The following is a 56,857-nucleotide window of genomic DNA, read 5'->3' as shown; positions in this document are numbered from 1 at the left end:
GAAAACGGCGAACTGGAGCGCGCGGCCGGTGTGCAACTGAATGCCGAACACTCGCGGGTGATGCTGTGCGGCAACCCGCAGATGATCGACGACACCCGGGCCTTGCTCAAACAGCGGCACATGAGCCTGGCCCTGACGCGCAGGCCCGGACAGATAGCGGTCGAAAACTACTGGTAAAAAAAACGGCGCCTGGAGCGCCGTTTTTCATGGAGAAAGGTTCAGGGCCGGTTGTTCTGGGCCTTGAGCAGGTCGCGGATCTCACCCAGCAACTCTTCTTCCTTGGTGGGCACCGGCGGCAGTGTCGGGGCCACGGCTTCCTCGCGCTTGAGGCGGTTGATGGCCTTGACGCCCATGAAGATCGCGAAGGCGACGATCACGAAATCCAGAATGCTCTGGATGAACTTGCCGTAGGCCAGCACCACAGCGGGTGCGCTGCCCTCGGCCGCTTTGAGCGTGATAGCCAGATCGCTGAAATCCACTCCGCCGATCAACAGACCGATTGGCGGCATGATCACATCGCCGACAAACGACGACACGATTTTGCCGAACGCGGCACCGATGATGATACCGACGGCCATGTCGACCACATTGCCTTTGACCGCGAAGGCCTTGAACTCACTTAGCACGCCCATAGGTTATTTCCTTGTTACAGATGAGTTTGGTGTACGCAGTGTAAATCAGCAAAACGCGTCCTGCGCGAAACACCTTCTTACAATGCCCGTTTTTATCGACACATTAATCGACGATTAGTTTGCAAAGTGCCACTAATCGCGCGCGAAATAAACTGTAATGGGCTGATGTTGAAGAAAAATTTATCAATCATCCGTTTACGATCTTTCTATTTATGTTTGTGCAGAACGCCCTCTAGCCTCTGTCTGGCGCACCTGGATGCGTACCAAAACAACAGAGGATCCTGATATGACTCCCACTTTTCGCCTTGGGGTTTTTCCCCATCGCCGCAGTCTCGGTGTACTCACCGCCAGTCTCATGGCCTTCTCCGTGAATGCCGCGCCACTGACCCGTGATAACGGTGCGGCAGTCGGTGACAACCAGAATTCGCAGACGGCCGGCGCCACTGGCCCGGTGCTGCTGCAGGATGTGCAGTTGATCCAGAAGTTGCAGCGTTTCGACCGCGAACGCATTCCGGAGCGCGTGGTGCATGCCCGTGGTACTGGAGCCCATGGCTCGTTCACCGTGACCAACGACATCAGTGACCTGAGCAAGGCCAAGGTCTTTGCCGCCGGGCAGGTCACCCCGGTGTTCGTGCGCTTCTCGGCGGTGGTTCATGGCAACCATTCCCCGGAAACCCTGCGTGACCCTCGCGGTTTTGCCACCAAGTTCTACACGGCGGACGGCAACTGGGATCTGGTCGGCAACAATTTCCCGACCTTCTTCATCCGCGACGCGATCAAGTTCCCGGACATGGTTCACGCCTTCAAACCTGATCCGCGCACCAATCTGGACGATGACTCACGACGTTTCGACTTCTTCTCCCATGTTCCTGAGGCGACCCGTACGCTGACCGAGTTGTACTCCAACTCTGGGACGCCGGCGAGTTATCGGGAAATGGATGGCAACAGCGTGCACGCCTATAAGCTGATTAACGCCAAGGGCGATGTGAACTATGTGAAGTTCCACTGGAAAAGTTTGCAGGGCGTCAAAAACCTTGATCCGCAAGAAGTCGTCAAAGTCCAGGGGCAAGACTACAGTCATATGACCAATGACCTGGTGGCGAATATCGCAAAGGGCAATTTCCCGAAATGGGACTTGTACGTTCAGGTTCTAAATCCAAAAGATTTGTCCAAGTTTGATTTCGATCCTCTGGATGCAACCAAGATCTGGCCGGGCGTTCCTGAGCGAAAAGTTGGACAAATGGTGTTGAACCGTAATCCACAAAACGTGTTCCAGGAAACCGAACAAGTTGCCATGGCCCCCTCGAATGTCGTGCCCGGTATCGAGCCGTCGGAAGATCGCTTGTTACAGGGGCGGATATTCGCTTACGCCGATACACAAATGCATCGTCTGGGGGCCAACTCGTCGCAGTTGCCGATCAATGCGGCAAAAGTTGCCGTGAACAACGGCAATCAGGATGGCGCGATGAATGCCGGTGCCACGCAGTCGGGCGTGAATTACCAGCCGAGCCGTCTGCAACCTCGCGAAGAGACCCCGGCAGCGCGTTACAGCCAGTTGGCGCTGGCGGGCAGTACCGATCAGGCGAAGATCCAGCGTGAGCAGAACTTCCGTCAGGCCGGCGACCTGTATCGCTCGTTCAGCAAAAAGGAACGTCAGGATCTGATCGAAAGTTTCGGTGGATCGCTGGCTTCCGCCGATGATGAAAGCAAGCACATCATCCTGTCGTTTTTGTACAAGGCTGACCCGGAATATGGTGCCGGTGTGAGCAAGGTTGCCAAAGGCGATCTCGACCGGGTGAAAGCGCTGGCGGCGAAACTTTCCGACTGACGGCATCGCACCACGCAAAACGGGGCCTGACTTTCAGGCCCCGTTTTGCGTGGTGTTGTCCTTGTGCTCCGGTCGCCCTTGGCTGGGGTATCATCGCGGTTTTTGCCGGGGGATCAGATGGCCAAGGCCAAGCGCATGTACGGCTGCACCGAGTGCGGCGCAACCTTTCCCAAGTGGGCCGGCCAGTGCGGTGAGTGCGGGGCCTGGAACACGCTGACCGAAACCATGGTCGAGAGCGGCGGCGCTGCGGCGCCAAGCGGTCGCACCGGTTGGGCCGGGCAGCAGGCGCAGATCAAGACGCTGGCCGAAGTCAGCGTCGAAGAGATTCCGCGTTTTTCCACTGCGTCCGGTGAACTTGACCGGGTGCTGGGCGGCGGTCTGGTGGACGGTTCGGTGGTGCTGATCGGCGGCGATCCGGGTATCGGCAAATCAACGATCCTGTTGCAGACCCTGTGCAACCTCGCCAGAAGCATGCCGGCGCTGTACGTCACCGGCGAAGAGTCCCAACAGCAGGTGGCGATGCGCGCCCGCCGGCTGGGTCTGCCCCAGGATCAACTGCGGGTGATGACCGAAACCTGCATTGAAAGCATCATCGCCACCGCCCGTCAGGAGAAACCCCGGGTGATGGTGATCGACTCGATCCAGACCATTTTCACCGAACAGTTGCAGTCGGCCCCGGGTGGTGTTTCCCAGGTGCGCGAGAGCGCGGCGCTGCTGGTGCGTTATGCCAAGCAGAGCGGCACGGCGATTTTCCTCGTCGGCCACGTGACCAAGGAAGGCGCGTTGGCCGGGCCGCGCGTGCTGGAGCACATGGTCGACACCGTGCTGTATTTCGAAGGCGAGTCCGATGGCCGTTTGCGTTTGTTGCGGGCGGTGAAGAACCGTTTCGGCGCGGTCAACGAATTGGGTGTGTTCGGCATGACCGACAAGGGCCTGAAAGAAGTCTCCAACCCGTCGGCGATTTTTCTGACCCGTGCCCAGGAAGAAGTGCCGGGCAGTGTGGTGATGGCAACCTGGGAAGGCACCCGGCCGATGCTGGTGGAAGTCCAGGCGCTGGTGGATGACAGCCATCTGGCGAACCCGCGCCGGGTCACGCTCGGGCTGGATCAGAACCGTCTGGCGATGCTGTTGGCGGTGTTGCACCGCCATGGTGGCATCCCCACCCATGACCAAGACGTATTCCTCAACGTGGTCGGTGGGGTGAAGGTGCTGGAAACCGCCTCCGACCTGGCGTTGATGGCAGCCGTCATGTCCAGCCTGCGCAACCGGCCATTGCCCCATGATCTGCTGGTGTTCGGTGAAGTCGGACTGTCCGGCGAGGTGCGCCCGGTGCCGAGCGGTCAGGAGCGCTTGAAGGAAGCGGCCAAGCACGGTTTCAAACGCGCGATCGTGCCCAAGGGCAACGCGCCGAAGGAAGCGCCGGCGGGGTTGCAGATCATTGCCGTGACGCGCTTGGAGCAGGCGCTGGACTCGCTGTTCGAGTAATCGCTCGGCGAGCGATCTATCTGTGGGAGCGAGCAAGCCTGCTCCCACACTGGATTGGCGGTCGGCGCTAGATATCGATCAACGCGGCCAGTTCACGTTCCAGCTCGGTTTCGTCAGCCAGATTGAGTTCGATCAAGCGCCGCAGGCGCTGGATCGATTCGAGGCTGATATGTCGGCAGACAAACCCCAACTGCCCGTGATCTTCGTGCGCCAACTGCACGTCCATCTCGATATCGACCTCATCGCTCAGATGAATGTCGACGTAGAAGTCCTGTTCCGGATCGCCCAGCCAGGGCTCCGGCCGCTCGATCAGCAAGCCCTTGAGTGACAGGTCGATCAGCTTCACCGGCCAGATGAATTGACCCTGACTCAGCTCGGTTCTGGCATCGAACGCGATACGTTTGAAGCGGCGACGCTCTGCTGGGTGCTCGCTCATGGCGCAATCCTCACGAAGGTAGGCTGACTATAGACCTGTCCGGTGACAGGTTGCCAATGGGGAGCGGGTGCCTAGACCAATGTCGGGTATGGTCTTTGCCGTCAACGGGGCTAAACTCGGGGTGGCTGTCTTTCTGTCCAACCTGGCTGGAATAAAAAAATGAAAAATAATAATAGCCCGCTGCGCCACTTACCCTGGCTAGTGCTGGCAATCGTAGGAGCGTGCGCCCTGGGCGTAGTGGCATTGCGCCGAGGAGAGGCGATCAACGCCTTGTGGATCGTGGTCGCTGCCGTGGCCATCTATCTGGTTGCGTACCGTTACTACAGCCTGTTCATCGCTAACAATGTGATGCAACTCGATCCGCGCCGGGCCACCCCCGCCGTGCTCAACAACGACGGTCTGGACTACGTTCCGACCAACAAACACATTCTTTTCGGTCACCACTTCGCGGCGATTGCTGGTGCAGGGCCGCTGGTCGGTCCGGTTCTGGCGGCGCAGATGGGCTACTTGCCCGGCACGCTCTGGCTGATCGCCGGCGTGGTGCTCGCGGGCGCGGTGCAGGACTTCATGGTTCTGTTCATGTCGACCCGGCGCAACGGCCGCTCCCTTGGCGACATGGTGCGTGAAGAAATGGGCCGCATCCCTGGCACCATCGCGCTGTTCGGCTGCTTCCTGATCATGATCATCATCCTCGCGGTGTTGGCGCTGATCGTGGTTAAAGCGCTGGCCGAGAGCCCGTGGGGCATTTTCACGGTGATGGCGACCATCCCGATCGCGATGTTCATGGGCGTCTACATGCGCTACATCCGCCCGGGGCGCATCGGCGAAATCTCCATCATTGGTGTGCTGTTGCTGCTGGGTTCGATCTGGCTGGGCGGGCAGGTCGCCGCCGATCCGGTGTGGGCCAAGGCGTTCAGCTTTACCGGTGTGCAAATCACCTGGATGCTGATCGGTTATGGCTTCGTCGCTGCCGTACTGCCGGTGTGGCTGATTCTGGCCCCGCGTGACTACCTCTCGACCTTCCTGAAAATCGGCACCATCATCGCCCTGGCGATCGGCATCCTGATCACCATGCCCGAGCTGAAAATGCCGGCGCTGACCCAGTTCGTCGACGGCACCGGCCCGGTGTGGAAGGGCGGCCTGTTCCCGTTCCTGTTCATCACCATTGCCTGCGGCGCGGTGTCCGGTTTCCATGCGCTGATCTCTTCCGGCACCACGCCGAAGCTGCTGGATAACGAAACCAACGCCCGCTACATCGGTTACGGCGGCATGCTGATGGAGTCGTTCGTGGCGATCATGGCCATGGTTGCCGCGTCGGTGATCGAGCCGGGCGTGTACTTCGCCATGAACAGCCCGGCGGCCGTGGTCGGCGGGGATGTGGTGGCCGTCGCTCAGGCCGTCAGCGGCTGGGGCTTCGCCATCACTCCGGATGCCCTGCAAGCCGTGGCTCACGACATCGGCGAAACCACCATCCTGGCCCGTGCCGGCGGTGCGCCGACCCTGGCGGTCGGTATCGCGCAGATTCTGCACAGTGTCCTGCCGGGTGAGAACACCATGGCGTTCTGGTACCACTTCGCAATCCTGTTCGAAGCGCTGTTCATCCTGACCGCTGTCGACGCCGGTACTCGTGCCGGGCGTTTCATGCTGCAGGATCTGCTCGGCTCTTTCGTGCCGGCGCTGAAGCGTACCGAATCCTGGACCGCCAACCTGATCGCCACCGCCGGTTGTGTGGCGATGTGGGGCTGGTTGCTGTACCAAGGCGTGATCGATCCGCTGGGCGGCATCAATACCCTGTGGCCGCTGTTCGGTATCTCCAACCAGATGCTGGCCGGTATCGCGCTGATGCTCGGCACCGTCGTGCTGATCAAAATGAAGCGCCAGCGCTACATTTGGGTCACCTTGCTGCCGGCGGCCTGGCTGCTGATCTGCACCACCACCGCAGGCTTCATCAAGCTGTTCGACGCCAACCCGGCGATCGGCTTCCTGTCGCTGGCCAAGAAGTACAGTGATGCGCTGGCCGCCGGTCAGGTCATTGCCCCGGCCAAGAGCATCGATCAGATGCAGCACGTGATCTTCAACGCCTACACCAACGCAACACTGACCGCGCTGTTCCTGTTCGTGGTATTCAGCATCCTGTTCTATGCGCTCAAGGTCGGCATCGCCGCCTGGGGCAAAAAAGAGCGTACGGATAAAGAATCGCCATTCCAGGCGCTGCCGGACGCGTAACCAGAGGATTGCACGATGTTCAATGACCTGAGTCGCCTCGGTAAATACCTCGGTCAGGCTGCGCGCCTGATGGTCGGCATGCCCGACTACGACACCTATGTCGAGCATATGCAAAGCAAACACCCGGACAAACCGGTGATGAGCTACGAGGTGTTCTTCCGCGAACGCCAGGAAGCCCGTTACGGTGGCAAGGGTGGGCCGAAGTGCTGTTGAGCCGCTGATCGCGGTTCACCAGAAGTGAGGTGGGAGCAGGTCTTTCGGCCTGCTCCCATTTTTATTTGTGCAATTGAAGGAGATCGTGTTTTGTCCTCTCCCATCCCGGTCACGGTGCTCAGCGGTTTCCTCGGCGCCGGCAAGACCACATTGCTGCGTCATCTGTTGAAAGCCGAGCACGGCCTGAAAATCGCCGTGATCGAAAACGAATTCAGCGACGCCGGCATCGATACCCAGTTGCTGGGTGACGAGCCGGTGCAAGTCATGACCCTGGCCAACGGCTGCGTCTGCTGCACCATCCACACCGACCTGACCAAAGCCCTGTACTTGCTGCTCGAGCGTCTGGACAGCGGCGAAATCGCCTTTGATCGCCTGGTGATCGAATGCACCGGCCTGGCCGATCCGGCGCCGGTGGCGCAGACCTTTTTCATCGACGAAGAACTGCGCGAGCGTTATTTGCTCGACGGCATCATCACCCTGGTGGACGCTGCCCACACCGAACTGCACCTGACCCAGACCATCGCCCAGGCACAGATCGGTTTCGCCGACCGCCTGCTGGTGAGCAAGACCGATCTGGTGGACGAAGCGACATTCACTGCGCTGAGCGAGCGCCTGACCCGGATCAACCGTCGTGCGCCGATCCGTGTGGTCGAGCATGGCAACATCGATCTGGCCGAACTGCTCGATGTGCGCGGTTTCAATCTCAACGCCGACCTCGGTGGCGGTGTAAGCCTGCGCCCGGTGAGCAAGGCGCCGTCCATTGACCGGATTTCCAGCCTGGTGCTGCGCACCGACCAGCCGCTGGATATCGATCAGCTCAGTGCGTTCATGAATGAACTGCTGGAAGAACATGGCAAGCAATTGCTGCGTTACAAGGGCGTGCTGAACATCGCCGGAGAAGATCGGCGTCTGGTGTTCCAGGGCGTTTTGAAACTCTATGGTTTCGACTGGGATACCGAGTGGGCCGAGGGCGAGGCGCGGGAAAGCGTGATCGTGTTCATTGCCGACGACTTGCCGGAAGAGAAAATCCGGGCGGGCTTTGCCAAAGTGGCGGCGAACTGAGTCCGCCGCTGCCTCAGTGAGTGGAGCCGCTGAGAATCGTCTGCTCCAGATGGTCCAGATGACGGTTCATCAGCGATACGGCCATGGCCGCGTCATCACGCTCGATCGCATCGACGATCCGGGCGTGATCCTGCCAGCCGCAACAGCTTTGCGTGGTTTCAGTGCATCGCGCAATCGCCACTGATGTCAGCGGCACCAGCGTGCCGAGAAAGTGCGCTAACGGTGCATTTCCAGCCATTCTCGCCAACTGCAAATGAAACTCTCCGGACAGGCGAATCGCTGCCCCGCGTCGATGTTTATCCACCGCCTGGTGCTCAAGTTCGATCAAGGCTCGCAGGCGTTGCAAATCTTCAGCCTGTGCGTGCTGACAAGCCAGCGGCACCAAGGTGCTTTCGGCCAGGCGCCGGGCGTGCAGGGCCTGACGGGTCTGCTCGGCGTCCGGCCCGGCAACGCGCGGTCGATGGTTCGCCCGCAGCACAATGATCTGCTCATGGGCCAACTGCGTCAGCACCCGACGAACATCCGCGCGGCTGACGCCGAACATCTGCTTGAGGCTTTCTTCGGTGAAGCGGCTGGCCGCATCGATGCGCTGGTCGAGAATCGCATCCAGCAGGCGCGGATACAGATCGTCCGCCGGTGCCTGCAAGCGGGAGAAGGGCAGGGCAGCCGAGGTCTGGCGAGGGTGCGACGTGGCAAGGCTGTTCATGGCCGTTCTCCTGTGAAAGGGTTTCAGTTGCTCAGATGGTCATCCGGAATGTTCAGCTCGATGCCCATGCGCTGGCCTTCACGCAGGATATGCCGGCGCATTTCGGCGCTGGCCTGGGCGCTGTTCTTGCTGCGGATCGCGCGCACGACCGCTTCGTTTTCTTCCAGGCGTTCGGCCAGATGCTCCGGCGAGTTGCGCAGCACTTCGGCGCTTTGCTTGAGGGCGTTGCTGGTCTGCTGCACCACACTCTGGAAAATCGGGTTCGAGGTCAGGGTGAACAGTTCTTCGTGGAACGCGATGTAGGCGCTGACGCCGGCCTCGCTGTCACCGGCGTCGAGGGCTTCGCGCATGTCCATCAGGGTCAGGCGCAGTTGCCCGACTTCCTTGCTGCTGATCGATTGCGCCACCAGGCCGACGATGAACGGTTCGAGGGTGTAGCGCAGTTGCAGCACATCTTCGAGGCTGGCACCGGCCACCGCGCTGTCGTGGCTCGGGCTGTCGCTCGGTTGGGCGTCGAGCACCACCACGCCTTTGCCCGGCATCGAGCGCACCAGGCCGAGGGTTTCCAGCACGATCACGGCTTCGCGCAGGCTCGGGCGGCTGATGCCGAGTTGTTCGGCCAGTTCGCGCTGGCCTGGCAGCATGTCGCCGGAGCGCCACTGACCACGGGCCAGCGCAGCGCGGAGTTTTTCTACCACTGAGTTGACGACGGTTGATGAAGTAATCACGTATTGGCTCCATGCGCCGTGCCTGCACGGTGGCAGGCACGGCGTTCATTCAGAATTCTTGCTGGTGGGCGGTCCCCACCGGTTTTCTCGGCTGAAAGGTATAGCCCTGCTGGCCGCTGAGCACCTTGTTCGCCCGTTGCACATCGATGTCTTTTTCCCAGCGCGCGATGGCCACGGTGGCGACGCAGTTGCCGATCAGGTTGGTCAGTGCCCGGCCGATGCCCATGAACCAGTCCACCGCCAGCACCAGCACCAGGCCGACCACCGGGATCGCCGGAATCGCCGTCAGGGTCGCCGCCAGAATCACCAGCGCCGAGCCGGGGATACCGTGGGCGCCCTTGGAAGTGATGAGCGACACCAGCAGGATGGTCAACAGATCGGTCATGGCCAGTGGCGTACCGGTGGCGTTGGCGATGAACACGATGGCCAGGGTCAGGTAGATCGAGAAGCCGTCGAGGTTGAACGAGTAACCGGTGGGAATCACCAGCCCGACCGTGGAACTGCCGATGCCCAGGTGTTCGAGCTTGCGCATGATCTGCGGCAGCACGGCGTCGGACGACGCGGTGCCCATGACGATCAGCAGTTCTTCGCGCAGGTACTTGAGCAGCGGCCACATGCGCAGGCCGGACAGGCGCATCACCAGGCCGAGAATCAGTGCGACGAAGGCGATGCAGGTCAGATAGAACAGCCCGATCAGGCTGCCCAGGTGTTGCAGCGAGTCGATGCCGTATTTGCTGGTGGTGAAGGCGATGGCGCCGAACACGCCGATCGGCGCCAGTCGCACGATCATGCCCATGATCCGGAAAATCACATGGCTCAGTTCGTTGATCAGTCGCGAGATCCCGGAAGCGGCTTCGCCCACCAGGTTCAGGGCACTGCCGAACAGCACCGAAAACAGCAGCACTTGCAGGATGTTGTTGTCGGCGAAGGCGCCCAGCACCGAAGTCGGGATCAGCTCCATCAGGAACTGGGTGGTGGTGTGCATGTGCTGGCCGCGCTGGGCGATGTCGCCCATGTCGGCGGCGGACAGCTGTTCCAGATGAATATTGGCGCCGCTGCCGATTCCGGTGCTGAAGGCGAAGACCAGGCCGATCACCAGCGCGATGGTGGTGAGGATTTCAAAGTAAATGACCGATTTGAGGCCGATGCGCCCGACCTTCTTCAGGTCGCCCGCGCCGCTGATGCCGCTGACCACCACGCAGAACACGATCAGGCCGATGAGCATCTTGATCAGTTTGATGAAGCCGTCGCCGAGCGGTTTGAGCTGGGCCGAATATTCAGGAAGGGTCAGCCCGCAGACGATGCCGAGCACCAGTCCGAGAACCACTTGGAGGAAGATTGAACGCGAGCACCATCTGAGCATGGGAGGAATCCTGGTCGGTGTCCCGTCTGCCGGCGCCAGGGCGCTCGAATTCAGGACTTAATTATTGTGGTCTTACCGGTATGTCCAGTGCGGGTGCAGTCTAGGCGCTGTTTTTTACGGATCGCAAGTGAAAAATGACGAATTGGCATGACCGGTCTGACCAGTTGCGCGCAATGTCCCGATCTTGAGCGATTGGTGGTGAAAAACTTTTTTGCCGGCGAAAAAAAACCGGCCAATCACTTGGCCGGTTTTCATGCTGCGGATCTAGCGGGGCAATTAAGCGCCGTATACCGGCAGTTTCTTGCAGATGGCTTTGACTTTCTCACGAACGGCGTCGATCACCGCTTCGTTGTTCAGGTCAGCCAGGATGTCGCAGATCCAGCCAGCCAGCTCCTTGCACTCTGCTTCCTTGAAGCCGCGAGTGGTCACGGCCGGAGTACCGAAGCGCAGGCCGGAGGTGACGAACGGGGAGCGTGGGTCGTTAGGCACGGAGTTCTTGTTCACGGTGATGAACGCTTTGCCCAGCGCGGCGTCGGCGTCTTTACCGGAGATTTCCTGCTTGATCAGCGACAGCAGGAACAGGTGGTTCTGAGTACCACCGGAAACCACGTCGAAACCGCGCTCGATGAACACGCCGGCCATGGCCTGGGCGTTTTTCACCACTTGTTGCTGGTAAGCCTTGAACTCAGGCTGCAGTGCTTCCTTGAAGCAGATCGCCTTGGCAGCGATCACATGCTCCAGCGGGCCGCCCTGGGCGCCCGGGAATACCGCGGAGTTCAGCTTCTTCTCGATGTCGGCGTTGGCTTTGGCCAGGATCAGGCCACCACGTGGACCGCGCAGGGTCTTGTGGGTGGTGGTGGTCACGACGTCAGCGAATGGAACCGGGTTCGGGTAGACGCCAGCGGCGACCAGACCGGCCACGTGAGCCATGTCGACGAACAGGTAAGCGCCAACCTTGTCGGCGATGGCGCGGAAGCGCGGGAAATCGAGGATCTGCGAGTAGGCGGAGAAACCGGCTACGATCATTTTCGGCTTGTGTTCAACTGCCAGGCGCTCGACTTCGTCGTAGTCGATCAGGCCGTTGGCGTCGATGCCGTACTGGATGGCGTTGTACAGCTTGCCGGAGGACGAAACGCTGGCGCCGTGGGTCAGGTGACCGCCGTGAGCCAGGCTCATGCCCAGAATGGTGTCACCGGCCGACAGCAGGGCCAGATAAACAGCGGCGTTGGCTTGGGAGCCGGCGTGCGGCTGAACGTTGGCGTAATCGGCGCCGAACAGTTCTTTGGCGCGGTCGATGGCCAGTTGCTCAACGACGTCGACGTACTCGCAGCCACCGTAGTAGCGCTTGCCTGGGTAGCCTTCGGCGTACTTGTTGGTCAGAACCGAGCCTTGAGCTTCCATCACCGCAGGGCTGGTGTAGTTTTCCGAAGCGATCAGCTCAATGTGTTCTTCCTGGCGCTGAGCTTCTTGCTCCATGGCGGCAAAAAGGTCGGCGTCGTACTTGGCAATAGTCAAATCACGGCTGAACATGGCGGTCCTCAAGGATCGGGGCAGAAAAGGGGGGCATTCTAACCCAACGGCTTTTGGATGGCATATGAAACGACATCATGTCGCAGACAAGTGGCGTTCATGCGCGGATATGCGGCGTTTGCGCCGACCCTTTCGCCAGCAAGCCCCACCAAGACAATGCATTCCGATGTGTGCGGGCGTGCCCGCGAAGGCGTCTTCAGTCGCGCCGCAAGACGTCAGTCGAACATGAACAGCGCATCGTTGCTGAACTGCGCCTCGAACCGCCCGGACGGCATCGGCCGGCCGAACAGATACCCCTGAACCTCATCGCAGCCATGCTCGCGCAGGAAGTCCAGCTGTTCATGGGTTTCCACGCCTTCGGCGATCACCGCCAGATTGAGGCTGTGGGCCATGGCGATGATCGCGCGGGCGATCTGCGCGTCTTGCTCGCCGGACGGCAGGCCGTCGACGAACGTGCGGTCGATCTTCAGCACGTCGATCGGGAATTGCTTGAGGTAGTTCAGCGACGAGTAGCCGGTGCCAAAGTCGTCGACGGCGATGCTCAGGCCCAGGTTTTTCAGGCCGGCGAGGATCTGCATCGCTTCGCTGACTTCACGCATCAGGATACTTTCGGTCAGCTCCAGCTCCAGGCACGCCGGCGGCAGGCCGGTTTCCCTGAGGATGGTGGCGATCCGCGTACCGAGCTGGCCGTCGGAGAACTGCCGGGCGGAGATGTTCACCGAGACCTTGGGCACGCGCACGCGGTTCTGGTGCCAGGTCTTGAGCTGACGGCAGGCCTCGCCGATCACCCAGTCGCCGACGTCCACCACCAGGCCGAGCTCTTCCAGCACCGGAATGAAATCCCCCGGCGGCACCAGCCCGCGTCGCGGATGGCGCCAGCGCAACAGGGCTTCGGCGCCGGTCAGGCGTTTACCGTCGCCGCTGAACTGCGGCTGGTAATACAGCACGAATTCGTTCTGCTCCAGGGCATGGCGCAGGTCGCTTTCCAGCTCCAGACGCTCCAGGGCGCTGGCGTTCATGTCGGCCTGATAGAACTGGAAGTTGTTCTTGCCGCGTTCCTTGGCGTGGTACATCGCCGTGTCGGCGTTCTTCATCAACTGGCTGAGTTCGTTGCCATCCTGCGGGCTCAGGGCGATGCCGATACTGGCGGTGACGAAGAACTCGCGGCCTTCGAGGACAAACGGTTTCACCAGGCTGGCAAGAATCTGCTCGGCCACATGGATCGCGCGGTTCAGCGCCATTTCACGGCTGGAGCGGTGTTGCAGCAGCAGGGTGAATTCATCGCCGCCCATCCGCGCCACGGTGTCGTCGTCATCGACGCAGGCCAGCAGCCGCGTGGCCATGTCCTTGAGCATGCGGTCGCCGGCGGCGTGGCCGAGGGAGTCGTTGATCGGCTTGAACCGGTCGAGGTCGAGGAACATCAGCACCACCCACGACTTCTGCCGCTCGGCCGCTTGCAGCGCGGTGTGCAGGCGATCCTGGAACAGCGTGCGGTTCGGCAGGTGGGTCAGGGCGTCGTAGTAGGCGAGGCGGTGAATGCGCTGCTCGCTGGCCTTGCGCTCGCTGATGTCGCTGAAGAAACACACATAACTGGCGAGGTCGCCCTCGTCGTCGAGCACCGCCGTGATGCCGACCCACGCCGGGTAATGCTCGCCGTTACGGCGTTTGAGCCAGACTTCGCCTTCCCAGGAACTGTGTTGATGCAGTTGTTTGAGCACGTAGCGCAGGTGCGCGTCCTGCTGCTCGTCGACGGTGAGCATGTTGGGCAACTGGTCGAGGACTTCGGCCACCGCGTAACCGCTGACGCGGCTGAAGGCCTCGTTGGCCTGGACAATGTAACCGGCCGGGTCGGTAATCAGGATCGCCGACGTCGAGTGCTCGAATACCGTGGCGGCCATGCGCAGGTCTTTCTCGGCACGGCGCTGCTGGCTGATGTCACGACCGACGCCGAGCACACCTTCGAAGGCGCCGTGTTCGTCCCACACCAGCACCAGGCGCAGTTCGATCGGAATCTTGCGGCCATCGGCGCGCAGGCAGTCGAACAGGAACATCTGGGTCTGCACCTGACTGCGCAGGAGTGCCAGTTGCTCGGGTTTGGCCAGCGCCTTGCTGACGCGGTCCATCAGTTGATAGATGCCGCTCAGTTGCTGCGGGTTGGCGATGGTCGACTGCCAGCCGTTCTGGAAAATCCATTCGGCGTCGTAGCCGAGCACCGCCTGCACCGACGGGCTGACGTAGTTCAGCGACAGCTTGCTGTCGGTGGAGAAAATCACGTCGCTGATGCTTTCGGCGAGCATCCGGTAGCGTTGCTCGCTGTCGCGCAGGGATTCGCTGGCCTCGATCTGTTCGGTGATGTCCTTGGCGACGCCGATGATCCGCGTGACCTGATCGTGCTTGTCCCGGGCCAGCGCCTGTTCGCGAATGTCGAAGCGCCGCCATTTGCCGTCGCGATGGCGGAAGCGCAGTTGGCATTGCAGCAACTGGCTGTAGCCGGCGTGACGCTGCATCTGGCGTGAGCGGTGGTAATAGTCGGCGTCTTCCGGGTGCAGGAGGATTTCCCAGAAATACTCGCCCATCTGATGCAGTTCGGTGCGGTTGTAACCGAGGGTCTGGCCGAGATGGTGGTTGCTGAAAATCATCCGCTGGCTGATCACGTCCTGCACATACAGATGATCCGGCACGGTGCGCACTACGTCCGACCAGAATCCTTCGCGCTCGAGTAGTGACAGTTCGATCAGCTTGCGGCTGGTGATGTCGTTGATGCTCAGGATCACCGCTTTGAAGTCGTGGCGCTCCCGGGGCAGGCGCAGCACCAGCCACAGATGCTGGTCACGGCCGTTGATGTCCGGCAGCTTGATTTCCAGTTCCAGTTGTTTCTGCTGCTGGAGCACGGCGTCGAGCACTTGATTGCCGATGGCGCATTGGCTGTGCGGCTGGCCGTCGATCAACAGTTGCCAGGCGTGGTCGCTGGAATTGACGTTGAGCAGTTGCAGCGCGACCTGGTTGACCTCGGTGACGCGCAACTCCTGCAACAATTGCTGGCGCTGTTGTGGCTGATCGAGCCAGGCCTTCAACTGGTCGCTGGTCTGCAGATTCGCCCGTTCGAACGCTTGCTGCAGTCCCGACAGATCCAGCACGCACAAGGCCACGCCGGTGCCGTCGAAGATGTCCTGATAGCGGCGCCGTCCTTCATGCAACTGGCGTTGGCGGCGGCGCATGTTGAGCAGGGCGATGAACGGCAGCAGCGAGAACGCCAGGCCCAGCAGGCATTTGCCGATGAAGGCCGGCAGCAGTTGCTCAAGCACCCGCTGGCGGTCGAACAGCCCGCGCAACTGCCAGTCGCTGCTGCTCAGCGGCACGGTCAGCACGCTGTTGGCCAGATCGTCCGGGCTCAGGGTGCTGGTCTTGGTCGAAGGCAGGGCTTCGTCGCGGCTGATGATCTGATGATTGATGCGGTTTTCCACCAGCCACAGCGGGCGGATGCCGGTATCGGCCTGTTTGACCAGCGCATCGAAAAAGGTCGGGGTCAGACGCAATGCCCAGTAACCGCGGGTGCTGCCGCTGGCCTGATGCAGCAGCAGATGCACCACCGAGCCATCGTCGGCGTTGCTGAAGTAGTGAGCCTGGGCGCGACTGCGGCGCACCAGTTCGCCCAGGTAATCGGCGTCGTTGCTGTCGGCGGCGCTGTCGCTGAGGACTTTTCCGGACGGGCTGAGCAGCGCCACGCTGAGCAGGTCGGGCAGCGATTGCTGCAACTTGCGCAGCAACGCCTGCTGTTCGTCGGCTGACTGCGGTTGTTCGACGATCGGTAGCAGATTGAGCGCGATTTGCGCGTTCAACGCCATGTTCAGGCTGACCTGGGAGGCGAGATCGGCGGTGTAATCGATGGTGTACTGGCGCTGGTTGGTCTGGGTTTCGCGCAGTTGATCGAGCAGTTGCCAGAACAGCAAGGCCAGCAGCAAAAGCACCAGAGTTGCCAGCGCGCCCTTCAATGTCCCGCGCAGGGGCGAGCCGGGCGCCGGTAGGGTGCTGCTCACAGAGGCTGGCGGAGTGACGTTGGACAAGCTGTAATCCTGCGTTTTGGCTGGACTGGCGCGACGCGCACTATAAGCCGGACGCCCAAAGGGCGGCTAGCATGCCTTGAGTCGTGGCTAAGTGCCAGCCCCGTTCGGCTGGACTGCCACTGGTCATTCAGGTAGCTTTGCCGGTTACGCGGGAGCGTTCCAGCTCCTAGACTCAGACTTTTTTCCGCGCGCACGCATTGATCACCCTCAACTGAACGGCGCGCATGGTCTGGCCAGGCATCGCCTGCGCTCCAATCATTCATCAGTCACTGACCCAAGGTTCTCCATGGCTCAATACGTCTTCACCATGCATCGGCTGGGCAAAGTTGTTCCGCCGAAGCGGGAAATCCTGAAAAACATTTCGCTGTCCTTCTTCCCCGGCGCCAAGATCGGCGTTCTCGGCCTCAACGGTTCGGGTAAGTCCACGCTGCTGAAAATCATGGCCGGCGTCGACACCGAGTTCGAAGGCGAAGCCCGTCCGATGCCGGAGCTGAACATCGGTTATCTGCCGCAAGAGCCGCAGCTGGATCCGACCAAGACCGTGCGTGAAGTGGTCGAGGAAGCGGTCAGCGTGATCAAGGACGCCCAGGCACGCCTGGACGAGGTTTACGCCGCTTACGCCGATCCGGATGCCGACTTCGATAAACTGGCCGCCGAACAGGCCAAGCTCGAAGCGATCCTGCAGGCCAGCGACGGTCACAACCTGGAGCGCCAGCTGGAAGTCGCCGCCGATGCGCTGCGTCTGCCTGCCTGGGACGCGAAGGTCGAACACCTGTCCGGTGGTGAAAAACGTCGTGTGGCCCTGTGCCGCCTGCTGCTGTCCGCGCCGGACATGCTGCTGCTCGACGAACCGACCAACCACCTGGACGCCGACTCCGTTGCGTGGCTCGAACACTTCCTGCACGACTTCCCGGGCACTGTGGTAGCGATCACGCACGACCGTTACTTCCTGGACAACGTCGCCGGCTGGATTCTGGAACTCGACCGTGGCGCAGGCATTCCTTACGAGGGCAACTACTCGGGTTGGCTGGAAGCCAAGTCCGATCGTCTGGCCCAGGAATCCAAGCAGCAGTCGGCTCACGAAAAAGCCATGAAGGAAGAACTGGAGTGGGTGCGCAAAGGCGCCAAGGCCCGCCAGTCGAAATCCAAGGCCCGTCTGGCCCGCTTCGAAGAAATGCAATCGCAGGAATTCCAGAAGCGCAGCGAGACCAACGAGATCTACATCCCGGCCGGTCCGCGCCTGGGCGACAAGGTCATCGAATTCAAGAACGTCACCAAGGGCTACGGCGATCGCGTACTGATCGACGACCTGTCGTTCTCCATGCCGAAGGGCGCCATCGTTGGCGTGATCGGCGGTAACGGTGCCGGTAAATCGACGCTGTTCCGCATGCTGATGGGCAAGGAAACCCCGGATTCGGGCAGCATCGAAATCGGCGAAACCGTACAGCTGGCTTGCGTCGATCAGAGCCGCGAAGACCTCGACGGCAGCAAGACCGTGTTCCAGCAGATCTCCGACGGTTCCGACCAGATCCGCATTGGCAGCTACGAGATTCCGTCGCGGACCTACGTCGGTCGCTTCAACTTCAAGGGCGGCGATCAGCAGAAGTTCGTCAAGGACCTGTCCGGTGGTGAGCGCGGTCGTCTGCACCTGGCGCTGACCCTGAAGGAGGGCGGCAACGTCCTGCTGCTCGACGAACCGTCCAACGACCTCGACGTTGAAACCCTGCGTTCCCTGGAAGAAGCCCTGCTGGACTTCCCGGGCGCCGCCATTGTGATCTCCCACGACCGGTGGTTCCTTGACCGCGTCGCGACCCACATCCTGGCGTACGAAGACGACTCCAAAGCGGTGTTCTTCGAAGGCAACTACACCGAGTACGAAGCCGACCGCAAGAAGCGCCTCGGCGAAGCAGCGGCCCAGCCACACCGGGTACGCCACAAGAAACTGGCCTGATCACAGGTTGGTTGCATGAAAGAACGGAGCCTTCGGGCTCCGTTTTTTTTGCCGGGTGTTTTTCAGCGAGTCGCTGGTGGATCCTTCGCGAGCAACAGTTGGTGCAAGGTCTGGTTCCGCGCTCACCATTCAGGTGCAAAACCGGTCGAAAACCACGTTTATTTATATCCAGTGCACCATTTAATTTCAGAACTGCGACATTTTGCGCTGTTCCGGTGCGCGTTTCGTTTGTTACAGTCCGGCTCAATCTCTTCCAACGACAATAACTTTGCCGAGACTTTCCCATGATCGAATCCGTCGAATCCTTCCTTGCCCGACTGAAAAAACGCGACCCGGATCAACCCGAATTCCACCAGGCCGTCGAAGAGGTCCTGCGCAGCCTGTGGCCGTTTCTCGAAGCCAATCCGCACTACCTGACCTCGGGGATTCTGGAGCGCCTCTGTGAGCCGGAGCGGGCGGTGGTGTTCCGCGTGTCGTGGGTCGACGATCAGGGCAAGGTTCAGGTCAATCGCGGTTTCCGCATCCAGATGAACAGCGCCATCGGCCCCTACAAGGGCGGCCTGCGCTTCCATCCTTCGGTGAATCTGGGCGTGCTGAAATTTCTCGCCTTCGAGCAGACTTTCAAGAACTCCCTGACCTCGCTGCCCATGGGCGGCGGCAAGGGCGGTTCGGACTTCGATCCGAAGGGCAAGAGCGACGCCGAAGTCATGCGCTTCTGTCAGGCCTTCATGAGCGAGCTGTACCGCCACATCGGCGCCGATGTGGATGTGCCGGCCGGGGATATCGGGGTGGGCGCGCGGGAGATCGGTTTCCTGTTCGGCCAGTACAAACGCCTGAGCAACCAGTTCACCAGCGTCCTGACCGGCAAGGGCATGACTTACGGCGGCAGTTTGATTCGCCCGGAGGCCACCGGTTTCGGTTGCGTGTACTTCGCCGAGGAAATGCTCAAGCGCAGCGGGCAGGCCGTCGAAGGCAAGCGTGTGGTGATCTCCGGTTCCGGCAACGTTGCCCAATATGCGGCGCGCAAAGTCATGGACCTGGGTGGCAAAGTGATTTCGTTGTCCGACTCCGAAGGAACGCTGTTGTGCGAGGCCGGCCTGAGCGAAGAACAGTGGCTGGCACTGCTGGAGCTGAAAAACGTCAAGCGCGGACGGATCCGCGAACTGGCCGCGACGTTCGGCCTGGAGTTTCGCGCCGGTCAGCTCCCGTGGTCGCTGCCGTGTGACATCGCGCTGCCATGCGCGACCCAGAACGAACTCGACGCCGAATCCGCCCGCACACTGCTGAAAAACGGCTGCGTGTGCGTGGCAGAAGGCGCGAATATGCCGACCACGCTGGAGGCTGTGGATATCTTTATCGAGGCTGGAATCCTGTTTGCGCCGGGCAAGGCATCCAACGCGGGCGGCGTGGCGGTGAGCGGTCTGGAGATGTCGCAGAACGCCATGCGCCTGCTGTGGACGGCGGGTGAGGTGGACAGCAAGCTGCACGCGATCATGCAGTCGATCCACCACGCTTGCGTGCATTACGGTCAGGAGAACGGGCGGGTCAACTACGTCAAGGGCGCGAACATTGCCGGCTTCGTCAAGGTCGCCGATGCAATGCTCGCTCAGGGTGTGGTTTAAGACGCCTCGATGCGAATCACTTCAATCATCTGATCGCCGGCCGGGCGCTGCCACAGCACTTCGTCGTTGAGACGCGCGCCGAGCAGCGCGCGTCCCAGCGGTGACCCCCAGTTGATCAGTCCACGGGCGGCGTCGGCCTGATCTTCGCCGACCAGTTGCACGCGGCGTTCAGTGTTGTGTTCGTCGGCGTAGACCACCCAACTGCCGATCTGCACCTTGTCGCTGGACGTGGCGGCGGGCACCACCTGGGCGCTGCCGACCCGATGATTGAAATAGCGCAGATCCCGTTCGAGATCGGCCAGGCGCTGTTTGTCAGCCTGCTCGCCCATGGCCGACTGTTCGGCATGCAGGGCTTGCAGCTCGGCGACCCTGGCCTGCAACTGCGCCAACCCTTGCGGCGTGACGTAATTGGGCTGCGCGCTGACCTGCCGTTCGACCGGCTGATCGGCTTGCGCGGCGGCGTTGTCCTCGTTGACGAAAGCGCGGCTCATGGTGGCCTCCCGTTGATGAACGTTGGGCCATGCTCGCAGGCATTTGGTTTCACTGAATGTCTGGAAGCGACTATTGCGAGCGATAAGCCCGCCCGGCGTCCTGATCCTTCTGTTGCTGCCAGGCACGCTCGCGCTGGTCCCAGTGTTCGTTGCGATAGTCTTCGCGATCCTTGTTTTCCAGCATCGCCTGGCACTGGCGGAAACCGTCCGTCCAGCCCTCGGCGTATTGCTTGTCCTTGAGATAGCGCGGCACGTTCTTGCGAAACTCGCCGCTGATCGAGCCGGCGGCCTGCCGACCACTGATGCATCCGTCATCGAAACCATCGGCGAAGGCCGGTGGATAACCCCGGGCGATCAGATCCTCGTGGGTGGACTGGCATCCGCCCAGCAACAACAAAGCGCCCAACAAACCCGCGTACCGCCACATCGCACTCTCCCGAGCCGTTTCACGGCTGATACGCAAAGTCTAGAAGCGGATTCGTCGGGCGTGCGTGAAAGACGTGTGAGTAATTCGTTGGGTCAGTAGTGATACCACTTCACTTCCAGCATCACTTCCGTCTCCGGCGTCGCCAGGTGGCTGAACTCGCGTTGTGCCGTCAGGCGCAGGCCAAGGTTGCGCGACAGTTCCCACTGCTGGTTCAGGCTCAGGCTGCGGCGCACTTCGCCATTGGTGAAGTAATCGCCCTTGGCTTCCACGCTGAGATTGCCCAGCGGGTTTTTCCACAGCACGCCGCTGTTGAACCCGGCGGCGGGGGCGATGAACCCGGCGAAATCGTTGTTGTGCTCGACACGCACGGTGCCGAGGGCAAAGCCGAGCACGTCGTCGCCCAACTGCCAGGTGCCACCGCCGCCGCCGTTGACGTGGCTGACCAGGTTCTCATCGTCATGCTTGCCCGGCACCCGCTCCAGGCCGCCGGTGACTTGCCACGACAGCGGTTGCAGCAGCGCATTGCGCGGGGTCAGCGAGCGGATGGTCGCCAGATCCAGTTGCTGGAATTGCCATTGGTTGCCTTCGTACTGGCGCAGCTTCATCTGGAGGATTTCGATCTGCGCGCCGAGGGGGAAGCTCTCGGCGTTGTCGTTCAGGTCGTGATACGCCATGCGCAAGCCGTACTCGCCGAACGCACGATCGCCCCGTGTGCCGAGGCCGGCCTGCCAGGTCCGCGATTCGTGACCGTCTTCGGGCAGGCCCGGTTGCGGGATATCCAGCTCCGGTGCCGGGTTCTTGTTGATCGCCCGCAGCAGTTCGAAACTGCGTTGCGCCCGTTGCGGGTCCCGTTCCTGGCCATTGGCGCGGTAGCGTTCCAGGCGATACGCCGCGTCGATGATCAACGCCTGGCGATCGCGGGGCAGGGCGGTAAATGTCGGGTCCTGCAATTGCTGTTGGTCGGCACTGACTTTCAGCACCCAGTCCTGTTCCTCGCCGCTCAACGGTTCGGCGCGGGCCAGCAATTCACGCTCGCGGGAAGGGCGGTATTCGATGTGCTCCACCAGTCCGGCTTCCTTCACGGCCTTGACCGTGTCGGTGGGGATGGCGGTCAGCGGGAATTGTTCGGTCAGGCGCAGGCTCGGGCGGGCCACTTGCAGCAGTTCGAGCAGACGGTAGGAGCAGTTTTCGTCGAAGAAGAAATAGTCGAACTGGATCTGTTTCAACTCCCACACATGCTCGACCATGCGTGCGGTTTCTTCCTGGGTCAGGTTCAACCGGTATTCCCACAGGTCACGGTTTTCCAGGCTGCGGTATTCCGAGAGTTTTTCCTGATAGGGCACCAGTGCGAACAGCCCCGGATAGCCGCCCATCAAGCCTTTCCAGGCGTACAGAATGCTGTTGTCCGAGCCTTCGATGTAGGCGCCGAAGTTGATCGCGTAACTGAGCAGCGAAGTCTTGTCGCTCTGCACGTCAGCCTGGTCGATGCGCAACAGCGTATGGCCGAACATCGACGACGGGCTGTTGAGGTAGGCCGCCGGGAAGATCATCACCGCACTGTGCGGCGAAACATCCTTGAACCATTTGTTGAACTCGGCGCAGTCCGGCGTCGGCAGGTCGGTGAGATTGAGCTGCGCTTTGAGCCAGCGGGTGCGCGCTGGGTAGACGCATTGCGCGTGTTGCTCGCCGGCACTGGCCGGGGCGTACAGCGCTTGCACGGTGGCGGCCAGCTCATGATCTGGGTGTTCATTGCCGTCGGCGGCGAGGAAGAATTTCTTGTCGCTGACATAGCTGCGCCAGCCACCGAGCTTGGCGGTTTCGTAATGGCCGAGGGAGATCCAGAAGCGGTCGTTGGTCAGTTGCTGCAAACGTTGAGGGTCGATGTGGGGCGCGGCGGACAGCGGGGCGCAGACACAGAGCGCCAGCCAGGCAAGGCGTTTGAGCATAGGTGGCAACTTAAGTCGAAAAGAAACAAAAGACCCAAAGCGGGCAGGTCCAAAAAACAAAGACCCGCTTCCCGAAAGAAGCGGGCCGGGTCGAGCTTAAGCCTGCGTTGCGTACTTGGCCAGACGAGGGTCTGCTTTCAGAACGGCCAGGGTGTTGGTATGCACGTCTTCGGCAGTCACGTCAGCCTTGCTGAAGATCTGCTGGAAGTGCTCGTGAGTGACGGCGGCGAAGTGCGCGCGGTCTTCCGGCGCCACGCCCAGTACCACGGCATAGGTCGTCAGCGCTTCGCCGTTGCCTTTTGCCATGTCTTCGGACAGCTCGTTCATCATGCCATTCATGGCGAACCAGGATTTGCCGCCATAGGTCAGCGACGCGTTGGTGGAGCAACCGTTGGTCCCGGAAGTCATACCGAAAGTCGCGTTACCGGAAGTGCCGTTGGTGGTGGATGCCAGGAAGTGGGCCGGGGTGCCACGCTGACCTTCGAACAGCATGTTGCCCCAACCGCAATCGGGACCGCCTGGCGCCTGGGCCATGGCGTTGATGGATACAGCGGTGAAGAGAGTACCGAGAAGAATCCGTTTCATAGCTTTGTTCTCTTTGTGTGCATACCAATGGACAGGGTTCTGGCTCCTGCTCTCTACCGAAACCCGCCGCATGGCGAGGTTTCGTACAGACCTGTGGTGCCAGTGGGCCGGTATTAGTTCCAGCCGCACGGTTTGGAGTTTAGGCACGTTCCCGTGGTTCCGTGACTTTTTGCTCAATATTCGTTGAAAACCCCGGTTTCAAGGGACGCGCCGTGGGATGGGGCGCTTGTCTATGCTTTGTCATGTGGCGCGCCTTGCCAGTGGGGCACGGGCAGCGCCAGAATGCCGCTATCTGCCCCGCCTGATTGTTAAGGAAGCCCGATGCCTGATCCTGTTGCTGCCAGCTTGCGTCTAGCGCCCGAAGCGCTGACCCGTCCGTTTTCCGCTGAACAGTTCAGCTTCACTACCACCAATGATCTGGAGCCCTTTCGCGGTGTGCTTGGCCAGGAACGCGCGGTTGAAGCGTTGCAGTTCGGTGTGGCCATGCCACGCCCCGGTTACAACGTGTTTGTCATGGGCGAGCCGGGCACCGGCCGCTTCTCGTTCGTCAAACGTTACCTGAAGGCCGAAGGCAAGCGCCTGCAGACCCCGGCGGACTGGGTCTACGTCAACAACTTCGATGAGCCGCGCGAACCCCGCGCGCTGGAATTGCCATCCGGCACCGCCGCAGCGTTCATCGGTGATATCAACAGCCTGATCGACAACCTGCTGGCGACGTTCCCGGCGGTTTTCGAACATCCGTCCTACCAGCAGAAGAAAAGCGCCATCGACCGCGCCTTCAACCAGCGCTACGACAAGGCTCTGGACGTGATCGAGCGTCTGGCGCTGGAAAAGGACGTCGCCCTGTATCGCGACAGCAGCAACATCGCCTTCACCCCGATGCTCGAAGGCAAGGCGCTGGACGAAGCCGAATTTGCCCAGTTGCCGGAAGCCGAGCGCGAGCGTTTCCACGAGGACATTTCCAACCTCGAGGAGCGCCTCAACGAAGAACTCGCCAGCCTGCCGCAGTGGAAGCGTGAGTCGAGCAACCAGCTGCGCCAGCTCAACGAAGAAACCATCACCCTGGCCTTGCAGCCGCTGCTCGCGCCGCTGTCGGAAAAGTACGCGGAAAACGCTGCCGTTTGCGGTTACCTGCAAGCGATGCAGGTGTACCTGCTGAAAACCGTGGTCGAGCAACTGGTGGACGACAGCAAGACCGACGCTGTCGCGCGCAAGATGCTGGAAGAGCAATACGCCCCGAGCCTGGTGGTCGGTCATCCGGCCAGCGGCGGTGCGCCGGTGGTGTTCGAGCCACATCCGACCTACGAAAACCTGTTCGGGCGCATCGAGTACACCACCGATCAGGGCGCGCTCTACACCACGTATCGCCAGTTGCGTCCGGGTGCGTTGCACCGGGCCAACGGTGGATTCCTGATCCTTGAAGCGGAAAAAATGCTCGGCGAGCCGTTCGTGTGGGATGCGCTGAAACGCGCCCTGCAATCGCGCAAGCTGAAAATGGAATCGCCGCTGGGCGAAATGGGCCGTTTTGCCACGGTGACCCTGACCCCGCAGCACATTCCGTTGCAGGTCAAAGTGATCATCATCGGTGCGCGGCAGTTGTATTACACGCTGCAAGACCTCGATCCGGACTTCCAGGAGATGTTCCGCGTCCTGGTCGACTTCGATGAAGACATCCCGATGGTCGACGAGAGCCTGGAGCAGTTTGCCCAGTTGCTGAAGACCCGCACTTCGGAAGAAGGCATGGCACCGCTGACCGCCGATGCGGTGGCGCGCCTGGCGACTTACAGCGCGCGGCTGGCCGAACATCAGGGGCGCTTGTCGGCGCGCATCGGTGATCTGTTCCAGTTGGTCAGCGAGGCGGATTTCATCCGTCACCTGGCGAACGACGAGATGACCGACGCCGGCCACATCGAGCGTGCGCTGAAGGCCAAGGCGACCCGGACCGGGCGCGTGTCGGCACGGATTCTCGACGACATGCTCGCCGGGATCATTCTGATCGACACTGATGGCGCGGCGGTCGGCAAGTGCAACGGCCTGACCGTGCTTGAAGTCGGCGATTCGGCGTTCGGCGTGCCGGCGCGGATTTCCGCTACGGTCTACCCCGGCGGCAGCGGCATCGTCGACATCGAGCGCGAGGTCAATCTCGGTCAGCCGATTCACTCCAAGGGTGTGATGATTCTCACCGGATATCTGGGCAGCCGTTACGCCCAGGAATTCCCGCTGGCGATTTCCGCGAGTATCGCGCTCGAGCAGTCCTACGGGTATGTCGACGGCGACAGCGCTTCGCTGGGCGAGGCCTGTACGTTGATTTCGGCACTGTCGAAAACCCCGCTCAAGCAGTGCTTTGCGATCACCGGTTCGATCAACCAGTTTGGCGAAGTGCAGGCGGTGGGCGGGGTCAACGAGAAGATCGAAGGCTTCTTCCGCCTCTGCGAAGCACGCGGGCTGACCGGCGAGCAAGGCGCGATCATTCCGCAGGCCAACGTTGCCACGCTGATGCTTGACGAGAAGGTGCTGGCGGCGGTGCGTGCCGGGCAGTTCCACGTCTACGCCGTGCGCCAGGCCGACGAGGCGCTGAGCCTGCTGGTGGGCGAACCTGCCGGTGAGCCGAACGCCGAGGGCGAATTCCCCGAGGGCAGCGTCAACGCCCGGGTGGTGGAGCGCCTGCGGGTGATTGCCGAGATGATCAGCGAAGACGATCTGAAAGAAGCCGAGAAGGAGCTGGCGCAGGAGGCGCTGGCGGAAGCCAAACCGGCGTGAGCCTGATCACGTAGGGCCGGACCTTATGGGAGCGGGATTGCTCGCGAAGGCGTCGTGTTTCAGCATTCATTTGACTGACACACCACCTTCGCGAACAAGCCCGCTCCCATTGGGTTTTGCGGCCAACGTCGGCGAAAGTGCCATCACTCTGGCGCCAATATTCACACTATGACCATTCGGCGCATTCTGGTCTCGTTCGGTTGGCGTGCTGAACTTTTCTTCTATTCTCAGCTCAAGGACATTAAGCATCACAGGATCGAAACAGCCTTCCCGTGTGGGCTGAATACCGGCTTCACCGAGGGTCGCCGCCATGTCGCGCAACCTCTGCCTCACCCGTCAGTGCCTGGGTCTTGTGACCCGTATCGAATGCGCCATCAAGCCTCTGGCTGGCGACAACGGCATGTGGACGCTGCTCTTCGCCGCCGGCATGGCCGGTGAACAACCCTCCGCCATCAAGGCCCAAGGCCCGTTTCATGGACCGATCGCCGCCGAGTCGATCCTCGACACCATCGTGGAAAGCCTGACGATGCACGGCTATGAGCTGGCAAACGATCCGCAGATCTGGAGCCTGCACCTGCAAGCCCAGCTTCGGCAGATCAACGGTGGGCGCGGGCGCAGTCTTAACAGCTAACCCGCTTCAGGGCGCCGTGCCTGATTGGGGGGCCTTGTCGAGTTTGACCTCGAAGCCGTACTGCACGGTGGCGAGGTCGGTTCGCTGATAGGTTTCCACCTGTGTCGGACGGCCATAGAAATAATGTACGCCGAACAATGCCGGGCCTTCTGCGCCGGCGTCGTGGCTGACCGAAAGAATCTGCTTCAAATAGTTGCCGCTGTCGTCCTTGACGAAAAACCGCCATTCATTGGCCGGGAACAACTTCTGATCCACCACCAATGCGTTGTTGCGAATCTCCAGACCCTTGGGCAGGGATCTGGCGTCGTGGCTCTGTTTGGCGACGGTGGCCAGAAACAGCGGCATCGAACCGATGGCGATCGCCGGGGTTTCCGGAAACAGGTTCAAGTCGTAGGTGATGACCGACTGCAGCAGGTCGACCTGATAGGCCTCCGCTGGCAGCTCGATCGGTTCATCCCGTTTGCCACTGCTTTTTTCGGTGAAAAAGGTCACCGGGCTTTCGCCGGGGCTGAAGTCGTCGCCGAGCAATTCATCGTTGAAGGTCTTGCGGTGACCGAACTCGATACGCGCGGCGCTCGGCTCGTCCACGGACTGGCGGATATGCACGCTGGCCTTCAGTTGCTCCTCGGTCAGGCTCGCGCCCTTGAGCCAGTTCGCCGCCTGGTCGTCGTAGACCGTCACCGGCAGGTCCAGCGGTTGCACGGTTTTGGCCGTGGTGTGCGAGTCGAATTCGCGCACTGGCAGGTCGAGGGTCTTGCGGGTTGTCGTGGCTTGCGAGAAGTCCAGTACGGTGACTTCAAGTTTGTCGATCGAGCCTTTGAAGTACACCTTGTTGTAGCGGCGCGGGTGTTGTTGTTCAAAGGTGCGCTGGTCGACATCCAGTTGTTGCTCGAGGCTGTCGCTCCAGGCCTTTTGTTGTTGCAACTGCGTCAGTTGTTTCTGATAAAACGCCACCTGTGCGGGGCTTTCGTTGATCGAGCCGGCGCGCACCAGATATTGCCCGGACGTGTCGCGGGCCTGGACGAGCAGCGGGTTGAGTGGGGTATTGGCGACCTCCGGGGCCAGCGGCAGGCTGTTGCTGAATTCGACTTCGGCGTAGTTCTTTTCCAGTTTCAGCAGGGTGACGCTGAGGTTGCCATCGGTGCGGGTCTGGCCGACGTCCTGCTTGCCCAGGTCAAAACTGTGCAGGCGTTTCGGCGCGATGACTTCGACCTGGCCTTGCAGGCTCACCGGTTGTGGCTGGTTTTTCTTGTCGACATCCAGGCCGTCGATGAACGGATAGGTCACGGTCAGATCATCAGGGTTGGTGACGTTGGAACTGGACGGACTCAGCTGGATGCCCGGATCGGTTTCCGACCATTCCGGCTGGAAAGCGATCACTCGTTTATTGCTCAGGGTCACCGATTGCCAGTCCACGCCGTGGGGGAACAGAAAACCGCCCGGCACGTTGAGGTTGAACGGGAAGACCGGTTGCAGATCGGTGAGGTAATCGGAGCTGGAATCCTTGTGCAGCACGAACAGGCCACTGATGAAGGTATCGACCAGCGCTTGCGGGGAAGGGTAATGCTTGAGGATGCCGAGGGCGTCCTCGCCGTATTCGGTGTGCACCGGTTTGCTGTCGAGTCGCTGTTGGGCGCGTTCGAGCAACAGCAACGAGCCGCCGAGCTCGGTCACGGCGTCCTTGAGTTTCGGGTCGGTGATGGCGTCGAGCGATTGTTCGAACTGCGCGGTCTTTTCCTCAAGGCCGGGCACGTGCTTTTCGTCGCCGGGGGAGCAGCCGGCAATCAACAGGGCGAGGCAAGTTCCGGTCATCGTCAACGGCAATCGCACTTCCATTTCCAGTCGTCCTGTCCACTGTCGCTGGGCTGTCAATGGTTTGGACACTAGCAGAAAAACCTTGATACACACACGCAGGTGGCGGATTTCCGGGCGGATTCTGGCTGTCATGGGCGGCTGGTATACTCGCCGCCATTTCCACCCCTTTGTGTGAGATTCAATGGAACGCTTTATCGAAAATGCAATGTACGCCACGCGCTGGCTGCTGGCGCCGATCTATATCGGCCTGTCCCTCGGGCTGCTGGCGCTGGCACTGAAATTCTTCCAGGAAGTCGTCCACATCCTTCCTAACGTGTTCTCGATGGCCGAGTCGGAACTGATTCTGGTGCTGCTGTCGCTGATCGACATGGCGCTGGTGGGTGGCCTGCTGGTGATGGTGATGATTTCCGGCTACGAGAACTTCGTCTCGGAACTGAACATCGACGAAGGCAAAGAGAAGCTCAGCTGGCTGGGCACCATGGACTCCTCGTCGCTGAAAATGAAAGTGGCGGCGTCGATCGTGGCGATCTCCTCGATCCACCTGCTGCGGATCTTCATGGACGCCAAGAACGTCGATCCCCAGCACCTGATGTGGTACGTGATCATCCACATGACCTTCGTGGTTTCGGCCTTCGCCATGGGTTACCTGGACAAGCTCACCAAGCACTGATCCGCCGCTGATCGTTGCAATATACCGCCCGTCTGTTGCGAAACAGACGGGCGGTGTCGTTTATGGCTTGTGCTTTGTTGCGCCGAGGCATATCCCTGTAGGCGTCCTGATTCGCCCGCACGAGGTGCGTTCATGAACCTGCAAGAGTTGAATGCGTTTGCCATGGCCCGCAAGGTCGATGAGCTGAACCTGATCTCCATGGAAGGCGGGATCTACCTGCTCGAAGCGCGGATGCACGGGGCGGCGTACCCGCTGAGTGATCCCAGCGGCAAGATGCTGATGCTGCGCTCGGTGGAGCATGCCCGCGATATCTTGCACAACTTTCCGGTGTTGCCGTTCAACCTTGTGCACACCTCGGTTCACGATGAGATGTGTGGCCTGGGGGCCAGTGGCGAGGACTGCCTGAAGATGCCGCTCGCCTGGCGCTCGGCCCTGTAGGTCAGGCGCCCCATCGATGGGGGCATCTGTGCTAGTCTGCTCGCCCTTTTGGTTCCGGGCGCGCCGGGACGCGCTGTGCTCGCACGGCAGGTCCTGAGGCCGTCCGCACAGCGGAGCAGTGTCATGTCCGAAGTAAATCTGTCCACCGACGAAACCCGCGTCAGCTACGGCATCGGCCGTCAGCTGGGTGACCAGCTGCGCGACAACCCGCCACCGGGTGTCAGCCTGGACGCCATCCTCGCTGGCCTGACCGACGCCTTCGCCGGCAAGGAAAGCCGTGTGGGTCAGGAAGAAATGTCCGCCAGCTTCAAAGTGATCCGCGAGATCATGCAAGCCGAAGCCGCTGCCAAGGCTGAAGCTGCAGCCGGCGAAGGCCGTGCGTTCCTGGCCGACAACGGCAAGCGCGACGGCATCACCACCCTGGCTTCCGGCCTGCAATTCGAAGTGCTGACCCAGGGCGACGGCGCCAAGCCGACCCGTGAAGACAACGTGCGTACTCACTACCACGGCACGCTGATCGACGGCACCGTGTTCGACAGCTCCTACGAGCGTGGCCAGCCGGCAGAATTCCCGGTTGGCGGCGTGATCGCCGGTTGGACCGAAGCCCTGCAACTGATGAATGCCGGCAGCAAATGGCGTCTGTACGTGCCGAGCGAACTGGCTTACGGCGCTCAAGGCGTTGGCAGCATCCCGCCGCACAGCGTTCTGGTGTTCGACGTCGAACTGCTCGACGTTCTGTAAGACCTGGCCTGTCTCCGTGACAGGCTGATGTGGGAGGGGCGCACCGCCGCTCCCACATGTTCTGCGGCGTTCCTCATAATTCGATCTTGTGATGCAGCTCACTGGTCGGGCGCAAGGCCCGGGCATAGCAGAACAGGAACAGGTTGCGCACCAGCTCCTTGAGCACCACCGGTTCGCTGGAACTCAGGCCGCTGACGTCCAGATCGCCTTGATCCTGCAGCTCATGCAGCGCTTCTTCTTCCAGAACGGCACAGACTTCCCCGGTTTCCCGGTGCAGGATTCGCAGATACGGATGCGGGCGATCCAGCCAGGCGTCGATCAAATAAGTCATGGTTCTCATCTCCATTGAAAGGGTTTCAATGAGAATAATTCTTATTCGTCAAATAGCAAGCGCCTATTGGCGGTTTGTGATTTTTTGCGGGTAAAGATTGCGTAGGGTCAAAACGGCTGGCGTTTGGCTAGTGCGCGGATTTGTCGCGGGGGAAGGGCAGGAGTGGTGCGCCATCCCGCGCAGGGCGCGGGATGGCGGACAGCAGAATCAGACTTTTCTGACGAACTCGGACTTGAGTTTCATCGGGCCGATGCCGTCGATCTTGCAGTCGATGTCGTGGTCGCCATCGCACAGGCGGATGTTCTTGACCTTGGTGCCGACCTTGACCACCAGGGAGGTGCCCTTGACCTTCAGGTCCTTGATCACGGTGATGGTGTCGCCGTCCTGCAAGACGTTGCCGACCGAGTCTTTTTTCACGGCATCATCGGCCGCTACCTCGGCGTCACCGCCGGCAGACCATTCATGGGCGCACTCCGGGCACACCAGTTGGGCACCATCTTCGTAGGTGTATTCGGAATTGCATTTCGGGCAGGGTGGCAACGTGCTCACTAAGGCTCCTTGGTATGAGGATCGTTAAAGGGCGCACATTATATAAGGTTTTAACGGAGAGCGGGCATAGCGCAGAAACAACTGTGGGAGCGGGCTTGCTCGCGAAGAGGCCGGTTCAGTCAGCATCAAGGTTGACTGGTTTACCGTCTTCGCGAGCAAGCCCGCTCCCACAAAGGTGTCGCAGAATCAGTGTGTACGGGCGACCGCGAACTCGCTCAGCTCAACCAGTGCATCGCGGTATTCGCTGGCCGGCAGCGCCTCGAGGCATTTGATTGCGCGGGCCACGTAATCACGGGCCAGTTGCGCGGTGTACTCCAGCGAACCGGAGGCTTCCACGGCGATGCGGATGCTTTCCAGGTCTTCGATCCCGCCTTTCTGGATCGCCTGGCGCACCAGTGCAGCCTGTTCCGGCGTGCCTTCGCGCATGGTGTAGATCAGCGGCAGGGTCGGTTTGCCTTCGGCCAGATCGTCGCCGACGTTCTTGCCCAGCGTTTCGGCGTCGCCCTTGTAGTCGAGCAGATCGTCGACCAACTGGAACGCCACACCCAGGTGATCGCCGAAGGTGCGCAGGGCTTCGCTCTGCTCGGCGGTGGCACCGGCCAGTGCCGCAGCACTGTGGGTCGAGGCTTCGAAGAGCATCGCGGTCTTGCCGCGGATGACTTCCATGTAGGTTTCTTCGGTGGTGCTGGCGTCGCGAACCTTGGACAGTTGCAGCACTTCGCCTTCGGCGATGATGCGTGTGGCCTGGGACAGGATCTTCATCACCGGCATCGAGCCCAGTTCGACCATCATCTCGAACGAGCGCGAGTACAGGAAGTCGCCGACCAGCACGCTCGGGGCGTTGCCCCACATGGCGTTGGCGGTCGAGCGGCCACGGCGCATGCCGGACATGTCGACGACGTCGTCATGCAGCAGGGTGGCGGTGTGCAGGAATTCGATGGTGGCGGCCAGCAGGCGCATGTCGTCGCCTTCACGGCCCAGGGCCTTGCCGCACAGCAATACTAATAAAGGACGCAGGCGTTTGCCGCCGGCCGACGTGATGTAATCGCCGATTTTCGATACCAGCGGCACTCGGGAAGTCAGCTGCTTCTTGATGATGCCGTCGACGGCGCTAAAATCGTCCGCCACCGCGCGGTAGAAAGCTTGGGGTTGCATCAGCGACAGGTGCTCCAGAAGGGTTGCGCGGCATGCTAGGACCCACGTCAGCAGGTGTCAAGGCGCGATGGACGGCCACTTGCATGACTTCCGCGCCTTGCGTACAATCGCGCACCCTGAACTTCCTGGGCAGCACCTGCCTTACGCAATTGCAATCGGGCCTCCAGCCCAATGCAGCCATGCCAGCCAATACCTCTTCTTATAAAGAGCTGGGTGAGCAGGATTATCGGAGAAATACCATGTCTTATGCAGTAATCGTTACTGGTGGCAAGCAGTACAAAGTTGCACCAGGTGAATACCTGAAGATCGAAAAACTGGAAGTCGCTACCGGCGAATCCGTGACTTTTGATCGCGTTCTGTTGGTTGCCAATGGCGACGACGTGAATATCGGCGCTCCAGTTGTTGCTGGCGCTACCGTTGTGGCTGAAGTGATCTCCCAAGGTCGTCACGATAAAGTCCGCATCATCAAGTTCCGTCGTCGTAAGCATCACATGAAGCGTATGGGCCACCGCCAGTGGTACACCGAGATCAAAATCACCGGTATTCAGGCTTAATCGCCTAATTCCTCACTAGGAGAATTGACTCATGGCACACAAAAAAGCTGGTGGTAGTACCCGTAACGGTCGCGACTCAGAAGCCAAACGCCTTGGCGTGAAGATGTATGGCGGCCAGGTCATCAAGGCCGGCAACATCATCGTGCGTCAGCGCGGCACCCAATTCCACGCTGGCTACGGCGTTGGCATGGGTAAAGATCACACCCTCTTCGCGAAAATCGAAGGCGTGATCAAGTTCGAAGTAAAAGGCGCCTTCGGTCGTCGTTACGTGAGCGTAATCGCGGCCTAATCGCGTGATCGCTGGAAGAGCCCTGTCTTGCGACGGGGCTTTTTCGTTTGTGGGGTGAGTCTCTTGCAAAGCTGTTTGCATGAGCTGTCGGCGTACGATGCAGGTCGTGTCTTGGGTTCGCTGCGCTCATTTTTGCAAGAGTCTTATGTCTTGATTGTTTTTCGGCTCGTCCGTACGGCGAGAGGCGTTGGTTATGAAGTTTGTTGATGAAGTATCGATCCGCGTAAAGGCAGGCGACGGCGGCAATGGCTGCATGAGTTTCCGTCGGGAAAAATTCATTGAAAACGGTGGTCCGAACGGCGGTGACGGCGGTGACGGTGGTTCCATCTTCATGATGGCCGACGAAAACCTGAACACCCTGGTGGACTACCGTTACACCCGGCACTTCGATGCCGAGCGTGGCTCCAACGGCGGCAGCACCGACTGCACCGGCAAGAAAGGTGAGGACCTGATCCTGCGCGTGCCGGTCGGCACTACCGTGATCGACTCCGCGACTCAGGAAGTCATCGGTGACCTGACCAAGGCCGGTCAGAAGCTGATGGTGGTGCAGGGCGGCTGGCACGGTCTGGGCAATACCCGTTTCAAATCCAGTACCAACCGCGCGCCGCGTCAGACCACGCCGGGCAAGCCGGGCGAACAGCGTGACCTGAAGCTGGAAATGAAAGTGCTGGCGGACGTCGGGTTGCTGGGTCTGCCGAACGCGGGCAAAAGTACCTTTATTCGCTCGGTATCGGCCGCCAAGCCGAAAGTTGCCGACTATCCGTTCACCACTCTGGTGCCGAACCTGGGTGTGGTCAGCGTCGATCGCTGGAAGAGCTTCGTCATCGCCGACATTCCGGGTCTGATCGAAGGCGCTTCCGATGGTGCCGGTCTGGGTATTCGCTTCCTCAAGCACTTGGCGCGTACTCGCCTGTTGCTGCACCTCGTCGACATGGCGCCGCTGGATGAAAGCAGTGCGCCGGACGCGGCGGAAGTGATCGTCAACGAGCTGATCAAGTTCAGCCCGTCGCTGGCCGAGCGTGACCGCTGGCTGGTACTGAACAAGTGTGACCAGATCCTCGAAGAAGAGCACGAAGCTCGCGTCAAGGAAGTGGTCGAGCGTCTGCAGTGGGAAGGTCCGGTCTACGTGATCTCGGCCATCGCCAAAGACGGCACTGAGCGTCTGACGCGCGACATCATGCGTTACCTGGAAGATCGTGCCGATTGTCTGGCCAATGATCCGGCCTACAAGGAAGAGCTGGCTGATCTCGATCAGCGCATCGAAGACGAAGCCCGTGCGCAGTTGCAAGCGCTGGATGACAAGCGTGCCCTGCGTCGCAGTGGCGTGAAGTCGGTCCATGACATCGGCGACGATGATTGGGACGAAGAAGATGTGGATGATGAAGACGGTCCGGAAATCATTTACGTGCGTGACTGATCCGTTGCGATAAACTTGAACGCCGCTCAATCGAGCGGCGTTTTAGTATCTGGAAATCGGTAGTCACGAATAATGTCTTGGGCGGCGCTGGGTCGCGTCGCCCTCAAGCTAAGGTTGAAGATGATGCGGAGCAAGGTGACAGGTGCGCAGCGTTGGGTCGTGAAGATCGGCAGTGCTTTGCTGACGGCTGACGGCAAAGGGCTGGATCGTGCGGCAATGGGTGTCTGGGTCGAGCAGATGGTGGCTCTGCATGAGGCCGGTGTCGAGTTGGTGCTGGTGTCCTCCGGGGCGGTGGCGGCCGGCATGAGTCGCCTGGGCTGGACCGCACGACCCAGTGCGATGCACGAGCTCCAGGCCGCTGCCGCAATCGGTCAGATGGGCTTGGTGCAGGCCTGGGAATCGAGCTTTGCCGAGCATGGCCGGCATACCGCGCAGATTCTCCTGACCCATGACGATCTGTCCGACCGCAAGCGCTACCTGAATGCCCGCAGCACCTTGCGTGCGCTGGTCGAGCTGAAAGTCATCCCGGTGATCAACGAGAACGACACCGTGGTCACCGATGAAATCCGTTTCGGCGATAACGACACGCTGGCGGCGTTGGTGGCGAATCTGGTCGAGGCGGATCTGCTGGTGATCCTCACGGATCGTGATGGCATGTTCGACGCCGATCCGCGCAACAATCCCGATGCGCAGCTGATCTACGAGGCTCGCGCGGATGATCCGGCTCTGGACGCGGTCGCTGGCGGTACGGGCGGGGCGCTGGGGCGTGGCGGCATGCAGACCAAGCTGCGCGCGGCGCGTCTGGCTGCGCGTTCCGGTGCGCACACCATCATTGTGGGTGGGCGTCTGGAGCGCGTGCTGGACCGTTTGAAGGCGGGTGAGCGAATCGGTACGCTGCTGTCGCCTGAGCGCGGCATGCTGGCTGCGCGCAAGCAGTGGCTGGCCGGGCATTTGCAGACCCGTGGCACGCTGGTGCTGGATGATGGTGCGGTGTCGGCGCTGTCTCAGGGCAACAAGAGTCTGCTGCCGGTCGGTGTGAAGTTGGTCCAGGGCAGCTTCCGTCGTGGCGAGATGGTGGTGTGCGTGGCGCCGGACGGTCGTGAAATCGCCCGTGGCCTGGCCAACTACAGCGCTCTGGAGGCACAAAAAATCATCGGTCAGTCGTCGGATGCGATTGTCGGTTTGCTGGGCTACATGGCTGAGCCGGAGCTGGTTCACCGTGACAACCTGATTCTGGTTTAAGGAAAACGCGATGCGCATGGCAAAAGGATTGTTGGGCTTGCTGATGGCGTTGCCATTGCTGGCCTCGGCCGAGGAAATCGGTCAGGTGTCGACGGTGTTCAAGTTTGTCGGGCCGAATGACCGGATCGTGGTCGAGGCATTCGATGATCCGAAGGTCGAGGGGGTGACCTGCTATCTGTCGCGTGCCAAGACTGGCGGCGTGAAGGGTGGTCTGGGTTTGGCCGAGGATCGTGCTGAGGCCTCGATTGCCTGTCGCCAGGTCGGGCCGATCCAGTTCAAGGGTGAGCTGAAGGATGGCGAGGAGGTGTTCAAGGAGCGCACTTCGCTGGTATTCAAGACCATGCAGGTGGTGCGTTTTCTCGACAAGAAGCGCAATACCCTGGTGTATCTGGTCTACAGCGATCGCTTGATCGAGGGTAGTCCGCAGAATGCGGTGACGGCGATCCCGATTCTGCCGTGGGCCAGCGCCCGATAATCTGGCGTAGATCCAAATGTGGGAGCAGGTTTGCTCCCATTTTTTTGCACGCTGTTCGGCAAATCGCAGGCAATAAAAAACCGACCCTTGGGTCGGTTTTTTAATGATTACGTCGCTTAGGCAGCAGCTTTCAGTGCCTTGACGTGACCATTCAGGCGGCTCTTATGACGAGCGGCCTTGTTCTTGTGGATGATGCCTTTATCGGCCATGCGGTCGATAACAGGTACAGCCAGAACGTATGCAGCTTGAGCTTTTTCAGCGTCTTTTGCGTCGATGGCCTTAACTACGTTCTTGATGTAGGTACGGACCATGGAACGCAGGCTGGCGTTGTGGCTGCGACGCTTCTCAGCCTGTTTTGCACGTTTTTTGGCGGAAGGTGTGTTGGCCACCGTCGAGCTCCTCGAAAGACTTTTTGGGAAATAGCAAACAAAATAGGCCGCGAATCATGCCGATGAGTTGAAGTCTTGTCAAGGGCGCTTGAGACGTTCCGCTAAGTGGTAGGGTTAAAGCGACGGGATATTTATTTCCGGCGTGTGACCTGTAAACTCGCGAGCTTTGGCTCTGTGCTGTTGCGGCGCGGAGTATCGCACAAGTAGGCGCATTGTTCGCCTGCTGTTTATCGACAGGCACAAATTCCTTCAATGAACCTGCTCAAATCGTTGGCCGCCGTCAGCTCTATCACGATGCTTTCCCGGATTCTCGGGTTTGTTCGTGACACCCTCATCGCGCGCATATTCGGCGCCGGAATGGCGACGGACGCCTTCTTTATTGCCTTCAAACTGCCCAATCTGCTGCGGCGGATCTTCGCCGAGGGGGCTTTTTCCCAGGCATTCGTGCCGATTCTTGCCGAATACAAAAGCCAGCAGGGCGAAGAAGCGACCCGCACCTTTATTGCCTATGTTTCCGGTCTGCTGACCCTGGTACTGGCGCTGGTCACCGTGCTGGGCATGATCGCCGCACCCTGGGTGATCTGGGTCACGGCCCCCGGTTTTGTCGATTCGCCGGAAAAATTCCAGCTGACCTCCGATCTGCTGCGAGTGACCTTTCCTTATATATTGCTGATCTCCCTGTCGTCCCTGGCCGGGGCGATTCTCAATACCTGGAACCGTTTCTCGGTGCCGGCATTCGTGCCGACCCTGCTCAATGTCAGCATGATCGTGTTTGCGCTGTTCCTGACGCCGTACTTCGATCCGCCGGTCATGGCCCTCGGCTGGGCGGTGCTGGTCGGAGGGCTGGCGCAGTTGCTCTATCAACTGCCGGCCCTGAAAAAGATCGGCATGCTGGTGCTGCCGCGGCTGAATCTGCGGGACACCGGCGTCTGGCGGGTGATGAAGCAGATGCTGCCGGCGATCGTCGGCGTGTCGGTCAGCCAGATCTCCCTGATCATCAACACCATTTTTGCCTCGTTTCTGGTGGCCGGGTCGGTGTCGTGGATGTATTACGCCGACCGTCTGATGGAGCTGCCGTCCGGCGTGCTGGGCGTGGCGCTGGGCACGATCCTGCTGCCGACCCTGGCAAAAACCTATGCAAACAAGGATCGTCACGAGTATTCGCGGATTCTCGACTGGGGCCTGCGCCTGTGCTTCGTGCTGGTGCTGCCGTGTGCGCTGGCCCTGGGGATTCTTGCCGAGCCGCTGACCGTGTCATTGTTCCAGTACGGTCAGTTCAGCGGTTTTGATGCGGCCATGACCCAGCGGGCGTTGATTGCCTATTCTGTCGGTCTGCTTGGGATTATCGTGATCAAAGTGCTGGCGCCGGGCTTTTATGCGCAACAGAACATCCGTACACCGGTGAAAATCGCAATCTTCACCCTGGTGGTCACCCAGCTGTTCAACCTGGTGTTGATCGGCCCGCTGGCTCATGCCGGTCTGGCATTGGCAATCAGTGCCGGCGCCTGCCTCAACGCCGGGTTGCTGTTTTATCAACTGCGCAAGCAGCAGATGTATCAGCCGCAGCCGGGCTGGCGGAAATTCGCGTTGAAATTGTTGCTGGCGGTGGCGGTGATGTCGGCGGTGTTGTTGATTGGCATGCATTTCATGCCGGCCTGGGATCAGGGACACATGCTGGAGCGCTTCCTGCGCCTGGGCCTGCTGATTGCGGCGGGCGTGGTGGCGTATTTCGGTATGTTGCTGTTGCTGGGTTTCCGTCTGCGCGACTTCAATCGCAAGGCGTTGAACTGAGGTTTTTATCCTGATGAACGGGCGCGGGCCGGCAATTTTGTCGGCTCGAACACTTTGGGTTACGGTGTTGCCTGTCGTCGGCCGTCGGGTGTGGTTATAATCGGCCACTTTATGAGCAAGAAGCGCGTTATGCAGCTGGTTCGAGGCCTCCACAACTTGCGCCCCCAGCATCGGGGCTGCGTCGCCACTATTGGCAACTTTGACGGTGTTCACCGTGGTCACCAGGCTATCCTGGCCCGGCTGCGTGAGCGTGCGCTTGAGTTGGGCGTACCCAGCTGCGTGGTGATTTTCGAGCCCCAGCCACGGGAATTCTTCGCCCCGGACACCGCGCCTGCACGTCTGGCCCGGTTGCGCGACAAGCTGCAACTGCTGGCCGCCGAAGGCGTCGACCGGGTGTTGTGTCTGGCATTCAATCAGCGCTTGAGCAAACTCAGCGCCAGTGAATTCGTCGACACCATTCTGGTGGATGGCCTGGGCGTGCAGCACCTGGAAGTCGGTGACGATTTCCGCTTCGGTTGCGACCGTCTCGGCGATTTCGATTTCCTGTTGCAGGCCGGCCAGGTTCACGGCTTCACCGTGGAAGCCGCGCAAACCGTCGAGCTGGACGGCATTCGCGTCAGCAGCACCCAGGTGCGCAATGCGTTGGCCGCCGCCGACTTCGCCCTGGCCGAGCGTCTGCTTGGCCGCCCGTACCGGATCGCCGGTCGTGTGCTGCATGGCCAGAAACTGGCCCGGCAACTGGGTACGCCCACTGCCAACATTCAACTCAAGCGTCGTCGCGTGCCGTTCACCGGGGTCTATCTGGTGGATGTGGACATCGACGGCAAGACCTGGCCCGGCGTCGCCAACATCGGCGTACGGCCCACGGTACAAGGTGATGGCAAGGCCCACCTTGAAGTTCATCTTCTGGATTTTGCCGGCGATCTGTATGACCGGCGTCTGACGGTGGTTTTCCACCAAAAGCTGCGTGAAGAGCAGCGCTTCGCCTCCCTGGAGGCACTGAAAACGGCGATCAACGCGGATGTCGCCGCCGCCCGTGCACTAGCCGCACCTAGCGCCCATCGCTAATGAAGAGCCTTAAATGACCGACTATAAAGCCACGCTAAACCTTCCGGACACCGCCTTCCCAATGAAGGCCGGCCTGCCACAGCGCGAACCGCAGATCCTGCAGCGCTGGGACAGTATTGGCCTGTACGGAAAGTTGCGCGAGATTGGCAAGGATCGTCCGAAGTTCGTTCTGCACGACGGTCCTCCGTATGCCAACGGCACGATTCACATCGGTCACGCACTGAACAAGATTCTCAAGGACATGATCATCCGCTCGAAGACCCTGTCGGGCTTCGACGCGCCTTATGTCCCGGGCTGGGATTGCCACGGCCTGCCGATCGAACACAAGGTTGAAGTGACTCACGGCAAGAACCTGGGCGCGGACAAGACCCGCGAACTGTGCCGCGCCTACGCCACCGAGCAGATCGAAGGACAGAAGTCCGAGTTCATCCGCCTCGGCGTGCTGGGCGACTTCGCCAACCCGTACAAGACCATGGACTTCAAGAACGAGGCCGGTGAAATCCGCGCCCTCGCCGAAATCGTCAAGGGCGGTTTCGTGTTCAAGGGCCTGAAGCCGGTGAACTGGTGCTTCGATTGCGGTTCGGCCCTGGCCGAAGCGGAAGTCGAGTATGAGAACAAGAAGTCCTCGACCATCGACGTCGCCTTCCCGATTGCCGACGAAGCCAGACTGGCCGCCGCGTTCGGCCTGCCGTCGCTGGCCAAGCCTGCCTCGATCGTGATCTGGACCACCACCCCGTGGACCATTCCGGCCAACCAGGCGCTGAACGTTCACCCGGAATTCAACTACGCCCTGGTCGATATCGGCGACAAGTTGCTGGTTCTGGCCGAAGAGCTGGTCGAGTCCTGTCTGACCCGTTATGGCGTTGAAGGCTCGGTACTGGCCACCGCTCCGGGTTCGGCGCTGGAGCTGATCAACTTCCGTCATCCGTTCTACGACCGCCTGTCGCCGGTCTACCTGGCCGACTACGTGGAACTGGGCGCCGGCACCGGCGTGGTTCACTCCGCCCCGGCCTATGGCGTGGACGACTTCGTGACCTGCAAGAAGTACGGCATGGTCAACGATGACATCCTCAACCCGGTGCAGAGCAACGGCGTGTACGTGCCGTCGCTGGAGTTCTTCGGCGGCCAGTTCATCTGGAAAGCCAACCCGGCCATCGTCGACAAGCTGACCGAAGTCGGTGCGCTGCTGCACACGACTGTCATCGACCATAGCTACATGCACTGCTGGCGCCACAAGACCCCGCTGATCTACCGTGCCACCGCGCAGTGGTTCATTGGCATGGACAAGCAGCCGACCACGGGCGACACCCTGCGTGTGCGCTCACTCAAGGCCATCGAAGACACCAAGTTCGTTCCGGCCTGGGGCCAGGCGCGCCTGCACTCGATGATCGCCAACCGTCCGGACTGGTGTATCTCCCGTCAGCGCAACTGGGGTGTGCCGATCCCGTTCTTCCTGAACAAGGAAAGCGGCGAACTGCACCCACGCACCGTCGAACTGATGGAAGAAGTCGCCAAACGCGTCGAAGTCGAAGGCATCGAAGCCTGGTTCAAACTCGACGCCGCCGAACTGCTGGGCGATGAAGCGCCGCAGTACGACAAGATCAGCGACACCCTCGACGTCTGGTTCGACTCCGGCACCACCCATTGGCATGTGCTGCGTGGCTCGCACCCGATGGGCCACGAGAGCGGCCCGCGCGCCGACCTGTACCTGGAAGGTTCCGACCAGCACCGTGGCTGGTTCCACTCCTCCTTGCTGACCGGTTGCGCCATCGACAACCACGCGCCGTATCGCGAGCTGCTGACCCACGGTTTCACCGTGGACGAGGCCGGCCGCAAGATGTCCAAGTCCCTGGGCAACGTGATCGCGCCGCAAAAGGTCAACGACACCCTGGGCGCCGACATCATGCGTCTGTGGGTTGCTTCGACCGACTACTCCGGCGAAATGGCCGTGTCCGAGCAGATCCTGCAGCGCAGTGCGGACGCCTACCGGCGTATCCGTAACACCGCGCGCTTCCTGCTTTCCAACCTGACCGGTTTCAATCCGGCCACCGACCTGCTGCCGGCCGAAGAAATGCTGGCGCTGGATCGCTGGGCGGTGGATCGCACCCTGCTGCTGCAAAACGAGCTGAAAGAAAGCTACGGCGAATACCGTTTCTGGAACGTCTACTCGAAGATCCACAACTTCTGCGTGCAGGAGCTGGGTGGTTTCTATCTCGACATCATCAAGGATCGTCAGTACACCACCGGCGCCGACAGCAAGGCTCGCCGCTCGTGCCAGACCGCGCTGTTCCACATCTCCGAAGCGCTGGTGCGCTGGATCGCGCCGATCCTGGCCTTCACCGCCGACGAACTGTGGCAATACCTGCCGGGCGAGCGTAACGAGTCGGTGATGCTCAACACCTGGTACGAAGGCCTGACCGAGTTGCCGGAAGGCTTTGAACTGGGCCGTGCCTATTGGGACCGGATCATGGAAGTCAAAGTCGCGGTCAACAAGGAAATGGAAATCCAGCGTGCGGCCAAGGCCGTCGGTGGCAACCTGCAAGCCGAAGTGACCCTGTTTGCCGAAGAGGCTCTGAGCGACGATCTGGCGAAACTGAGCAACGAACTGCGCTTCGTGCTGATCACCTCCACCGCCAGCGTTGCGCCGTTCGTACAGGCGCCGGCCGATGCGGTGACTACCGAAGTCAGCGGCTTGAAGCTGAAGATCGTCAAGTCCGCCTTCGCCAAGTGCGCCCGTTGCTGGCACTGCCGCGAAGACGTCGGCGTGAACCCGGAGCATCCGGAAATCTGCGGCCGTTGCGTGGACAACATCGACGGTGCCGGCGAGGTTCGTCACTATGCCTAATGCCGTTGGCCGTTTCGGACGGTTGAGCTGGCTGTGGTTGAGTCTGCTGGTTCTGGTCATCGACCAGGCCAGCAAGTTCTACTTCGAAAACAAGCTCGAAATGTTCCAGCAGATCGTGATCATTCCCGATTACTTCAGCTGGACCCTGGCCTACAACACCGGCGCTGCCTTCAGCTTCCTGGCTGACAGCTCCGGCTGGCAGCGCTGGCTGTTCGCCCTGATCGCAATCGTGGTCAGCGCGGTGCTGGTGGTCTGGCTCAAGCGCCTGGGTCGCAACGAAACCTGGCTGGCCGTCGCGCTGGCGCTGGTGCTGGGCGGGGCGCTGGGCAATCTGTATGACCGCATTGCCCTGGGCCATGTGATCGATTTCATCCTGGTGCACTGGCAGAACCGCTGGTACTTCCCGGCGTTCAACTTCGCCGACAGCGCCATCACCGTCGGTGCGGTGATGCTGGCACTGGACATGTTCAAATCAAAGAAAACCGGAGAAGCCGTTCATGACTGAACAGGTATTGGCTGAGCAACGCATCGGCCAGAACACGGAAGTCACCTTGCACTTTGCATTACGCCTGGAGAACGGCGACACCGTCGACAGCACTTTCGACAAGGCTCCGGCGACCTTCAAGGTCGGCGATGGCAACCTGTTGCCGGGTTTCGAAGCCGCGTTGTTCGGTTTCAAGGCCGGCGACAAACGCACCCTGACCGTCGAGCCGGAAAACGCTTTCGGCCAGCCGAACCCGCAGAACGTGCAGGTCATCCCGCGTGATCAGTTCAAGGACATGGACCTGTCACCCGGTTTGCTGGTGATCTTCAACGATGCGGCCAATACTGAATTGCCGGGCGTGGTAAAAGAGTTCGACGACGCGCAAGTGACCGTCGACTTCAACCACCCGCTGGCCGGCAAGACGCTGACCTTTGACGTGGAAATCATCTCCGTCAAGGCACTTTAAGCAATAACGCAGTACCCCTGTGGGAGCGGGCCTGCCCGCGAATGCTGACTGACATTCAACCTAGATGTTGTCTGACGAACCGCCTTCGCGAGCAAGCTCGCTCCCACAGTGTTTTTCATCCGTTCAAAGTGGGATGCCCCTTTGGACGGGTTTTTATGGTTTTCGCTATTTCTTGCGCGCAAGACACGAGGCACAGCATGCAAATCAAACTCGCCAACCCCCGTGGCTTCTGCGCCGGTGTGGACCGGGCGATCGAAATCGTCAACCGCGCCCTGGAGGTCTTCGGACCGCCGATCTACGTGCGTCATGAAGTGGTGCACAACAAGTTCGTGGTCGAGGACCTGCGCAGTCGCGGGGCGATCTTCGTCGAAGAGCTGGATCAGGTGCCGGACGACGTCATCGTGATTTTCAGTGCCCACGGCGTATCCCAGGCTGTGCGCACCGAAGCCGCTGGCCGCGGCCTGAAAGTGTTCGACGCCACCTGCCCGCTGGTGACCAAGGTACACATCGAAGTCGCGAAATATAGCCGCGACGGTCGTGAGTGCATCCTGATCGGCCACGCCGGTCACCCGGAAGTCGAAGGCACCATGGGCCAGTACGATGCCAGCAATGGCGGCGCCATTTACCTCGTCGAAGACGAGAAAGATGTGGCCGAATTGCAGGTGCAGGATCCGGACAAACTGGCGTTCGTGACCCAGACCACGTTGTCCATGGATGACACCAGTCGCGTCATCGACGCCCTGCGCAGTCGCTTCCCGGCCATCGGTGGCCCGCGCAAGGACGACATCTGCTACGCCACTCAGAACCGTCAGGACGCGGTCAAGCAACTGGCCGACGAGTGCGACGTGGTATTGGTGGTCGGTAGCCCGAACAGCTCTAACTCCAACCGTCTGCGCGAACTGGCCGAACGCATGGCGACGCCGGCGTACCTGATCGACGGTGCCGAAGACCTGCAAAAGAGCTGGTTCGATGGCGTCGAGCGCATCGGTATCACCGCCGGTGCTTCTGCCCCGGAAGTGCTGGTGCGCGGCGTGATCCAGCAGTTGCAGGCGTGGGGTGCCACCGGCGCCGACGAACTGGCCGGCCGCGAAGAAAACATCACCTTCTCGATGCCCAAAGAGCTACGCGTTCGCGCGATTTAATCTCTGGCTCGACACAGCGCCTGTTCAGCCTTGTCGCTGCTCAGGCGCACGCGACCGGTCGCGGCCAGCACCACCTGGAGCTGGCTGACCGGTTCGTGGCTCGCGCAGAGATGTAATGTCCCCGCCTGAAACGCCTTCTTCGGCATCAGTGGCTGCCCCAGGCTGCTGAACCGTACGTAACGGCTGACCGCCCAATTGCCGACAATCGGCACCCGCCCATCGCTCGCATGCTCCACCAGCAGCGGATTGCTGCTGTCCCGTGGGCCTTTGCCGCTGATATCCAGAATGATCCGCCAGCCCTGGCTCCAGTCGCCGTTGATGCCATGAATCACCACGCTCTGATTGCGGGTGATGGCCTGCGTGCGGGCGTTGCGGATACCGGCCAGCAGTGACTCGGCGGCCTGCTGTCGCCGGTTCGATTCGCCCAGGGCGGCAAGCGCCGGGCTGACCAGCGACAGAACAATTGCGCCAATCACCAGTCCCATAAGCAGTTCGACCAGACTGAAACCCTGTTGCGACATGAAAACTCCCTCCGTGGAGTGTGGTGTCCGCTGCGATCCATGCACCGGACGGGGCAAATCACCCGACGCAATCGCGTCGAATGTTCTAGCGTGGTAGAGGCAGGTATAGCCGACGGCAACGGAGGGCACTGATGGATCATCGTACAAAAGGTTTCACGCTGATCGAGTTGCTGGTGGCGATCGCCGTGTTCCTCGCCCTGATTACCCTGGCGGTGCCGGCCTTCACCCGTTCGATCCAGGGCAGCAGGGCCGATACCGAGGTCGGCGACCTGCAACGGGCGATCAATTTTGCCCGGCTCGAGGCCATCGACCGGGGCGTGACCACCCGCTTGCGGCCGACCGCCGGGGGCAGCGTCTGGACCGGTGAGCTGTCGGTCTACGACGGTACTGGCACACCGGCCAATGTGTTGCGGGTTGTTCCAGCAATGAGCAGCGGTGCGACTCTGACGCTAACCTCAGGAGTGACCGCGCTGGATTTCAACAATCTCGGCGGTCTGGCCGCACCGTCGACGGCGGTGGTCATCAGTTACACGCTGGGAACGCAAAGCAGGACGCTGAACGTGTGTCTCAATGGACGAATTCAATTGGGTGGAAGTTGCGGATGAGGGCAGGGAGCAAACGCGCACAGGAGGGCATGACGCTGATCGAGGTACTGGTCGCGTTGCTGATTCTGACCGTCGGGCTGCTGGGCGCGGCGGCGGTGCAACTGAATGCGCTGAAATACACCGACAGCTCGCGAATGACCAGCCAGGCGAGCTTCATTGCCTACGACATGATGGACCGCATTCGCGCCAACTCCGGTGCCGACTACACCGTCACGCCGCCGACGTCGGGCAACCTGAGTGTCGCCCGGGATCAGGATCTCTACGACTTCACGACCAACATCGTCAATTTCGGCGGTCCGACCGCCACCGGCAGCATCACCCTGAACCAGCGGGTGTACACCATCACCATCACCTGGAGTGACGCCCGGGCCGCCAATACCACCAGCGGCCAGCGCAGCTTCGTGCTGACCAGCCGCGCGGCGGTCGATCCGGTCGCCACGCCATGAAGCGTCTTAACCGTGGTTTCAGCCTGATCGAATTGTTGATCACCCTGGCACTGGGCCTGATCGTGATGCTCGGCGTGGTGCGCATCTTCATTTCCGCGAAAAACACTTATGTCAGCCAGAACGGCGCTGCGGCGATGCAGGAGGATGCCCGTTTCGTGCTGAGCAAGATGATCCAGGAAATCCGCATGGTCGGGATGTTCGGTTGCCTGGGAACGATCACCGACTCCAGCACGGCGGGGGATTTCAACGCCGTGCAGATCACACCGATCAGTTGGGACAACGCCAACCTCAAACTGACCCTGGTGACCGCGGATATCGGCAGTGGCGGCGGCACACCGACCTGGACGGTGGTTTCCGATTGCCGCAACAGCGCGACCGCCTATACCGGATCGCGAACCCCGGCCACCGGGCAGATCGCGTTCCCGATCCGGCGTCTGGTCTACAGCTTCAGCAACAACCAGATACTCATGGGCACCGGCAGTGGTACGCCGACCCAGGCCGCGCTGGTGAGCAATGTCAGCGCCTTCAACGTCACCTTCGGGCTGGCCGCTTCGGCGACCGACGTGGCGGCCACCACGTACAGCAGCAACCCCGGTGACCCGGCGCGGATCCGCAGTGTGCGCCTGAGCCTGACCCTCACCGATCCGAACAATCGGGTCGCCACGCAAACCTTCAACGTGGTTGCCGCTGTGCGCAACCGCCTGCAATGAGGGGCGCGACGATGAGGATTTCCCTTCACCAGCGCCAAGCGCAACGGGGCATGGTGCTGCTGGTCAGCCTGGTGTTTCTGCTGTTGCTGACGCTGATCGGCCTGTCGTCGATGCAGAGCGCCAACCTGCAGGAAAAAATGGCCGGCAGTGTGAGCCTGCGCAATCAGTCGTTCCAGACCGCCGAGGCCGCGTTGCGCGTCGGTGAAAGTGCAGTGCAACTGGACAGCTACTCACTGGCGGTGTGCGCCAGCACCGCCCAATGCGCGCCGCCGGCCGAGTCGTCGGTGGTCAGCGCGGCGGGGCTCAATTCTTCGTCCGGGGTAACGTGGATCGCGTCCGGCAATGGTTTCTACGGGGTGCAGAACATTGGCACCACGCTGACCGCCGTGAACGTGCCGAGCAACACCTCGGCGACGCTGTATCGGGTCACCGCTGTGGGTATCGCCGGCAGTTCGCGCAGCGTGGTGGAGAGTGTTTATGCGAAGTATTGAGCGGCTCGCATCGTTGCTGGCCGGCATGGTGCTGAGCTTCTATCTGGCGGCGCCGGTGTATGCGTTCACACCCTCCGACTCGCCGTTGCTGAGCGCGGCGGCGGTGCCACCAAACGTCATGCTGCTGATCGATGATTCGGGGAGTATGAACAGCATCATTTACGCCAACGGCTTCGATCCCACCGTGGACCGCACGCCGGCCCGGCAATGCAATGCGCTGGTGGGGTTGTTGTGCCTGAGTTCGACGGCGATTACCGGCGATTCGATATTCATCTCGAGCCTGCCGACCGCCGGATGTTCCGGCGGAGCCTACGCGTTCTACAACAACTCGCTGACACCGCTGTGCCTGAAATTGCCGGACCCGGTGGGCGGCGGAAATACCCGATATTCGGGGGATTACATTTCCTACGTGGTCGGATTGGCCATCAGCAACGGCACCCGCGATTTCACGACCGGGGCGATTCCCAACGACTACCGGATCAACGTCGCACGTAACGTGTCCACCGCCCTGGTCGCCAGCAACCGCAGCTTGCGGATCGGCCTGTCGACGTTCAACCCGGCCACCAGCAACAACCCCGGCAATGGTGGCTTCATTGCCCGCTCCATCACCGATCTGTCACCGGTCAGCGGCAGCGTCACCCAGGCCCAGGCCGACACCAACTACAACGCGCTGATTTCGTCGATCAACGGCTTGAGCGCCGTCGCCAACACTCCATTGGCGGAGACCTATTATGAAGTCACCCGCTACATGCGCGGCATGGCGCCGTACTACAACAACACACCGAACACCTATACCAGCCCGATCCAGTACCGCTGCCAGAAAAACTACGGGGTGGTGATCACCGACGGCCTGCCGACCTACGACCGTACCTTTCCGAACAACGACCCCCTGGGGGGGAACCGTTTGCCCAACTGGGACGGGATCAACAACGACGGCGACAACCTCAACGGTGATGGCGAAGGCGATACGCTGTACCTGGACGACATCGCCAAGTTCGCGTTCGACATCGACATGCGCTCGACCGGCACCGACGCGGCGGGCAAGAGCTGGAATGCGGTGGACTTCCCGAAACAGAACATGAACACCTACACCGTGGGATTCACGGCATCGAACGACATGCTCTCGGACGCCGCCAGTTACGGCCAGGGCCGGTATTACCAGGCGACCGACAGCGCCGGGCTCAACACCGCGCTGTCCTCGGCGTTGAGCGACATCACGTCCAAGGCCGGCTCCGGCGGCAGCGGGGTGACCAGCGGCAATACCCTGGCGAGCGGCACCAGTTACTTCCAGACCAGTTATGACCCCAAGGACTGGCGCGGCACTATCAAGTCCTACGGTTTCACTTCAGCCGGCGCGGTGAATACCTCGGCGGTGCTGTGGACCACCGACACCGCCATCGTCCCCAGTGCCACGGCCCCGACTTACCAATCGTGGAATACCACGACCAACGCACCAGTGACGCTGGCTTATGGCAACTTCTCCGCTGCCCAGCAGACGACCCTGAGCCAGGGCCTGCCCAGCGGCATCAGCGGCAGCGATCTGGTGGAGTGGAGCAAGGGCACCAACAAGACCGGGCTCAAGGTCCGCAGCGTATTGCTGGGCGACATCATCAACTCGCCGCTGGTGTTGGCCTCACCGACGGAAAAAACCGCCTCTGATCTGTCGGGCGACACAACCTACAGCACTTATCTCACGACCAAGGCGGCGAACATGAACGCCAGCCTGGTGGTGAACGGCAATGACGGCTTTGTCAGTGTCATCAACTCGGCGAACGGTAACCGGCGTTATGCGTACATGCCGTCAAGCGTGTTGCCGTCGTTGCGCCTGATTGCCGATACCACCTACGTCAACGGCGTCAGCCACAAGTTTCTGGTGGACGGGCAGGTCGGGGTGTACGACGCGCAACTCAACAGCGCCTGGAAAACCCTGGCCATCGGCGGCACCGGAGCCGGCGGCAAAACCTTCTATGCGCTGCAATTGTTCGATGCGTCGGCGGGCAACGTTCTGCGAGGCCTGTGGGAGGTCAGTGCGCCGGCCACCGCCAACACCGCCAACGCGTTCAATGATCTCGGTTATGCCTACGCCCGGCCGGAGGTGGCTCGTTTGTCCGATGGCCGCTGGGCGGCGTTCATTGCCAATGGTTACGGCAGCAACTCCGGGGTCGCGGCGCTGTATGTGCTGGATGTGCGTGACGGTTCGCTGATCAGGAAAATCGTCATCGACAGCACGGAAACCACCAACGGTCTGTCCTCGGTGAAGCTCAAGGTCAATTCGCAGAACGTGGTGCAGGCCGCTTATGGCGGTGACCTGAAAGGGCGGCTGTGGAAGTTCGATCTGAGCGCTGCTTCCAGCGACAGTTGGGGCGTGGCGTTTTCCGGCAAGCCGTTGTTCACTACGGCGGGCGGTGCGACGCAGCCGATCACTGCGCAGCCGTTGCTGGCGGACAACGCACTGGGCGGCAAGCAGATCTTCGTCGGCACCGGCAAGTTCAACGAGACGACCGACAAGACCAACAAGGATCTGCAGGCGTTCTATTCGGTGTGGGATGCCGATGGCGGTTCGGGGCAACTGACAGTCAGCAGTTTGCAGGCGCAAGCGGTTACCGGGGTGTTTTCCGGCAGTTCCGGGCAGTTCATCACCACTAGCCAGAACGACACGACTTATCCGGGCGAGAAGGGCTGGTATCTGCCGCTGGTCTACAACAACGTGCTGACCGGTGAGCGGGTGATCAATCAAGCAAGTCTGGTACTCGGACGCATTGTGTTCACCACGGCCAGTGTCGATACCACCGACCCCTGTTCCAGCTTCGGGACCGGCAAACTGGTCGAACTCGATGCGTTCAGCGGTAAGATGCTCAACTACGCGGTGCTCGATACCAACGCCGATGGCGTGGTCGACAGCAACGACACGATTTCCAGCGGCGTGGTGTTCACCGGTGGCATTCCGACCCTGAACGCGGTCGTCAACGGCGCGAGCCGCAAGGTCGTGAACGATTCCAGTGGCGGCATTACCACCTTGGTGGAAAAGGGCGGCGGCGGTAGCCGTCGTATCATGTGGCGACAAATACAGTAAGTGAGAGTTGAGGCATGCGCAGATCAAACCGGGGTTTCACCTTGATCGAAATCATGATCGTGATTGCGATCATTGGTATCGTCATCACCATCGGCTATCCAAGCCTCACCGAATACGTGAAGAAGGGGCGTCGTGCCGAAGTCGTTTCGGTGTTGTCGGAGCAGGCGCAGATTCTCGAACGCTACTACACGAAGAACAACACCTACACCAACGCCACCGGCCTGAGCACAGGGACTGACTTCTATACCATCACGCCGACCATCACTGACCAGACTTACCTGCTGACCGCGACCCGCAAGGCTGGCGCGATGGCCACCGACAAGTGCGGGGATTTCACCCTCACCAACACCGGGGTCAGAAGCATGAACAACGCGACAACCGGGCTGACCACCAAGGATTGCTGGGGCCGCTGAGCCGCTTTTATTCGGGTGCCTTTTGTGCCCACTGTCTTTTTTACGGTTGGATCTAACATGACCAGGCAACAGCAAGTGGTGATCGTCGGTGGCGGAGTGATTGGCCTGCTCACCGCATACAACCTCGCCTCCGAAGTACGCAGCGTGGTGCTGCTGGATCGTTCGAATGTCGGCCAGGAGTCGTCCTGGGCCGGCGGTGGCATTGTTTCTCCGTTGTACCCGTGGCGCTATAGCCCGGCGGTCACGGCACTGGCGCACTGGTCGCAGGATTTTTATCCACAGCTCGGCGAGCGGCTGTTTGCCGATACCGGCGTCGATCCTGAAGTGCATACCACCGGCCTGTACTGGCTGGACCTGGATGACGAGGCCGAGGCGCTGGCCTGGGCCGAGCGGGAAAACCGTCCGCTGCGGGCTGTGGATATCTCGGCGGCGCATGATGCGGTGCCGGTGCTCGGTGGCGGATTTTCCCGGGCGATCTACATGGCCGATGTGGCCAACGTGCGCAATCCGCGTCTGGTGAAATCGCTGAAAGCAGCCTTGCAGGCATTGCCGAACGTGACGATTCACGAGCAGTGCGAAGTCAGCGGATTTGTCCGTGACGGCGATCAGGTTGTCGGCGTGGAAACCTCTCAGGGCCAGATCACTGGCGATCAGGTGGTATTGACCGCCGGGGCCTGGAGCGGCGAACTGCTCAAGACCCTGGGCCTGACATTGCCGGTCGAGCCGGTGAAAGGGCAGATGATTCTCTACAAATGCGCGGCGGATTTTCTGCCGAGCATGGTGCTGGCGAAGGGGCGTTATGCGATCCCGCGTCGTGACGGGCACATTTTGATTGGCAGTACGCTGGAGCACGAAGGCTTCGACAAGACGCCAACCGACAACGCACTGGAAAGCCTTAAGGCCTCGGCGGTGGAGTTGCTGCCGGCGCTGGCACAGGCTGAAGTGGTGGGGCACTGGGCGGGTCTGCGCCCCGGTTCGCCCGAGGGGATTCCCTATATCGGTCGCGTTCCTGGATTAGATGGACTGTGGTTGAACTGCGGGCATTACCGCAACGGGCTGGTGCTGGCGCCAGCCTCGTGCCAGTTGTTCGCCGATGTGATGCTGGGCCGGACGCCGATCATCGATCCGGCGCCGTATGCGCCGGCCGGGCGGATCTAGGCGGCCAGTATTCTGGCGATTGGCCGATTGCTTTCGCGAGCAAGGTCGCTCTCACAGGCGTTACGTTTAACCTGGGGGAGCGACCTTGCCCGCGAAGGGGGCTTCAATCCAGCCCCAGTTTCTTCAGTCGATAGCGCATCGACCGAAACGAAAGACTCAACCGCTGCGCCGCTGCCGTACGATTCCAGCGGGTTTCTTCCAGTGCCTGCAGAATCAGTTTGCGCTCGACGTTCTCCAGATAGTCCTCCAGGTTGTCGATCTGCGTCAGATCGGCAATCCCGCCCTCGGCTGCACAATTACCTTCACTCAGGCGTAGGTCCTCGGCTTCGATCGTGCGGTTTTCGCACAGGGTGTAGGCGCGTTCGAGAACGTTCTCCAATTCCCGCACGTTGCCCGGAAAACGGTAGTTCTTGAGGGCTTCGAGCGCTTGCGGATGCAAGCGCGCCACTGCTTGGCCGGTACTGGCGGCGAGACGTTTGAGCATGTGCCCAGCCAGCGCCTCGATATCGTCACGACGCTCACGCAGGGATGGCACGCGCAGTTCAATCACGTTCAGCCGGTAATAGAGGTCCTGGCGAAAGCGCTCGGCGGCGACTTCGGCTTCGAGATCCTTGTGTGTGGCGCACAGGACCCGCACATCGACCACGGTTTCCTGCTGACCGCCGACACTGCGCACGGCTTTTTCCTGGATCGCCCGCAGCAGTTTGACCTGCATCGACAGTGGCAAGTCCGCCACTTCGTCGAGGAACAGCGTGCCTCCATGGGCGGCCTGGAACAGGCCCGGCTTGTCCTCCACGGCGCCGGTGAAGCTGCCTTTGCGATGACCGAAGAACTCACTTTCCATCAGTTCCGAGGGGATTGCGCCGCAGTTGACCGGGACAAACGGCTGGCTGGCGCGAGGACCCTGCTCATGAATCAGGTGCGCCACCAGTTCCTTGCCGCTGCCGGACTCGCCGCTGATGTACACCGGCGCCTGGCTGCGGGCGAGTTTGTCGATCTGTTTGCGCAGGTTGCGCATCGGCGGCGAGTCGCCGAGCAGCCGTCGGTCGATCGAGGTGCATACGCCGCCGGCTGCCGGCATGCGCAGCGCGCTGGCAACCAGTTCACGCAGGCGCGTCAGATCCACCGGTTTGGTCAGAAAGTCGAACGCGCCGGCCTTCAGGGCGTTGATTGCGGTTTCGAGACTGCCGTAAGCGGTGATCATCGCCACTGGCAGTTGTGAGTGACGTTGCTGAATGTGCTGGACCAGTTCCAGCCCGGTTCCGTCGGGCAGGCGCATGTCGGTCAGGCACAGGTCGAAACGCTCCCGTTGCAGCAGCGCCCGGGCTTCGCCGAGATTGCGTGCACTGAAGGTATCGAGTTTCATCCGTCCCAGGGTGATTTCCAGGAGTTCGCGAATGTCCGGTTCGTCGTCGACGATGAGGATTTTTTGCCGTGGGCTCGTGTTCAACTTTGTTTCCGTCCGTGAGCAAAGGTGATGCGAAAGCAGCCGCCGCCTTGGCGTGGTTTGAAGTCTAGGCGCGCCTGGTTGCTTTCGCACAGCTCACGGGACAGATAAAGCCCAAGGCCGGTGCCCTGGCTGCTGGTGGTGAAGAACGGTTCGAACAGATGCGTCTGCTGATCCAGCGGCACACCGGGGCCGTTGTCCTGCACTTCGAGCACCGCCAGCTGGCTCGCGGGGTCGATGAACAGCGCCAGCCAGACCTCGGCCCGGTCATGCAGCAGGGCGCTGTGGCGCCAGCCGTTGCGTAACAGATTGTCGAGAATCTGCGTCAGTTGGTTGGGATCCATCAGGGTGCGGAAATCACCCGGTTCGATCCGCAGGTGGATCTGCTGGTGCTCGCTGGCCTGTTCGCGGCTGTCGGCGACGAAATCCCCCAGCCATGGCTTGAGATCCAGCCGTTGCGGCGCACTCTGCTGACGGCGGGACAGTTGCAGGACGTTTTCGATCACTCGGTTCATGCGCTGGGAATGGTCTTGGATGATCTGCGTCAGACGCCGATCCGCGCCGTCGAGTTCCTCCGATTCCTGCAATAGCTGGGCGGCATGACTGATGGCACCCAGCGGGTTGCGGATCTCATGGGCAATGCCGGCGGTCAGGCGCCCGAGCGCGGCGAGTTTCAGTTGCTGGGCCTGCTGGGCGATTTGCGCGAGGTCTTCGAGAAATACCAGGGTCTGCCGGTTGGGACTTTGCTCCAGAGCGATAAAGCTGGGTTGCAGCTCAAGGCCGGTGCCAGCGATTTTCAGGCTCTGAGGGCGCAGGCTGGGGTTGTTCAGCCACAGTTGCAGGCGTTCGACCAGCGCCGTGGAGTAATCGTCGATCAATCGGCCTTCAAGGTGTGATCGCCCAAGCAGGGCCTTGGCGCTGTGGTTGGCCAGTTGCACCCGGCGTTGCTCGTCGAGCACCAGAATTCCGGTGCGCATGCGTTGCAAAATCAGTGCGTTGAGCGCTTCGAGGCCGACCACTTCGCTGGCGCGCTGCTCGGCCAGGGTTTCACTGACTTCCACGCGGCGGATCAACCCTTGCACCAGCAGGGAAGCAGCGAAACACAAGGCGCCGAGGGTGCCGGCCTGCAGGTAATCGTTGGCGCTCAGGGGGTGGCTGAAACCGAGCAGGAAACTCAGCCCGACAATGCCCAGGGCGCCAATCGCCGCGATCAACAGGCCGATGCGCCGACGCAGCAGGGTATTGCTGATGGCGACCGAGGCAATCAGCAAGTTGCCGATGGCACTGGCGACACCCCCGGCTGCGTAGAACAGGCCGGACAGCAGCAGGATGTCGATCAGCGCCAGGCCGAATAACTGCGTCGGGCGGCGGATGTTTTCGAGGAACACCACCAGCAGAATGTTCAGCACCAGATACAGCCAACTGCCATTGCGCAGCAGGTCGTCGTCGGCCGAGGTCAGCAGGCGGTTGTCCATGTTGCTGGAAATCAGCAACACCAGGGTGATGCCGACGCTCAGGCGGTAGAGGTGATAGAGGCGCAGCAGACGCTGAGCCTGTTTGCTGTTGGCGTCGGTGGCCTCAGCGATCACTGGAACCGGGGCCTTGCTCAAGGTGAGCCTGGCTGCAATACCACTGTTGTTGAAGGTTCAGCGCGCGGTCGCGGGGCAGATGTACGCCGCAGTGGGCGCAGCGCACCATGGGGGCGGCGTCTTGCTCGCGCGGCGGTTGGGCGGACGAGGCGGGCGCCTTGAATTTGCGCCACAGCCACAGCGCGGCGGCAATCAGGGCAATCCAGAACAGTAAACGAAGCATGATGGGCGGCTTTTTGGCTAATGATCCGGCAGTTTAGCCAAGGTCCGGACAAGCGCACAGCCCAATAAGATGCGGCAATAAAAAGGGAGATCCGAAGATCTCCCTGTTCATGTCGCTGGCGTTATCAGTCGAACAGACCGAAGGTCATGTAGCTGAAGAACGAGCGGTCGTTGTTGCTGGATTCCGCCTCAGGCTCCGGGATCACGTCGCCGTTTTCGTCTTTCGGCTTGAGCTCGCTCGGGATTGCGTCTTTCGCGTCCTGGAACTGCTTCTGTACGTCCTGGTTGGCGCGGGTTTCTCCCGGCGGCAGCGGCGGACGGGATTCGATCAGGCCCAGGGTGGCCTTGCTCAGCCACGAACGGTTGTCGGCCTCGGCCACCGACGGCACGAACTGGCCATCCTGCAGGCTCGGATGATTCGGGTAGTTGAGCTTCAGGGTTTCCAGACTGGTGGCCGCCAGTTCGTCCAGATGCAGACGCTGGTAGGCTTCGGTCATCACCGCCAGGCCGTCGCCGACCGAAGGGGTTTCCTGGAAGTTTTCCACTACATAGCGGCCACGGTTGGCGGCGGCGACGTAGGCCTGACGGGTCAGGTAGTAGTCGGCCACGTGGATTTCGTAGGCTGCCAGCAGGTTGCGCAGGTAGATCATGCGCTGCTTGGCGTCCGGCGAGTAGCGGCTGTTCGGGTAGCGGCTGGTCAGCTGGGCGAACTCGTTGTAGGAGTCGCGGGCGGCACCCGGGTCACGCTTGGTCATGTCCAGCGGCAGGAAGCGCGCCAGCAGGCCGACGTCCTGGTCGAAAGAGGTCAGACCCTTGAGGTAGTACGCGTAATCCACGTTCGGATGCTGCGGATGCAAACGAATGAAACGCTCGGCGGCGGACTTTGCAGCCTCGGGCTCGGCGTTCTTGTAGTTGGCGTAGATGAGTTCCAGCTGTGCCTGATCGGCGTAGCGACCGAACGGATAACGCGATTCCAGAGCCTTCAGCTTGGCGGTGGCGCTGGTATAGCTGCTGTTATCCAGGTCGTTCTGAGCCTGCTGGTACAGCTCGGCTTCGCTCAGGTTTTCGTCTACGACTTCCTTCGATGAGCAAGCAGCGGTCAATGCGAGGATGGCGATCAGCAGCAGGTGTTTCACTTGCATGGCGGCTTGCGTCCCTATGACGGCCGCTGTCTTGGGCGGGGCCGTCCTGTTATGATGAGCGCCCCGTTGAAAAGCCTCGGGGCAAAAGACGCCGTATTTAACCACAAGCGCGCAGCCGAAACCAAAGGCTGTGCCGACGCCCAGTCCGAGCATGTCCGATAAAATTGAACTTCGCGCAGAGGTGCCGTCCGATTTGGGCGGCCAACGCCTCGATCAAGTCGCCGCCCAACTCTTCGCAGAGCACTCACGCTCGCGCCTTTCCGCCTGGATCAAAGAAGGTCGCCTGACTGTGGACGGCGCGGTCATCCGCCCGCGCGACATCGTGCATGGCGGTGCCGTCCTTGAACTGACCGCCGAGCAGGAAGCCCAGGGCGAGTGGATCGCCCAGGACATCGAGCTCGACATCGTCTATGAAGACGACGACATCCTGGTGATCAACAAGCCTGCGGGCCTGGTGGTGCATCCGGCCGCCGGCCACGCCGATGGCACGCTG

Annotated in this window: 54 protein-coding genes (2 of these 54 running past the window's edge); 32 read left to right on the top strand and 22 right to left on the bottom strand. The window is 61.0% G+C overall.

The window, feature by feature from the left end:
• A protein-coding gene (locus KVQ74_RS06050; protein ID WP_217830086.1) for a ferredoxin--NADP reductase crosses the window boundary here: on the top strand, positions 1–177 show its end. 600 nt of this gene lie to the left of the window's left edge; 177 of the gene's 777 nt are visible here — the last part of the coding sequence; its start codon lies off the left edge, out of view; it ends in the stop codon at positions 175–177.
• A 41-nt stretch (positions 178–218) separates the two neighbouring features.
• Here the strand turns inward: KVQ74_RS06050 and mscL are convergent, their stop codons facing one another.
• Complete coding sequence (gene mscL, locus KVQ74_RS06045; RefSeq protein WP_217830085.1) at positions 219–632, bottom strand: large-conductance mechanosensitive channel protein MscL; 414 nt, start codon at positions 630–632, stop codon at positions 219–221.
• Positions 633–918: 286 nt separating this feature from the next.
• On the opposite strand from mscL, the gene KVQ74_RS06040 reads away from it, so the two are divergent.
• Positions 919–2,460: a catalase gene (locus tag KVQ74_RS06040; protein ID WP_217830084.1), complete on the top strand. Its 1,542-nt coding sequence runs from the start codon at positions 919–921 to the stop codon at positions 2,458–2,460.
• 117 nt (positions 2,461–2,577) lie between these two features.
• Positions 2,578–3,945 (top strand): DNA repair protein RadA, encoded by a 1,368-nt coding sequence (gene radA, locus KVQ74_RS06035; protein ID WP_217830083.1) that lies wholly within the window; start codon positions 2,578–2,580, stop codon positions 3,943–3,945.
• Positions 3,946–4,012: 67 nt separating this feature from the next.
• Here radA and KVQ74_RS06030 read toward each other — a convergent pair whose 3' ends face one another.
• Positions 4,013–4,381, bottom strand: a complete 369-nt coding sequence (locus KVQ74_RS06030) for a PilZ domain-containing protein (RefSeq protein ID WP_217830082.1) — start codon at positions 4,379–4,381, stop codon at positions 4,013–4,015.
• A gap of 159 nt (positions 4,382–4,540) precedes the next feature.
• Here KVQ74_RS06030 and KVQ74_RS06025 point away from each other — a divergent pair, with 159 nt between their 5' ends.
• The 3 genes from KVQ74_RS06025 (at position 4,541) to yjiA (ending at position 7,882) form a co-directional block, all read left to right on the top strand.
• Positions 4,541–6,607: a carbon starvation CstA family protein gene (locus KVQ74_RS06025; RefSeq protein WP_217830081.1), complete on the top strand. Its 2,067-nt coding sequence runs from the start codon at positions 4,541–4,543 to the stop codon at positions 6,605–6,607.
• A 15-nt stretch (positions 6,608–6,622) separates the two neighbouring features.
• Entirely contained in the window at positions 6,623–6,820 is a 198-nt protein-coding gene (locus KVQ74_RS06020) for a YbdD/YjiX family protein (protein WP_217830080.1), read from the top strand.
• A gap of 90 nt (positions 6,821–6,910) precedes the next feature.
• Positions 6,911–7,882, top strand: a complete 972-nt coding sequence (gene yjiA / locus KVQ74_RS06015; RefSeq protein WP_217830079.1) for a GTPase — start codon at positions 6,911–6,913, stop codon at positions 7,880–7,882.
• A 13-nt stretch (positions 7,883–7,895) separates the two neighbouring features.
• Here yjiA and KVQ74_RS06010 read toward each other — a convergent pair whose 3' ends face one another.
• The 5 genes from KVQ74_RS06010 to KVQ74_RS05990 form a co-directional block, all read right to left on the bottom strand.
• Entirely contained in the window at positions 7,896–8,588 is a 693-nt protein-coding gene (locus KVQ74_RS06010; RefSeq protein ID WP_217830078.1) for a GntR family transcriptional regulator, read from the bottom strand.
• Positions 8,589–8,611: 23 nt separating this feature from the next.
• On the bottom strand, positions 8,612–9,316 hold the full coding sequence (locus tag KVQ74_RS06005; RefSeq protein WP_217830077.1) for a FadR/GntR family transcriptional regulator: 705 nt from the start codon (positions 9,314–9,316) through the stop codon (positions 8,612–8,614).
• Positions 9,317–9,365: 49 nt separating this feature from the next.
• Positions 9,366–10,679, bottom strand: a complete 1,314-nt coding sequence (locus tag KVQ74_RS06000; protein ID WP_217830076.1) for a C4-dicarboxylate transporter DctA — start codon at positions 10,677–10,679, stop codon at positions 9,366–9,368.
• 276 nt (positions 10,680–10,955) lie between these two features.
• Positions 10,956–12,209 (bottom strand): serine hydroxymethyltransferase, encoded by a 1,254-nt coding sequence (gene glyA, locus KVQ74_RS05995; RefSeq protein WP_217830075.1) that lies wholly within the window; start codon positions 12,207–12,209, stop codon positions 10,956–10,958.
• A gap of 215 nt (positions 12,210–12,424) precedes the next feature.
• Positions 12,425–16,273 carry a sensor domain-containing protein gene (locus KVQ74_RS05990; protein ID WP_217830074.1) on the bottom strand — a complete coding sequence of 1,283 codons (3,849 nt, stop codon included), beginning with the start codon at positions 16,271–16,273 and terminating at the stop codon, positions 12,425–12,427.
• A gap of 286 nt (positions 16,274–16,559) precedes the next feature.
• Here KVQ74_RS05990 and ettA point away from each other — a divergent pair, with 286 nt between their 5' ends.
• Entirely contained in the window at positions 16,560–18,224 is a 1,665-nt protein-coding gene (gene ettA, locus KVQ74_RS05985) for an energy-dependent translational throttle protein EttA (protein ID WP_217830073.1), read from the top strand.
• 284 nt (positions 18,225–18,508) lie between these two features.
• Positions 18,509–19,846: an NADP-specific glutamate dehydrogenase gene (gdhA, locus tag KVQ74_RS05980; RefSeq protein ID WP_217830072.1), complete on the top strand. Its 1,338-nt coding sequence runs from the start codon at positions 18,509–18,511 to the stop codon at positions 19,844–19,846.
• On the opposite strand, the gene KVQ74_RS05975 is transcribed toward gdhA, so the two are convergent.
• From KVQ74_RS05975 to KVQ74_RS05960, 4 genes are all read right to left on the bottom strand, one after another.
• Complete coding sequence (locus tag KVQ74_RS05975) at positions 19,843–20,337, bottom strand: GreA/GreB family elongation factor (RefSeq protein WP_217830071.1); 495 nt, start codon at positions 20,335–20,337, stop codon at positions 19,843–19,845. The genes gdhA and KVQ74_RS05975 overlap by 4 nt on opposite strands.
• Before the next feature lie 70 nt (positions 20,338–20,407).
• Complete coding sequence (locus tag KVQ74_RS05970) at positions 20,408–20,764, bottom strand: hypothetical protein (RefSeq protein WP_217830070.1); 357 nt, start codon at positions 20,762–20,764, stop codon at positions 20,408–20,410.
• 92 nt (positions 20,765–20,856) lie between these two features.
• Positions 20,857–22,710, bottom strand: coding sequence for an Lnb N-terminal periplasmic domain-containing protein (locus tag KVQ74_RS05965; RefSeq protein ID WP_217830069.1), 1,854 nt, complete (start codon positions 22,708–22,710; stop codon positions 20,857–20,859).
• A 96-nt stretch (positions 22,711–22,806) separates the two neighbouring features.
• Positions 22,807–23,295 carry a DUF3015 domain-containing protein gene (locus KVQ74_RS05960; RefSeq protein WP_007950971.1) on the bottom strand — a complete coding sequence of 163 codons (489 nt, stop codon included), beginning with the start codon at positions 23,293–23,295 and terminating at the stop codon, positions 22,807–22,809.
• A 321-nt stretch (positions 23,296–23,616) separates the two neighbouring features.
• Here KVQ74_RS05960 and KVQ74_RS05955 point away from each other — a divergent pair, with 321 nt between their 5' ends.
• Positions 23,617–26,055 carry a Lon protease family protein gene (locus KVQ74_RS05955; protein ID WP_217830068.1) on the top strand — a complete coding sequence of 813 codons (2,439 nt, stop codon included), beginning with the start codon at positions 23,617–23,619 and terminating at the stop codon, positions 26,053–26,055.
• Positions 26,056–26,121: 66 nt separating this feature from the next.
• Here the strand turns inward: KVQ74_RS05955 and KVQ74_RS05950 are convergent, their stop codons facing one another.
• A complete protein-coding gene (locus KVQ74_RS05950; protein ID WP_217830067.1) occupies positions 26,122–26,367 on the bottom strand; it encodes a hypothetical protein in 246 nt (81 codons plus the stop codon).
• Between KVQ74_RS05950 and KVQ74_RS05945 the strand changes: the two genes are divergently transcribed.
• Positions 26,366–26,686 (top strand): PA4575 family protein, encoded by a 321-nt coding sequence (locus tag KVQ74_RS05945; RefSeq protein WP_217830066.1) that lies wholly within the window; start codon positions 26,366–26,368, stop codon positions 26,684–26,686. The genes KVQ74_RS05950 and KVQ74_RS05945 overlap by 2 nt on opposite strands.
• 6 nt (positions 26,687–26,692) lie before the next feature.
• On the opposite strand, the gene KVQ74_RS05940 is transcribed toward KVQ74_RS05945, so the two are convergent.
• Entirely contained in the window at positions 26,693–28,522 is a 1,830-nt protein-coding gene (locus KVQ74_RS05940) for a hypothetical protein (RefSeq protein ID WP_217830065.1), read from the bottom strand.
• Positions 28,523–28,682: 160 nt separating this feature from the next.
• Between KVQ74_RS05940 and KVQ74_RS05935 the strand changes: the two genes are divergently transcribed.
• From KVQ74_RS05935 to KVQ74_RS05925, 3 genes are all read left to right on the top strand, one after another.
• Positions 28,683–29,171: a TIGR00645 family protein gene (locus KVQ74_RS05935; protein ID WP_217830064.1), complete on the top strand. Its 489-nt coding sequence runs from the start codon at positions 28,683–28,685 to the stop codon at positions 29,169–29,171.
• Between the two features lie 132 nt (positions 29,172–29,303).
• Positions 29,304–29,609, top strand: coding sequence for a DUF6482 family protein (locus tag KVQ74_RS05930; protein WP_217830063.1), 306 nt, complete (start codon positions 29,304–29,306; stop codon positions 29,607–29,609).
• 123 nt (positions 29,610–29,732) lie between these two features.
• Positions 29,733–30,350: an FKBP-type peptidyl-prolyl cis-trans isomerase gene (locus KVQ74_RS05925; RefSeq protein WP_217830062.1), complete on the top strand. Its 618-nt coding sequence runs from the start codon at positions 29,733–29,735 to the stop codon at positions 30,348–30,350.
• Between the two features lie 73 nt (positions 30,351–30,423).
• Here the strand turns inward: KVQ74_RS05925 and KVQ74_RS05920 are convergent, their stop codons facing one another.
• The 3 genes from KVQ74_RS05920 to KVQ74_RS05910 all read right to left on the bottom strand — a co-directional run bounded on the left by KVQ74_RS05920 (position 30,424) and on the right by KVQ74_RS05910 (position 32,385).
• Positions 30,424–30,681, bottom strand: a complete 258-nt coding sequence (locus tag KVQ74_RS05920; protein WP_217830061.1) for a PA4570 family protein — start codon at positions 30,679–30,681, stop codon at positions 30,424–30,426.
• Positions 30,682–30,888: 207 nt separating this feature from the next.
• Positions 30,889–31,230, bottom strand: coding sequence for a zinc ribbon domain-containing protein YjdM (locus KVQ74_RS05915; RefSeq protein WP_217830060.1), 342 nt, complete (start codon positions 31,228–31,230; stop codon positions 30,889–30,891).
• Positions 31,231–31,416: 186 nt separating this feature from the next.
• Positions 31,417–32,385: a polyprenyl synthetase family protein gene (locus KVQ74_RS05910; RefSeq protein ID WP_007909817.1), complete on the bottom strand. Its 969-nt coding sequence runs from the start codon at positions 32,383–32,385 to the stop codon at positions 31,417–31,419.
• 239 nt (positions 32,386–32,624) lie between these two features.
• Here KVQ74_RS05910 and rplU point away from each other — a divergent pair, with 239 nt between their 5' ends.
• From rplU to KVQ74_RS05885, 5 genes are all read left to right on the top strand, one after another.
• Positions 32,625–32,939: a 50S ribosomal protein L21 gene (gene rplU / locus KVQ74_RS05905; RefSeq protein ID WP_007950961.1), complete on the top strand. Its 315-nt coding sequence runs from the start codon at positions 32,625–32,627 to the stop codon at positions 32,937–32,939.
• Positions 32,940–32,970: 31 nt separating this feature from the next.
• Positions 32,971–33,228: a 50S ribosomal protein L27 gene (gene rpmA, locus KVQ74_RS05900; RefSeq protein WP_016773121.1), complete on the top strand. Its 258-nt coding sequence runs from the start codon at positions 32,971–32,973 to the stop codon at positions 33,226–33,228.
• Positions 33,229–33,421: 193 nt separating this feature from the next.
• Positions 33,422–34,645 carry an Obg family GTPase CgtA gene (gene cgtA / locus KVQ74_RS05895; protein ID WP_217830059.1) on the top strand — a complete coding sequence of 408 codons (1,224 nt, stop codon included), beginning with the start codon at positions 33,422–33,424 and terminating at the stop codon, positions 34,643–34,645.
• Positions 34,646–34,768: 123 nt separating this feature from the next.
• Positions 34,769–35,887: a glutamate 5-kinase gene (gene proB, locus KVQ74_RS05890; protein ID WP_207983978.1), complete on the top strand. Its 1,119-nt coding sequence runs from the start codon at positions 34,769–34,771 to the stop codon at positions 35,885–35,887.
• A 10-nt stretch (positions 35,888–35,897) separates the two neighbouring features.
• On the top strand, positions 35,898–36,362 hold the full coding sequence (locus KVQ74_RS05885; RefSeq protein ID WP_217830058.1) for a CreA family protein: 465 nt from the start codon (positions 35,898–35,900) through the stop codon (positions 36,360–36,362).
• A 116-nt stretch (positions 36,363–36,478) separates the two neighbouring features.
• Here the strand turns inward: KVQ74_RS05885 and rpsT are convergent, their stop codons facing one another.
• A complete protein-coding gene (gene rpsT, locus KVQ74_RS05880) occupies positions 36,479–36,751 on the bottom strand; it encodes a 30S ribosomal protein S20 (RefSeq protein WP_217830057.1) in 273 nt (90 codons plus the stop codon).
• A 252-nt stretch (positions 36,752–37,003) separates the two neighbouring features.
• Between rpsT and murJ the strand changes: the two genes are divergently transcribed.
• The 6 genes from murJ (at position 37,004) to ispH (ending at position 44,547) form a co-directional block, all read left to right on the top strand.
• Positions 37,004–38,542: a murein biosynthesis integral membrane protein MurJ gene (gene murJ, locus KVQ74_RS05875; RefSeq protein WP_217830056.1), complete on the top strand. Its 1,539-nt coding sequence runs from the start codon at positions 37,004–37,006 to the stop codon at positions 38,540–38,542.
• A gap of 129 nt (positions 38,543–38,671) precedes the next feature.
• Positions 38,672–39,610 (top strand): bifunctional riboflavin kinase/FAD synthetase, encoded by a 939-nt coding sequence (gene ribF / locus KVQ74_RS05870; protein ID WP_217830055.1) that lies wholly within the window; start codon positions 38,672–38,674, stop codon positions 39,608–39,610.
• A 13-nt stretch (positions 39,611–39,623) separates the two neighbouring features.
• Entirely contained in the window at positions 39,624–42,455 is a 2,832-nt protein-coding gene (gene ileS / locus KVQ74_RS05865; protein WP_217830054.1) for an isoleucine--tRNA ligase, read from the top strand.
• Entirely contained in the window at positions 42,448–42,960 is a 513-nt protein-coding gene (gene lspA, locus KVQ74_RS05860; RefSeq protein ID WP_003228341.1) for a signal peptidase II, read from the top strand. The genes ileS and lspA overlap by 8 nt, the downstream gene beginning before the upstream one ends.
• A gap of 7 nt (positions 42,961–42,967) precedes the next feature.
• Positions 42,968–43,405 (top strand): FKBP-type peptidyl-prolyl cis-trans isomerase, encoded by a 438-nt coding sequence (gene fkpB / locus KVQ74_RS05855; RefSeq protein ID WP_217830297.1) that lies wholly within the window; start codon positions 42,968–42,970, stop codon positions 43,403–43,405.
• Positions 43,406–43,602: 197 nt separating this feature from the next.
• A complete protein-coding gene (gene ispH / locus KVQ74_RS05850) occupies positions 43,603–44,547 on the top strand; it encodes a 4-hydroxy-3-methylbut-2-enyl diphosphate reductase (protein WP_217830053.1) in 945 nt (314 codons plus the stop codon).
• Here the strand turns inward: ispH and KVQ74_RS05845 are convergent.
• Complete coding sequence (locus KVQ74_RS05845; RefSeq protein ID WP_217830052.1) at positions 44,544–45,068, bottom strand: GspH/FimT family pseudopilin; 525 nt, start codon at positions 45,066–45,068, stop codon at positions 44,544–44,546. The two genes, ispH and KVQ74_RS05845, sit on opposite strands and share 4 nt — an antisense overlap.
• Positions 45,069–45,199: 131 nt before the next feature.
• Here KVQ74_RS05845 and KVQ74_RS05840 point away from each other — a divergent pair, with 131 nt between their 5' ends.
• From KVQ74_RS05840 to thiO, 7 genes are read left to right on the top strand one after another with little or no spacing between them, the layout of a single operon-like run.
• A complete protein-coding gene (locus tag KVQ74_RS05840; protein ID WP_217830051.1) occupies positions 45,200–45,673 on the top strand; it encodes a GspH/FimT family pseudopilin in 474 nt (157 codons plus the stop codon).
• A complete protein-coding gene (gene pilV / locus KVQ74_RS05835; protein WP_217830050.1) occupies positions 45,670–46,119 on the top strand; it encodes a type IV pilus modification protein PilV in 450 nt (149 codons plus the stop codon). The genes KVQ74_RS05840 and pilV overlap by 4 nt, the downstream gene beginning before the upstream one ends.
• Positions 46,116–46,829: a PilW family protein gene (locus KVQ74_RS05830; protein ID WP_217830049.1), complete on the top strand. Its 714-nt coding sequence runs from the start codon at positions 46,116–46,118 to the stop codon at positions 46,827–46,829. Before pilV ends, KVQ74_RS05830 begins: the two co-directional genes overlap by 4 nt.
• A gap of 11 nt (positions 46,830–46,840) precedes the next feature.
• Entirely contained in the window at positions 46,841–47,320 is a 480-nt protein-coding gene (locus KVQ74_RS05825; protein WP_217830048.1) for a pilus assembly PilX family protein, read from the top strand.
• Positions 47,307–50,393: a pilus assembly protein gene (locus KVQ74_RS05820; protein ID WP_217830047.1), complete on the top strand. Its 3,087-nt coding sequence runs from the start codon at positions 47,307–47,309 to the stop codon at positions 50,391–50,393. Before KVQ74_RS05825 ends, KVQ74_RS05820 begins: the two co-directional genes overlap by 14 nt.
• 14 nt (positions 50,394–50,407) lie before the next feature.
• Entirely contained in the window at positions 50,408–50,806 is a 399-nt protein-coding gene (locus tag KVQ74_RS05815) for a type IV pilin protein (RefSeq protein WP_217830046.1), read from the top strand.
• A 57-nt stretch (positions 50,807–50,863) separates the two neighbouring features.
• Complete coding sequence (gene thiO / locus KVQ74_RS05810) at positions 50,864–51,964, top strand: glycine oxidase ThiO (protein WP_217830045.1); 1,101 nt, start codon at positions 50,864–50,866, stop codon at positions 51,962–51,964.
• A 103-nt stretch (positions 51,965–52,067) separates the two neighbouring features.
• Here the strand turns inward: thiO and KVQ74_RS05805 are convergent, their stop codons facing one another.
• The 4 genes from KVQ74_RS05805 to KVQ74_RS05790 form a co-directional block, all read right to left on the bottom strand.
• Positions 52,068–53,414 (bottom strand): sigma-54-dependent transcriptional regulator, encoded by a 1,347-nt coding sequence (locus tag KVQ74_RS05805; protein ID WP_217830044.1) that lies wholly within the window; start codon positions 53,412–53,414, stop codon positions 52,068–52,070.
• Positions 53,411–55,000 (bottom strand): sensor histidine kinase, encoded by a 1,590-nt coding sequence (locus KVQ74_RS05800; protein WP_217830295.1) that lies wholly within the window; start codon positions 54,998–55,000, stop codon positions 53,411–53,413. The genes KVQ74_RS05805 and KVQ74_RS05800 overlap by 4 nt, the downstream gene beginning before the upstream one ends.
• Entirely contained in the window at positions 54,990–55,223 is a 234-nt protein-coding gene (locus tag KVQ74_RS05795; RefSeq protein ID WP_217830043.1) for a PP0621 family protein, read from the bottom strand. Before KVQ74_RS05795 ends, KVQ74_RS05800 begins: the two co-directional genes overlap by 11 nt.
• A gap of 124 nt (positions 55,224–55,347) precedes the next feature.
• A complete protein-coding gene (locus tag KVQ74_RS05790; RefSeq protein WP_217830042.1) occupies positions 55,348–56,364 on the bottom strand; it encodes an outer membrane protein assembly factor BamD in 1,017 nt (338 codons plus the stop codon).
• A gap of 151 nt (positions 56,365–56,515) precedes the next feature.
• On the opposite strand from KVQ74_RS05790, the gene rluD reads away from it, so the two are divergent.
• Positions 56,516–56,857, top strand: partial view of a 23S rRNA pseudouridine(1911/1915/1917) synthase RluD gene (gene rluD / locus KVQ74_RS05785; RefSeq protein ID WP_217830041.1) — the 5' end (the start) only. Its footprint extends 621 nt past the window's final position; 342 of the gene's 963 nt are visible here — the first part of the coding sequence; its start codon is at positions 56,516–56,518; its stop codon lies beyond the right edge, outside the window.

Origin of the sequence: Pseudomonas botevensis, from assembly GCF_019145475.1 — a bacterium.
GTDB lineage: Bacteria > Pseudomonadota > Gammaproteobacteria > Pseudomonadales > Pseudomonadaceae > Aquipseudomonas > Aquipseudomonas botevensis.
The sequence above is the reverse complement of the archived record's forward strand: the minus strand, read 5'-3'. Positions and strand labels throughout refer to the sequence as shown.

Bases quoted from the DNA above. Each gene is read 5' to 3' on its own strand.
- mscL (WP_217830085.1), bottom strand. From the start codon at position 632: ATGGGCGTGCTAAGTGAGTTCAAGGCCTTCGCGGTCAAAGGCAATGTG.
- KVQ74_RS06040 (WP_217830084.1), top strand. From the start codon at position 919: ATGACTCCCACTTTTCGCCTTGGGGTTTTTCCCCATCGCCGCAGTCTC.
- radA (WP_217830083.1), top strand. From the start codon at position 2,578: ATGGCCAAGGCCAAGCGCATGTACGGCTGCACCGAGTGCGGCGCAACC.
- KVQ74_RS06030 (WP_217830082.1), bottom strand. From the start codon at position 4,381: ATGAGCGAGCACCCAGCAGAGCGTCGCCGCTTCAAACGTATCGCGTTC.
- KVQ74_RS06025 (WP_217830081.1), top strand. From the start codon at position 4,541: ATGAAAAATAATAATAGCCCGCTGCGCCACTTACCCTGGCTAGTGCTG.
- KVQ74_RS06020 (WP_217830080.1), top strand. From the start codon at position 6,623: ATGTTCAATGACCTGAGTCGCCTCGGTAAATACCTCGGTCAGGCTGCG.
- KVQ74_RS06010 (WP_217830078.1), bottom strand. From the start codon at position 8,588: ATGAACAGCCTTGCCACGTCGCACCCTCGCCAGACCTCGGCTGCCCTG.
- KVQ74_RS06000 (WP_217830076.1), bottom strand. From the start codon at position 10,679: ATGCTCAGATGGTGCTCGCGTTCAATCTTCCTCCAAGTGGTTCTCGGA.
- glyA (WP_217830075.1), bottom strand. From the start codon at position 12,209: ATGTTCAGCCGTGATTTGACTATTGCCAAGTACGACGCCGACCTTTTT.
- ettA (WP_217830073.1), top strand. From the start codon at position 16,560: ATGGCTCAATACGTCTTCACCATGCATCGGCTGGGCAAAGTTGTTCCG.
- gdhA (WP_217830072.1), top strand. From the start codon at position 18,509: ATGATCGAATCCGTCGAATCCTTCCTTGCCCGACTGAAAAAACGCGAC.
- KVQ74_RS05975 (WP_217830071.1), bottom strand. From the start codon at position 20,337: ATGAGCCGCGCTTTCGTCAACGAGGACAACGCCGCCGCGCAAGCCGAT.
- KVQ74_RS05970 (WP_217830070.1), bottom strand. From the start codon at position 20,764: ATGTGGCGGTACGCGGGTTTGTTGGGCGCTTTGTTGTTGCTGGGCGGA.
- KVQ74_RS05965 (WP_217830069.1), bottom strand. From the start codon at position 22,710: ATGCTCAAACGCCTTGCCTGGCTGGCGCTCTGTGTCTGCGCCCCGCTG.
- KVQ74_RS05960 (WP_007950971.1), bottom strand. From the start codon at position 23,295: ATGAAACGGATTCTTCTCGGTACTCTCTTCACCGCTGTATCCATCAAC.
- KVQ74_RS05955 (WP_217830068.1), top strand. From the start codon at position 23,617: ATGCCTGATCCTGTTGCTGCCAGCTTGCGTCTAGCGCCCGAAGCGCTG.
- KVQ74_RS05945 (WP_217830066.1), top strand. From the start codon at position 26,366: ATGTCGCGCAACCTCTGCCTCACCCGTCAGTGCCTGGGTCTTGTGACC.
- KVQ74_RS05950 (WP_217830067.1), bottom strand. From the start codon at position 26,367: ATGGCGGCGACCCTCGGTGAAGCCGGTATTCAGCCCACACGGGAAGGC.
- KVQ74_RS05940 (WP_217830065.1), bottom strand. From the start codon at position 28,522: ATGGAAGTGCGATTGCCGTTGACGATGACCGGAACTTGCCTCGCCCTG.
- KVQ74_RS05935 (WP_217830064.1), top strand. From the start codon at position 28,683: ATGGAACGCTTTATCGAAAATGCAATGTACGCCACGCGCTGGCTGCTG.
- KVQ74_RS05930 (WP_217830063.1), top strand. From the start codon at position 29,304: ATGAACCTGCAAGAGTTGAATGCGTTTGCCATGGCCCGCAAGGTCGAT.
- KVQ74_RS05925 (WP_217830062.1), top strand. From the start codon at position 29,733: ATGTCCGAAGTAAATCTGTCCACCGACGAAACCCGCGTCAGCTACGGC.
- KVQ74_RS05920 (WP_217830061.1), bottom strand. From the start codon at position 30,681: ATGACTTATTTGATCGACGCCTGGCTGGATCGCCCGCATCCGTATCTG.
- KVQ74_RS05910 (WP_007909817.1), bottom strand. From the start codon at position 32,385: ATGCAACCCCAAGCTTTCTACCGCGCGGTGGCGGACGATTTTAGCGCC.
- rplU (WP_007950961.1), top strand. From the start codon at position 32,625: ATGTCTTATGCAGTAATCGTTACTGGTGGCAAGCAGTACAAAGTTGCA.
- rpmA (WP_016773121.1), top strand. From the start codon at position 32,971: ATGGCACACAAAAAAGCTGGTGGTAGTACCCGTAACGGTCGCGACTCA.
- cgtA (WP_217830059.1), top strand. From the start codon at position 33,422: ATGAAGTTTGTTGATGAAGTATCGATCCGCGTAAAGGCAGGCGACGGC.
- proB (WP_207983978.1), top strand. From the start codon at position 34,769: ATGCGGAGCAAGGTGACAGGTGCGCAGCGTTGGGTCGTGAAGATCGGC.
- KVQ74_RS05885 (WP_217830058.1), top strand. From the start codon at position 35,898: ATGCGCATGGCAAAAGGATTGTTGGGCTTGCTGATGGCGTTGCCATTG.
- murJ (WP_217830056.1), top strand. From the start codon at position 37,004: ATGAACCTGCTCAAATCGTTGGCCGCCGTCAGCTCTATCACGATGCTT.
- ribF (WP_217830055.1), top strand. From the start codon at position 38,672: ATGCAGCTGGTTCGAGGCCTCCACAACTTGCGCCCCCAGCATCGGGGC.
- ileS (WP_217830054.1), top strand. From the start codon at position 39,624: ATGACCGACTATAAAGCCACGCTAAACCTTCCGGACACCGCCTTCCCA.
- lspA (WP_003228341.1), top strand. From the start codon at position 42,448: ATGCCTAATGCCGTTGGCCGTTTCGGACGGTTGAGCTGGCTGTGGTTG.
- ispH (WP_217830053.1), top strand. From the start codon at position 43,603: ATGCAAATCAAACTCGCCAACCCCCGTGGCTTCTGCGCCGGTGTGGAC.
- KVQ74_RS05845 (WP_217830052.1), bottom strand. From the start codon at position 45,068: ATGTCGCAACAGGGTTTCAGTCTGGTCGAACTGCTTATGGGACTGGTG.
- KVQ74_RS05840 (WP_217830051.1), top strand. From the start codon at position 45,200: ATGGATCATCGTACAAAAGGTTTCACGCTGATCGAGTTGCTGGTGGCG.
- pilV (WP_217830050.1), top strand. From the start codon at position 45,670: ATGAGGGCAGGGAGCAAACGCGCACAGGAGGGCATGACGCTGATCGAG.
- KVQ74_RS05830 (WP_217830049.1), top strand. From the start codon at position 46,116: ATGAAGCGTCTTAACCGTGGTTTCAGCCTGATCGAATTGTTGATCACC.
- KVQ74_RS05825 (WP_217830048.1), top strand. From the start codon at position 46,841: ATGAGGATTTCCCTTCACCAGCGCCAAGCGCAACGGGGCATGGTGCTG.
- KVQ74_RS05820 (WP_217830047.1), top strand. From the start codon at position 47,307: ATGCGAAGTATTGAGCGGCTCGCATCGTTGCTGGCCGGCATGGTGCTG.
- KVQ74_RS05815 (WP_217830046.1), top strand. From the start codon at position 50,408: ATGCGCAGATCAAACCGGGGTTTCACCTTGATCGAAATCATGATCGTG.
- thiO (WP_217830045.1), top strand. From the start codon at position 50,864: ATGACCAGGCAACAGCAAGTGGTGATCGTCGGTGGCGGAGTGATTGGC.
- KVQ74_RS05795 (WP_217830043.1), bottom strand. From the start codon at position 55,223: ATGCTTCGTTTACTGTTCTGGATTGCCCTGATTGCCGCCGCGCTGTGG.
- KVQ74_RS05790 (WP_217830042.1), bottom strand. From the start codon at position 56,364: ATGCAAGTGAAACACCTGCTGCTGATCGCCATCCTCGCATTGACCGCT.